This is a genomic window from Sorangium sp. So ce836 (assembly GCF_028553905.1).
Classification (GTDB): domain Bacteria; phylum Myxococcota_A; class Polyangia; order Polyangiales; family Polyangiaceae; genus Sorangium; species Sorangium cellulosum_D.
Genome location: NZ_CP102233.1, coordinates 9,773,943 through 9,830,543, shown reverse-complemented (window position 1 = coordinate 9,830,543; position 56,601 = coordinate 9,773,943). Strand labels below are relative to the sequence as shown.

Sequence of the window (56,601 nt, the reverse complement as noted above, 5' to 3'; positions counted from 1 at the left end):
GCTGAGGAGACCACCCTTAGCAACCTTTGCCAAGACAGCCTACGGCCAACTGCCGGCGCGGCGACCGCGGCGCGCGCTCACCGTCGCATCGATCGCTCCGGCCATCGCACCGCTTTTGTGATGCGGCCGATCCCCGCGTCGTGCGTCACCGCGCCGCCTCGGGCGGCGCTTCGTTGTTGCGCCGCGCCGCCTCGTTGCTCAGGCGCAGCAGGGCCGACCCCTGCGCCGGCGCGCGCAGGTCCCGCCCCCGCGTCGTCCCCGCGGCGCCGCGGGGCGCCGGCAGGAGCGCGTTCACCAGGCCCATCAGCCGCACCGTCATCTGCGGCGCGATCCCGTGCACCCAGCTGAGCAGGTGCGAAGACAGCCCGAGCTTCACCTCGGCGCGCCCCTCGCGCGCCGCCGCCACCACCCGCCGCGCCGCGCGCCGCGCGTCGATCGTCGCGAGCGGGATCGACGAGGCCAGGCCGAACCAGCCGAACTCGCGCCGCGGGTCGCCGCCGAACTCGGCGTTGTAGATCGACCCCGTGCGCATCGGCCCGGGGATCACCGTGGTGACCCGCGGGCCTCGCGCGCCGCCGTAGGAGAGCTCGGCCTGGAGGCTCTCCGACAAACCCACCATCGCGAACTTCGACGCGTTGTACCCGAGCAGGTGCGGCACCGCGACGCGCCCGCCGATCGACGCCACATTCACGATCCGCGCCGCGCGCCCCTGCTTCTCCAGGTGCGGCAGCGCGCGCCGCGTCGTGTAGACCGCGCTCCAGTAGTTCGAGCGCATCGCCTCCTCGAGCTCCTCCACGCGGAGGTCCTGCATCGGCGCCACCTGGATCACGCCGGCGTTGTTGACGAGCACGTCGATCCGGCCGAACGCGCGCGCCACGCCGTCGATGAACGCCTCGGCCGCGGCGCGATCGCCGAGGTCGCACGCGACCGCGTGCACCTCGACGCCGAGCGCCCGCAGCCGCTGCTCGGCCCGGTCGAGCGCCCCCGGGTCGCGGCCGGCGATCGCCACCCGGGCGCCGTGCCGGCCGAACTCCTCGGCGAGGAGCAGCCCGAGGCCGCGAGAGCCGCCCGTGACGACCACGACCCGGCCGCGCAGATCGAGCCGCCGCAGGGCGCGGAACGCCGTCCGCGCGAGCGCGGCCGCCCCGAGGGCCGCCGCAGGGAAGAGCACCGGAGAACGCCGCTTCCTGAACGCCATGCCGGCGGACCGGCATCGCCCGTGCCACACCGGCGCGCCGCCGCGCCGCGACGCGCCTGCACATCGCGCGGCGGCGCGCCCGCGTCAGAGCGTCACGACCGGGTCCGGCGCGATGCCGAGCAGCGCCGACCGCACCTCGCCGACCAGGTAGATCGAGCCCGTCACGACGACGAGCCCGCCCGGCCCGGCGACCTCGATCGCCCGCGCCACCGCCGCGCGCGGATCGCCGATCGGCTCGCCCGGCGCGATCGCCCGCAGCGCCTCGAGCGGCGCGGCCGCGCGGCCCTGCGGCGTCGCGTAGAGCCGCCGCTGCGCGCGCGGGGCGAGCGTCTGTAGCATTTCGCCCCACCCCTTGTCGGCCATCGCCCCGAACACGAGCGCGGTGCGCGCCGCGCCCGGACCCTCCTCGTCGAGCCACGCGGCGAGCGCCTGCGCGCCGTGCGGGTTGTGCGCACAGTCGAGCAGGACCTCGGCGGCGCCCGCGTCGATCCGCTCCAGCCGGCCGGGCCAGCGGGCCGCGGCGAGCCCCGCCGGGAGCGCCCGCTCGACCTCGGGCCACCGGCTCGCGAGCTGCCACGCGATCCCGCACGCGACGCCCGCGTTCTCCGCCTGGTGCGCCCCGCGGAGGCCGAGCTCCACCTCGAGCGCGGGGCGCCCCGGCCCGGCGACGCGGGTCGCGCGCGCGAGAGGCCCCGCGCGCCCCACCGCGATCTCGCCCGCGCTCCCGCCGCGCTCCGCCCGCGCGACGCGGAGGCGCGGCCCGGCGGAGATCGCCCGCGCGGCGGCCTCGATCGCGGCGTCGGCCTCGGGGTCGAGCGGGCCGAGGACCACGGGGGCGCCCGGCTTGAGGATGCCCGCCTTCTCCCGGGCGATGTCGGCCAGCGTCGGGCCGAGCAGGGCCACGTGATCGAACGCGATCGACGTGATCGCCGTGCAGAGCGGCGCCGCGAGCACGTTGGTCGCGTCGAGCCGCCCACCGAGGCCGACCTCGAGGATCGCGAGGTCGACGCCCGCGTCGCGGAAGGCCACGAACGCGGCCACCGTCAGCGCCTCGAAGAACGTGAGCGGCGAGGGGACCCGCTCGAGCGCGGCCGACAGCGCGCGCTCGAGCGCCGCGTCGCCGATCGGCTCGCCGTCGATGCGGATGCGCTCGGCGAAGCGGGACAGGTGCGGCGACGTGTACAGGCCGGTGCGGAGCCCGGCCGCGCGCGCGACCGACTCGACCATCGCGCACACGCTCCCCTTGCCGTTGGTGCCGGCGACGTGCACCGCGGCGACGTCGGCGTGGGGGTCGCCGAGCGCCGCGAGCGCCTCGCGCACCCGGTCGAGCCCGAGCACCATGCCCCGCGGCGCCCGCTGCCCCAGCGCCTCGAGCAGCGCCGGGAGCCGCGGCGCCGCCGAGCTCATCGCCGCGCCCGGCGACCGCCCGCGAGGTGCTGGAGCAGCGTGGCGAGGTACGCCTTCATCTCGGGGCGCGCCACGATCGCGTCGACCATCCCGTGATCGAGCAGGAACTCGGCCCGCTGGAAGCCCTCGGGCAAGGTCTGCCGGATCGTGTTCTCGATGACCCGGGGGCCGGCGAACCCGATGAGCGCCTTCGGCTCGGCGATGTTCACGTCGCCGAGGAAGGCGAAGCTCGCCGCGACGCCGCCCGTGGTCGGGTGGAGCAGCACCGAGATGAACGGGAGGCGCGTCTTGCGGTAGCGCTCGAGCGCGGCCACGCTCTTCGCCATCTGCATCAGCGAGAGGATGCCCTCCTGCATCCGCGCGCCGCCCGACGACTGGAGGAGCACCACCGGGAGCTCCTCGCGCGCCGCGCGCTCGAACAGCCGCGTGATCTTCTCGCCGACGACGGAGCCCATGCTCCCGCCCATGAAGGCGAACACGAACGCGCCGTACGCGATGTCGCGACCGCTCAGCCGGGCGCGGCCGATCTCGATCGCCTCCTTGGCGCGGCCCTTCTTGTGGAGCGCCGCGACGCGGTCGCGGTAGCTCTTGCCGTCGCTGAACCCGAGCGGGTCGTTGGGGACGAGGTGATCGTCCCACTGGGCGAGCTCGCCGTCGTCGAGCAGGAGCCGACGCCACCCCTCGGCGTCGAGCTTGTGGTGGTGGCCGCACTGCGAGCACACCTCGAAGGCGCGGGCGAGCTCGGAGGCGTCGTGCGTGTGCGAGCAGCCGTCGCAGCGACGGAACACGCCCGCTCCCAGCGAGCGCTTCTCGCTCGCGTCGGTCGTCGGCAGGGTCTTTTCGGGCCAGGTCATCGGCGAACCCCTAGGCGCTCCGCTGCCCCATCTCCTTCACGTCGGAGGGGACCCGGAGCGTTGGTTGTGTCTTCTCCTGCACCTCTCGGGCGCTCACGCCGGGCGCGAGCTCGCGCAGCACGAGCCCCTCGGGCGTCACGTCGAGCACGGCGAGATCGGTGATGATCCGGTGGACCACGCCGCGCCCGGTGAGGGGCAGCGCGCACTCGGTCAGGATCTTGGGCGCGCCGTTCTTCGCCGCGTGATCCATGATCACGACGACGCGCTTCGCGCTCACCACGAGATCCATCGCCCCGCCCATCCCCTTCACCATCTTGCCGGGGATCATCCAGTTGGCAAGATCGCCCTTCTCGGAGACCTCCATGGCCCCGAGGATCGCGAGGTCGATGTGGCCGCCCCGGATCTGCGCGAACGACTCGGCGCTCGAGAAGATCGCCGAGCCGGGGAGCATGGTCACCGTCTCCTTGCCGGCGTTGATGAGGTCCGGATCCTCCGCGCCCTCGGCGGGGTACGGGCCGATGCCGAGCAGCCCGTTCTCGCTCTGGAGCACCACCTCGATCCCCGCGGGGATGTAGTTGGCGACGAGCGTCGGCATCCCGATGCCGAGGTTGACGTAGTAGCCGTCCTTGAGCTCCAGCGCGGCGCGCTGCGCGATCTGTTCCCGCGTGAGTCCCATCGTGTCCCCTGTCCCGGCCCCGCGCCTAGGCGGCCGGCGCCTTGCGCACCGTGCGCCGCTCGATCCGCTTCTCGAAGCGCTCGCCCTGGAAGATCCGGTGCACGAAGATCCCGGGCGTGTGGATGTGGTCCGGGTCGAGCGAGCCGACCTCGACGAGCTCCTCGACCTCGGCGATCGTCACCTTCGCGGCCATCGCCATCATGGGGTTGAAGTTCATGGCGGTGTGGCGGTAGACGAGGTTGCCGAACCGATCGCCCCTCCAGGCCTTCACGAGCGCGTAGTCGCCCCGGATGGCCGGCTCGAGCACGTAGTCGCGGCCGTCGAACTGCCGCACCTCCTTCTTCTCGGAGTACTTCTTCACCGTGCCGTCGGGGTTGTAGAGCACCGGCAGCCCGCCCTCGCTGATGGCCGTGCCCGCCCCGGTCGGGGTGTAGAACGCGGGGATCCCGGCGCCCCCGGCGCGGATGCGCTCGGCCAGCGTGCCCTGCGGCGTGAGCTCGACCTCGAGCTCGCCGCTCAGGTACTGCCGCTCGAACTCCTTGTTCTCGCCGACGTACGACGAGATCATCTTCCGGATCTGGCGGTTCTGCAGGAGGATCCCGAGGCCGAAGCTGTCGACCCCGCAGTTGTTGGACACGACCACGAGGTCCTTCGTGCCGAGCTCGCGGAGCGCGGCGATGCAGTGCTCCGGGATGCCGCAGAGCCCGAAGCCGCCCGAGAGGATCGTGGCGCCGCCGGGGATGTCCCGCACGGCGTCCAGCGCGCTCTTGTAGACCTTGTCCATGGCCGACCGAGAGGTACCCCAACTGGCCGCGAGGCAAAAGCCTCCGCTGCGGCCGCGGTACGCCGCGACGCCGGGACGCCGCGGCGCGGCACGGGGGCCGGGCGGCGCCGGCTTCTTGGCCCGGCCCGCCGAAACCCCGTAACGCACCGGTGTGCCTCGACCGATCTCCGTGCTGTTCACGATCCTGGCGCTCTCCTTGCCCGGCGCCCCGGCGGCCGCCGCGGCGCCGGACGCCCCGGCGCGCTCTGCCGCGGGGGCGCCGGCGGGCTCGAAGGCGCGCTCTGCCGCGGGGGCGCCGGCGGGCTCGAAGGCGCGCTCTGCCGCGGGGGCGCCGGCGGGCTCGAAGGCGCGCGGCGGCTCGGGCACGCGGCCACGCGCGGCGGCCCCGCGCGCGCGGCTCACGACCGACATCGGCAAGGGCCACCGCCCCCGCGCCGGCGGCGCAGGGCCGAGATCGACCGAGCCGGCCAAGACGAAGGCCCCGCCCAAGCCGCCCGCCACGTCGGTCGGCCACCCGAACGAGGGGCACCTCGAGGGCGGCGTGCGGCTCGACACCTCGCGCAAGGACATCCGCGTCGTGCCCGCCTACGCCCACGCCGACGTGCGCTGGGGGCTGCCGGCGCTCGTCGGCATGATCGAGCGCGCGGCGCGCGGCGTGGCCAAGCGCTTCCCGGGCGCCGTGCTCGAGGTCGGCGACCTGTCGCGCCAGCACGGCGGCGACGTCCACCGCCACAACTCCCACGAGAGCGGCCGCGACGTCGACCTCGGCTTCTACGCGCTCGACGGCCGCGGCAAGCAGATCCACGCGCCGTACTTCCTGCGCTTCAACGCCCGGCTCGCCTCGACCAACCTGCCCGGGGCGCGCTTCGACCTGCCGCGCAACTGGCTGCTCGTGCAGCACCTGCTCACCGATCCCCGCGCCCACGTGAGCCACATCTTCATCTCCGATCCTCTGCGGCACGCGCTGATCGCCCACGCCAAGCGCATCGGCGTCTCCCGCGAGCTGATCGTCCGCGCGCAGCTCGCCATGATGCAGCCGACGGGCTCCGAGCCGCACGACGACCACATGCACGTGCGCATCTCCTGCCCGAGCGCCATGCGCGGCAGCTGCATCGAGCTCGCGAAGAACGCCCCCTCGTTCCGCACGCGCGCGCGCATGGCGAAGGCGGCCAAGGGGCTCCGGACCCCGGCGTCCCCGCGCGCGGGGGCCGCGCGCCCGCAGGCCGCGCCCGCGCCGGAGCGGCCCCGCGAGGCCGGCGCGAGCGGGCGCGACGCCGCGAAAGGCGCGCGCCGCGAGGACCCGCGCCGTGAGGACCCGCGCCCCGAGAAGGCCGAGCGCCGCGCTCCGCCCCGCGCGGGCGAGGCCGACGCGATCCCCCTCGCCGCCGCGCGCGCGGCAGCGCAGCAGCCCATGGGCGGCCTCGACCTGTCCTTCCTGCGGCCCTCCACGTCCCAGGAGGACGTCGAGGCCGATTCGGACGGCGCCGACGCGAGCGGCGCGCTCGACGAGAGCGGCGCGCTCAAGATCACGGACTGAGCCCGCCTCCCCCCGCGCGACGCCGCGGCAACGTGCAGCTAACGCATTGCATTGCAGGTGGTTCCGCAATCTGGGATCGGGACGCCATCGTGTCTTTACCGCGACAGAAGACCTCGGGCAGACTGGGGCGAAATCATGGGGGTGCTCATGCGGCAAGCGGACTCCCACACCTCGATTCCCACGCTTCCATCCGCTCCGTCGCTCGTCGCGAAGGAGCATGATCGCCGGGCGCTGTTCGCGGCGCTCACCTTCGTCGACAAGCCTCCCCGGAGCGCGGCGGCGCTCTCGGGCTGGTTCGAGAAGCACCTCGTCGCGCCCGGGCGGATGCGGCGCCCGACCTATGTGACGGAGGGCTTCTCCATGCAGGTGGCGCTCGGCCCGGCCGCCCCGGAGGATTCGGACGAGCCCGAGCTCCAGGCGCTCGTCGAGGCGGCGCGGTTCCGGGGGCTCTCCTCGCTCCGCGCCCTCATGCCGCCCGCCGCGGACGACCGCTTCCTCGCCGCGGCGATCGACGACGGCCGCGTGCGCCGCGCCGGCGACGGCGCGCTCTGGGAGCCGTGCCCGCGCGAAGAGGACCTGCTCAGCGACATCGTCCTCAGCCTGTTCGCCGCGGATATCCTGAGCTACCGCGAGTTCCACGACGCCTACCTCTGCGTCTGCAAGACCTGCCTCCGCATCGACTTCGATCCGAGCCGCTCCGGCCGGACCGGCTGCCCCGAGCACCAGCCGACCGCCACGGTCAACGTGATGCGCCGCAGCCGCCCGCCGCTCTGACGCCCGGCCCGCGGTCGCACGCGACGACGCGCCGGCGCGGCGCGGGGGCTCGGCGGGCGCGGCTCAGAGGCAGCCGAGCCGGCACCGGGACGCCTGCTCCAGGCACGTCGACAGGCAATTCTGGTAGCGCTGGTACTGGCTGCCCTGCGTGGGCTCCTTGCCGCATTGCGTCGCCCTGCACGCCTGGTGGCGCCGCTCGCACGCCCCCACGCACCCGGAGTTGCCGCCGGCGGGCGCGTTGGCGGCCGCGGCGGCCGCGCGCGGCGCCGCCCCGGGGGCGTCCGGCCGGGCGGCCGGAACCTCTGCCGGCGCGTCGCTCCCCTGCGCCGGGGCCGCCCGCTGCGCCGCGTGGGTGGGCGCCGGCCCGCAGCGCTCGAAGGCGCGGCGCATCACGTCGTCCGCGGCGCCGGGCGGGATCTCGCACGCCCGCGCCACGCTCTCGATCCGGCGCTCGATCGCGGCGGCCGCGCGCGCCGCGACCCCGTCCGGCCGGGCGGTGGTCGGCGGCGCGGGCGCGGCGCTCGCGGCCGCGGCGCTCGCGGGCGCCGCCTCGCCGTCCGGCGCGCTCGACGCCCGGCCGATCAGGAAGGCGACGACCAGGCTGGCCACCACGAGCCCCAGCGCGGCGAGCAGGAGCCGCGAATCGACGCGGCGCGCGGCCCGCGCCGGCGCGCGCTCGGCGGCGCCCGGCGGTACGGCCGGGCGCGCCGGCCCGCCGGCGCCGCGCGGCCGCGCCGCCGCGGGCTCCGGCGTGGGGACGGTCGGCGTCCGTGTGGTCGGCGGGATCGGCGGCGGCGCCAGCGTCGGGACCTCGGTGGGGGGCGAGGGCACCGGCAGCGGCGCGAGGTTCGGCAGCGGCGCCGGCCGCGGGATGTCGGCGTGCGCCTGTGCGATCGACGAGGCGGGCGGCACCGTCGGCATGTCGGGCCACTCCACGAGCGGCCGCACCGCGCGGAGCTGCTCGACGAGCGACCAGAGCTCGCGCCGCTGCTCGAAGCGGCGGACGAGCTCGTGCGCCGCCCCCTGCATCCCCCTGTCCCAGGGGATGTCGGGCACGCCGAGCTCTTCTGCGAAGCGGCGCAGCTCGGCCAGGCTGAAGCAGGCCGCGATGCGCCCGCGGATCTCCGCGGCATTGCGCGCCGTGCTACCGGCGCGCGGCGGCGTCCCCGTGACCTCGTCGTCCACGCCCCGCAGCTTACCGCACGCGCCACCGAAGCCGAACCTGGTATAGGCTCGGGACATCGTGTCCCGCGCTGCGGCACCCGAGGACGCGGAGGCAGGGAGATGAGCCGAGGGGAGTGCCCCGCGCTGCGGCACCCGGGGACGTGGAGGCCATGGAGATGAGCCGAGAGGACAGTGCAACTGGCGCAGCGACGCCCGCCCGCGCACCGCTCGTCGGGCGCGAGGCCGAGCTGTCGGCGCTGGCCCGCGCCCTCGACGCGGTCGAGCGGGAGCGCTCGACGCGGACCGTGACGCTCGTCGGTCCGCCGGGCATCGGCAAGAGCCGGCTCGCGCGCGAGTTCCTCGAGGGGCGGCGCGAGGGCTCCGCCGCGCTGCGCGTCTACTCGGGCGCCGCCGGCGACGTGGCGTCCGCGTACGGCATCTTCGCGCGGCTCCTGCGCGCCCGCTTCGGCCTCTCGGACGCCATGGACAAGGACGCGGCCCGCGCCGAGGTCCGCGCGCAGGTCGCGCACGTGATGGGCGACCGCAAGGTCGGCGACGTCATCTACTTCCTCGGCCAGTTCATCGGGCTCGCGTTCGGCGACAGCCCGCTCACGCGCGCGGTGCAGGACGACCCGGCGCAGGGCGACCTCATCCGCCGCGCCGTGCTGAAGGCGTTCCTCGAGGCGGACGCGGCCCAGGGCCCCATGTGCCTCCTCTTCGAGGATCTCCACGCGGCCCACGACGACTCGCTCGCGCTCCTGCGCTACCTCATCGAGTACCTCGCGGGCCCGATCCTGATCGTCGGCGCGGCCCGCCCGGAGCTGCTCACCCGCCAGGACGACTGGGGCAAGGTCGGCGAGCGGCGCCACGCGCTGCTCGAGCTCACGCCGCTCGGCGAGGCCGAGGCGGCGGAGCTGGCGCGGGCGCTGCTCGCGCCCTGCACCCCGCGCGGCGGCGAGGACGTCGTCGTCGTCGACGCCGCGGGGGCGGAGTCGCAGGCCCGGCCGGGCGCGCCGCCCGAGCTCGTCGAGGCGGCCTGCGCCTTCGCGAACGGCAACCCGGCGCTCATCGAGCAGATGGTCCGCATCTGCCACGACCAGGGCGTGATCGAGGAGCTCGCGCCCGACTCGGGCGGGCCGCGCTGGCGCGTGCACCTCGGGAAGCTGTCGACGGCGCGCCTCCCGGCGACGGTCGAGGACGCCGTGAACGTCCGCCTCGCCGCGCTCGATCACGACTGCCGGCAGCTGCTCGAGCAGGCCGCGACCATCGGCCCGGTGTTCTGGAGCGGCGCGCTGTTCGTGCTCGGCCGGGCCGGCTGCCAGGCGCCCGAGCTGTGGGGCGAGGAGCAGAGCGACAAGGATCTCGACCGGATCAACGCCGCGCTCCGCGCGCTGTGCGACCGCGGCTACCTGCGCAAGCAGGGCGAGTCGAGCTTCGCGGGCTCGGACGAGTACGTGTTCGTGCACGACAAGGAGCGCGAGGCGCTCCAGAAGCGGATGAGCGCCGCGGCCCAGCGGCGGTACCACCACGCGATCGCCGAGTGGCTGGAGCAGCAGGTGGCGGTGCGCGCCAGCGAGGAGCTGCTCGCCGAGCTCGCGACGCACCGCGAGCGCATCGGCGACGCGGTGCGGGCGGGGCTGTCGCTGCTCGACGCCGGGGACGTGGCGCGCGGGCGCTACTCGAACGCGAAGGCCGCGGAGTACTACGCGCGCGGGCTGTCGCTGCTCGGCGACGCGCACGTCGCGCGGCGCATCGACGCGCTCCACGACTACGGCGACGTCCTGCAGCTCGCCGGGCGGATCGACGACGCGCTCGCCGCCTTCCGCGAGATGCTGACGCTCGCCTACCGGCTCGACAACCGGCGCAAGGGCGGCGCCGCGCACAACCGCATCGGGCGGCTCTACCGCGACAGCGGCTCGCTCGACGAGGCCGGCAAGCACCTCACCACCGCGCTCCGCCTGTTCGAGGGCGCGCGGGACGAGCGGGGGATCGCGTCGACCATCGACGACATCGGCAAGCTGCACTGGCTCCGGGGCGAGTACCAGGAGGCGCTCAAGTGGCTGCGCGACGCGCTCGCCCGCCGCGAGCGGATGGGCGACCGCCGCTCGATAGCGCTGTCGCTGAACAACCTCGGGCTCGCCCTGCAGGACTCGGGGGAGTTCAAGCAGGCGCTCAACACGTTCGAGCGGTCGCTCGCGATCCGGCGCGAGATCTCGGACCTGCTCGGGGTCGTGGTGAGCCTGAACAACCTCGGGATGATCGCCCAGGATCAGCGCGACCACCGCCGCGCCCTGAAGCTCTTCGAGGAGGCGCTGGAGGTGGCGCGGCAGGTCGGCGACCGCAACCGGACGGCGCTCATCCTGACGAACATCGGGGGGACGCTCTACCGGAGCGGCGATCCCGACGAGGCGGTGCGGGTGCTGCAGCAGGCCGAGGAGCTCTGTGACGAGCTGGGCGACCGGCTCGGCCTGGCGGAGGCGCGGCGCGCGCTCGGGAAGGCGTACATGCTCCGGGGCGACCTGGAGAAGGCGCGCGACTCGATCAGCCGGGCGGTGGACCTGTTCGCCTCGGTGCGGAGCAAGGTGCACCTCGGCATCGCGCTCCGGACGCTCGGCGAGATCACGGCGGCGGGCGGCTGGGGCAGCGCGAACACGAAGAGCGCGCGCGCGTATTTCGCGCGGTCGGTGAGCATCTTCGAGGAGACGGGGAACGAGCTGGAGCTCGCGCGCACGTTCCAGGCCTACGCGCGGTTCTTGACGACGGACCGGAGCTTCGTGGCGAACATGGCGGCGCGGCGCGAGGCGGTGACGATGAACGAGCGGGCGGAGGCGATCTTCGGGCGGCTGAAGATCACGTCGATGCGCTTCGAGGACGAGCCCACGCTGCCGACAGGGCCGCCGGGGCTCGCGAAGCAGCCGGTGTCCTCGCCGAGCCCGGGGCGGGCCACGGCGGAGGAGCCGTCGTTTCCGAGCCCGGGGCGGGCGTCCACGTCCAGCTAGCTCGAGCGATCCTGCGGCGCGGTGATACACCTGCCGGGTGAAGGCCCACCACGAGAAGCGCGCCTCCGATTCGGTCACGACCATGACCGAGTACGTCCTGCCGACGCACGCGAACGCGCTCGGAACGATCTTCGGCGGGCAGGTGCTCGCCTGGATCGACCTGTGCGCCGCCATCTGCGCGCAGAGGCACACCGGCAGCACCGTCATCACCGCCGGCATCGACGACCTCTCGTTCGACCGCGGGAGCAAGGTCGGTCAGGTCGTGCGCCTGTCCGCGCGGGTGACCGCGACCTTCCGCACGTCGCTCGAGATCCTGGTGTCCGTCGAGGGGGAGGACGCAGCCACGGGCGACGTCTGGCCCATGGTCACGGCCTTCGTGACGTTCGTGGCCGTCGACGCGTCGCTGCGGCCGACCGCCGTACCGCCGCTCCGGCTGGAGACGGACGAGGACCGCCGCCTCGCCGAGGCCGCGGCGGAACGGCGCGCGCGACGGCTCTCCCGGCGCGGAAGCGGCCGCAGCGCGTGAGCGCCGGCGCGCCGGCGCGGGGGGCGAGCGCCGGTGCTACTTCTTCTTGAACCGGTCGGGATTCCCGAGGAACTCGAAATGCATCGTGTCCTCGAGGTCGTCGTGGCCCAGCCAGTCGAAGCCGTAGCGCTCGAACGCCTTGATCCAGCAGCGGGACAGGGACGTGCGCTCGTACGCGGTGCGTTTCTTCTCCTGGCACAGCGGGCTCGTGGGCCACGGATCGACGCAGCCGCAGCACGGGTTCCGGTCAGGATCGATATCGATGGCGATGCCGAACAGGTGGTTCGAGATCTCCGCGCCCCGGTAGCTGTTCGCCGTGCGGAACCCGCCGACCGCGCGCGGCGTGTAGCGGCGGGACTTGCTGGAGCACGTCGCGCGGATCCGCTTCTCCACGCAGTGGAGCGCGGGCGCGATCTTCTCGTGGACGGAGACCGGCAGACCCATGAACTGCACGGTCTTCGCCTGGGAGTGGGCGCTCTCGGAGTTGTGACGCCGCGTCTCCTCGGTCTCGACGTGGCCGTAATGCTCGGCGAGGTAGCGGACCGCCTTCGCGTGCTTCCTCGGGTCGAGCATGCCCTTCTGGACGAAGGTGCGCCGCTTCAGGAACTTCTGCGGGCTCTGCACGCGGCATTCGTACTGCGTCGTCTTCTTGTTCTTGCTCTTGCCCCGCGCGGCCTCCTTCGCCTCGGCGACGGGCCCGCCGCCGAGCCCCGAGGGGCCGACCGCGAGCAGGGCGAGCGCTGCTGCCACGAGCACGTGCACCCGTGTCCGGCCGTTCGCGTTCACGCGCGGAGGTTAAGCAGGCCGGGTCAGGGGCGGCAAGGACTTGCCGCAGGTCCCCGTCAGGAGATCACCGTCAGGTGACAGGGCGTACCCTCTCGGCCCGCTGCGCACTGCGTCGCGGCGGCCGTGCCGCCACGGTGGCGACCGCGCCGCGAGGGCGCTCGCGGCCGCGCCGCCGCGGCGCAGCGATCGGGCTCATGGGGTGGACCACGGCGAGCAGATCTCCACGAGCACGCCGTTCAGGTCGCGCACATAGGAGACGCGCTGGCCCCAGGGCATGTCGTGGGGCTCCGCGACGGGCGCGGCGCCGGCCTGGACCGCGCGCGCGAACGCCGCGTCGACGTCCTTGCTGGTCACGGCGATCTCGAACCCAGCGGGACGCGCGCCGGGCCGGTTCTTCACGAACTCGGGCAGGTGCTTCTGGACGAACTCCTCCCGCACGAACCCGAGCGGCACGTCGCCCTGCATCTCGCAGTAGTCGTTGCCGCCGGAGACGAACTTGCGCTCGAAGCCGAACGCGCGCTCGTAGAACGCCGCGGCTTCCACCGCGTCGGGCACATAGACGATCACGCCACCCAATCCTGTCTTCATCAGAGCCTCCTCGCGGGGCTTCCGCCCACGCGCTCCGGCAACCTACGGCGGCCCTCCTGACAGCGTTCTGTCAGGAGACGCGGCGCCCTCCCGACAGCGCGCATCGCCGCGCTGCACGAGGCGCAGCGGGAGGCCGAGCGCCGGCTCATCGCAACGCGCGAGCAGCGCTCCGATGACGCAGCGCCGGACAGCGTGGTGCAGATTCTGCGCAGCGATCACGTTCAGGCCGAGCGCGCGCGAAGCCGCGGCAGCTCGACGAGCTCTTCATGGCCGAGGAGCCCTCGCTGCGCGCGGGGAGCGCCGCGATCTCGTCCTGCCGGTGCGCGGATGACGCGTTTGACGCGGTGTTCCTTCGGCCAGGGCGCTCGCGGATGTGTCTCCGCACACGCGCGCTCGCGGCGGGCGCGGAGGTCGGTGCCGTCCTGGCCATCGGCCCCGGTTGCACCGCTGAAGCGGCGTTTCATCCATGCAAGGGAAATCCGCCATGAATCCCCTTGTTCGTGCGGTGACTCGTTCCGGGATCGAGCGGCATGGCCGTTGCACCATCGGGAGTGTTCCCTTCGCTGCGGTGGTTGCCGCAAGCGGCCCCGTGTTGAGATTTTTTCGCCGCGAGCTCCATATGAAAGAGGTCCGCAGCGACCAGCGCCGGCAAGCAAACGAGACGCCGATTCCCAGGAGCGGTGTCATGCGCACCGTGCCTCGAAGCGTCATGCCGGCGAGCGCACCGGCCGCCGAGGGGCCGCTCGTGGGGCCGAACGGTGCGTCCTTCGAGGTGCGTCCGTCCGATCCGCTCCTCGGCAACATCGACATCGACGCCGTGGTGGCGGCGGTCCCCGAGTTCTACGCGATGAAGGGGATGTTCTTCAACGCGCTGGCGGCGACGCTCGGGGAACGGTTCGCGCAGGTAGTGACGACGCTGTCGAGCCCGCCGCGGGGCGGGCTTTACCTGCCGTTCTCGGACTATCCGATGCGCGACTTCCTGCGTGTCTACGACGCCGCCGCCCGGCTCTCGCACCCGAACCGGAGCTCGCGCGAGGCCTACCGCCGCCTTGCGCGGCAGCAGGTCGCGGCGTTCCGGGAGAGCGCGCTCGGTCGGATCACGATGCACCTGGCGACCGACCCGGGCGCCGCGCTGATGCGCTACACGGGCAGCCTCGGCGCGCTCGTGAAGGGGCCGTCGGCCAGGGCGCGGCAGCTGGGGCCGTCGGAGGTGCAGGTCGACATCGGCAGCTTCCGCGGGATGCTGGAATACCCGCTCGGGAATTTCGAGGCGCTCGTCATGGGGTACGGGGCCAAGCCGACCATCGCCGTCGAGGTGCGAGGGCCGGACGCGCTGCAGTTCGTGGTCAGCTGGTAGGGCCCCGCGCCGGCGGGCCCGCGCCGGAGAGCCCGCGCCGGAGAGCCCGCGCCGGCGGGAGGGTCAGCGCGGCGGGGGCGGGTGGGCGCTCGGCCATCCGCCAAGACGGGCGGCGCGGGAGCTTGCGCTGAGAACACCACCCGGCATGTCTCCCTTCGGGCCACGCCACCTGGGACGTTGTGTTGCGCGCCACATAAGGCGCGCCTGGGACGCTGAGCCCTCTGGGAACTTATGGCACCTCGGTCGGTGCTCGCCGCGCCCACCCGCCCCCGCCGCGCTGACCCTCCCGCCGGCGCTACGGTGGTGTAAAGGGGGGCAATCCGGTCGCGGAGCGAGCGGCGGGGAGCGGACACGGCGGCTCATACCGACGTCGCCGAAACCGCATGACAGGGCGAGCGCCGGCACCGCCGGCGGTACGAGATTCTGCTTTCGGACGGAATCAACCTGCTTGTCGCGAGCGCCCCGTGTGGCGGAGGGCGTACGCGATGCCGCTTTGCAAGGTGCCGAGCGTGGTGATTCCGGACAGGTCCACGCCGAGCGTGACCAGCGTCTGCGCCACGTCCGGACCGACGCCGGTGAGCACCACGCGGGTGCCGAGCAGCTGGGCGGCGCGCGCGGTCCGCGTCAGCGCGTCCGCAACGTGCGTGTCGACCGCGCGTACACCCGTGACGTCCAGGATCGCGGTGTGGGCGCCGTGATTGCTGATGCCGGCGAGCAGCGTCTCCATGATCTGCGCTGCGCGCGCGGTGTCGATCGTCCCTACCAGCGTCATCGCCACCACCCGATCGGCGATCGGGATGAGCGGCGTGGACAGCTCCCGGAGGGCGGCCTGCTGGGCGACGATGATCTTCTCCTGCAGCGCGGCCCGTTCGGCCTCAGCGTGCCTCAGCGACGTGGTGTTGGTGACGACGCCGCCGAGGCCGATCGTCTCGCCACGCCCGTCGAGGATGGGGAATTTGACCGTGGAGAAATGAATGCTCGTATCGCCGAGCAGCAGGACCTCCTCGCACTGTATCGCCTTCCCCCCGGTAAGCACATCGCGCTCCCTCGCCACGACCTCGTCCGTGGCCTCGGGGGCCAGGGGGCTCAACTCATGTTCCTTCTTGCCGATGACGTCGACGACGTGCCTCCGATAGACCTCCGCGTGAGCGCGGTTGGTGAAGACATATCGCCCGTCGATGTCCTTGATGAAGATGGAGTCGCGCGAGTGGTCCACCAGCTGAAGCAGCAGCTGAAGCCGCCCGAGCAGCGCGTGCTCCCTCCTCGGCGGGTCGCTGGCGTCCTCCACGATCGCCGCGATCTCGCGCGCGGCGCCGCGGTCATCGCGCAGCACCGCGTAGGTCCACCGGCAGAGGCGCGCCTGCCCGTCTTTCGTCCTGCCCTCGCTCGTGACCGAGGCGAACCGGTTCTCCGCCCAGTCGAGCATGAGCGCGCGCACCGCGTCCGGGGACACCGGATCTGCGGCCACGAGGTCGGAGAGCGCGCGACCGACGGCCTCGCCCCCGCTCCAGCCGAAGACGCGCTCGGCGCCATCGTTCCACCGCGTCACCGTGCCATCGGGGCGCCAGCGGATCTGCGCTGGCTCCGGCGTGAGCAGCCACGCGAGCGCGGCGAGCGCGGCGTGAGCGTCCTCGCTCGCCGCGCCGCGCGGCGCTACCTCCTCGCCCGCAGGGCCGTTGGACCGCTCCGCGAGCGCCGTCTCCAACTCCTGCACGCGCGCGCGCAGCGCCGTGATCTCTGCCCTGAGCCGCCCGGTTTCCCCCAGCCCGTCGTCCACCATTGGTCAGTCGCTCGACTGTATGCGGAGCGTGCGCGCGTTTGCAAGGTTATCGCGGAGCGTACGCCGCTCGGGGCAAACCGAGCGTCGCCTGGCCCACAATAACGACCGGCATCGACCCGAGCTTCTGGCACACGAGGTCGTGTCGCCACGCGCGCGAGGACGACCCGCAGTACGGTGGATGTCAGCGGATCGAGAGGGCGCTCACATCGGCTCGGGCTCGTTGGGCTCGGCCTTCTTCCTGGCGCTGGCGGCACGGGACCGCTGCTCGGCGCGCCGCGCTTCTTCCGCCGCGTCCTCGTACGGCGAGAGCAGCCGCTCGCGGAGCAGCGCGTGCGTCTCGTCCCTGTCGTCGTCGTACTCGGCGTGGACCTGGACCATGAGCGTGCCGTAGGCCTCGTGCCACGCCTCCACCGCCCTGATCGCCGGATCGGCGCTCTTGGCCTCACGCTGCGGGCGGCGGATTATCGAGCGGTCGAGGGCTGCGGCTTCTTGAAGTAGCGGACGGTGATTGGCGGCGTCCAGGCAGGGATCGGCGCTCCATACCGGTCTTTTGATGGCACGTAACGTTTCGTCATTGCGCACTCGGCTGCGGCCGATCCGAAGCCGTAGCCAGAGTCCTGCAGCACCATTGCCTGTCGGGGAAAGCCGTCGAGCTCGACGTAAACCCTCACGACAGCGGTGCCCTCGTCGATGCCGTTCTTGTCTGCCTCCTCGGGAAAGGCACAGGCCCACGTTCCACGGCGTGCCGGGAGCTTGCGCGCTTCGTCCTGCTGCGCGGCACCCGGCGTCGCGGCCGTCGTGGCCTCGCATGCGGTCGTGGCCCATAGGGGCAGGAGCAGAAGCGTCGCCATCACGCGGCTGGAGCGTTCCATCAGGAGACGATATCACCGAGCGACTGCGGTGGCGTCGCCGCGCTGCCTCGCGCGACGACGCATGGGCGCCTCGTCCCAGGGCGAGAGACCACGGCGAGATGGGGTGTGGCGGAGAACGACGCAAGCGAGGCGCGCTTTTGCCCACGTGCAGATGGGACAGCCAAAGGGCCGCCGATCCATCTCCCCTCATCTCGGCACCCACCCTCGTCCGAGCTCCACACCCGAGTCGCAGCTCCCCCCGGAACACAGGTGCAACGTTCCCATGGCGCTGCAGCTCCCCCGCGCGCCGCCGGCATCCTCCCGGCCGACCTTGCGCCCGACCCCTCCCTTTGCGAGGGTCTCTGCCGGGCCGCCGAGCCCGTCCCGAGGACCACGCCCGATGACCACCAGCGAGATCGCGCTCTTCGTCTACGACAACCTCATGAAGGGCGAGGACCAGCACGAGTGGCTCGCGGCGGCCCGCCCGCTCGGCGCGGCGACCACGACCCCCCAGTACGCGCTCGTCGACCTGGGCACGAGCGGCGCCCTCGTCGAGGGCGGGCTCGTCGCCGTGACCGGCGAGCTCTACGCCATCGCGCCCGCCGCGCTCGCCGCGCTCGACGTGCACCGGGGGCACCCGATCCTGCACCGGCGAGCCGCCGTCCGCCTCGCCGACGGGCGGGAAGCCCAGGCCTACCTGCTCTCGATGGAACAGGCGGCAGGGTGCCGCCGCGTCCGCGAGGGCGACTGGCGGAAACGCCGCGGCGCGTCCGGCGCCGCGCGAACCCGGGACAACAGCCCGCTCGTGAGCTGGGCAAAACGACGCTTCGATCCCTCCCGCTGACCGACCGCGCTGACCGACCGCCGCCGGCACGCGCCACACACCTCCGCCCGCTCGCTCGCGCGGCCTGCGCGTCCGCTCCGCCTGCTCGCTCGCGCCGGCCTCATCGCCCACGCCGCCCCATCGCTTCGACGTTCCATCCGCTCGAGCGGCACCGCTCTCCTCAGGTGCTAGGCCAAAGACGGAGGGACGCATGACGACGATCGCGGCGCATGACCGGCCCCCGGGCACCCACGGAGAGCCTGCTGCTGCGGCCGCCGCCCAGCTCGCGGCGGCGATTGTCGCGGCGTCCGCCGCGCTCTCGGGGAAGCGCGATCCGCGCCAGATCCACGACGCCATCGTCGAGCAGGCCACCCTGCTGCTCGGCGCCGACCTCTCGCTCCTCCACGACGCGCCCACGCCGGCCGACGGCGTGCGCGCGATCCGCCTGCTCGCCGCCTCCGGCCCGCCGGGCGCGCTCGCCGGGGCGCTCGACGATCTCACGAGCACCCCGTCCCTCGCCCTGCACGCCGCGGAGAGCCGCCGCATCGAGCTCGCCGCGGCGGACGAGGCAGCCCTCGAGCGCTTCGCCGACGTGCGCGCGATCGACGCCCGCCTGAAGGGCTGCTGGGTGCTGGCCGCCCCCCTGCTCGCCGCCGAGCGGCTGCTCGGCGTCCTCACCTGCGCGTTCGGCGGCCGCAGCGCGCCCTCGGCGGAGCTCCTCTCGCGCGTCCAGGCCCTCGGCGCGCTGTTCGCCCTCGCGCTCGCCTCCGCCGAGCGCGAGGGCGAACAGCGCGACGAGCGCCAGCCCCACCGCGCGCCCGCCGACGCCGTCGGCAGCTCGGACGCGCAGCCGCGCGCCGAGGCGCTCCTCCGCGACGCCCAGGCCGCGCTCCACGAGGTGAACGCCCGCCTCGCGGCGGAGCAGCAGTGGCTGCGCAGCATCATCGAGGACTTCCCCGTCGCGATCGCGGTCTTCGACGAGCGCGGCGGCCGCTCGCTCGTCGCGAGCCGCCGCTGCGAGCAGCTCTGCGACGGCGCGCACCCCCTCGCGACGCCCGCGCCCGCCCGGCGCGCGCTCCTCTGCGCGCCCGGCGGTCGGCCCCTCCTGCACCACGAGATGCCCCTCGTCCGCGCCGCGCGCGGCCAGGGAATGACCTGCACGGAGCTGTGGTTCCGGCGGAGCGACGGGAGCCATATCCCCGTCGTGGTGAGCGCCGGCCCCATCCGCGACGACCAGGGCACCATCCTCGGCGCCATCGCCAGCTACGAGGACGTCACCCATTTCATCGAGCGCGAACGGCTCCGCGAGGAGTGGCTCTCCATCGTGGCGCACGACCTCAAGCAGCCGCTCACCGCGATCACCGCGTGCGCGGGCATGCTGTCACGACGATCCGAGGCCGCCGACGTCCGGGGCTCTAGCCGGAAGATCCTGGCCAGCGTCCAGCGCATCGAGCGGATGGCCGAGGACCTGCTCGACGCCTCCAAGCTCGAGGCGCGCCGCTTCTCCCTCGAGCGGCGGCCGATGGACCTCTGCGCCCAGCTCCGCGCCGCCGTCGAGCTCGCCACCATGGAGCGGCCGGCGCGCGCCGTCGTGTTCGCCGCCGACGAGGACGTGCCGCCCGTCCACGCGGACGCGGCGCGCGTCGACCAGGTGGTCGGCAACCTCCTCCTCAACGCCGCCAAGTACGGCGACCCGAGCGCGCCGATCCGGGTGACGCTCTCGCGCCGGGACGCCGAGGTGGAGGTCGCGATCGAGAACCGCGGGCCGGGCATCCACCCGGACGAGCTGCCGAAGCTCTTCCAGCGCTTCCAGCGGCTCACGTCGGGCCCGTCCAGGAAGAACCTGCCCGGCACGGGCCTCGGGCTCTACATCTGCAAAGGCATCATCGAGGCGCACGGCGGCCGCATCTGGGCGCGGAGCGAGCCGGACGAGACCACGTCGTTCCACTTCACGCTCCCGCTCGCGGAGGCGCCTCCGGACGGCTGACCTCGCGCCCGCGGCGCGGCGCCTGCTGACGCGAGGCCCCGAGCGCCGCTCAGCCGTTCTTGATGCGCGCCACGATGGCGTCGGTGAGCGCCTTCGTGGCCGCCTTGCCGCCGAGATCGCGGGTGCGCACCCCGTCGAGGTTCAGCGCGCCGTCGATCCCGGCGCGCAGGCGGCCGGCGAGATCCCGGCGGCCGACGTGGTCGAGCATCATCGCGGCGGCGAGCATGAGCGCGATCGGGTTCGCCACGCCCTTGCCGGCGATGTCCGGCGCCGAGCCGTGCACCGCCTCGAAGATGGCGGCGTTCTGGCCGATGTTGGCCCCGGGCGCCATGCCGAGGCCGCCGACCAGGCCCGCGATCTCGTCCGAGAGGATGTCGCCGAAGAGGTTCGTCGTGACGATGACGTCGAACTGCCACGGGTTCAGGACGAGCTGCATCGCGCACGCGTCCACGATGCGCTCGTCGGTCCCCACGCGGCCCTCGTAGGCCTTGCTCACCTCGCGCGACGTCTCGAGGAAGATGCCGGTGAGCGCCTTCATGATGTTCGCCTTGTGGACGATCGTGACCTTCTTGCGGCCGTTCTTCTCGGCATAGTCGTAGGCGAACTCGGCGATGCGGCGCGAGCCGACCCGCGTGTTCACGCCGGACCCGATCGCCACCGCGTGCTCGTCGCTGCCGATCGGGATGTAGTGCTCGAAGCCCACGTAGAGGCCCTCGAGGTTCTCCCGCACGAGCACGATGTCGATGTTCTCGTAACGGCCGCCCGGGATCAGCGTGCGCGCGGGGCGCACGTTCGCGAAGAGCTTGAACTCCTGCCGCAGGCGCACGTTCGAGGAGCGGTATCCGCCGCCGATCGGCGTCTCGAGCGGCCCCTTCAGCGCGAGCTGCGTGCGGTGGATGCTGTCGAGCGTGGCCCGGGGCAGGGGATCGCCGGACTCCTTGACGCCGGCCATGCCGGCCACGCACGTCTCCCATTCGAAAGGCGCGCCGAGCGCGTCGAGGGCGCGCAGCGTCGCCTCCACGATCTCGGGGCCGATACCATCGCCGGGGATGAGGGTCGCAGGATGCATCTGTGAGGTCACGGGCTCTGTCTCTCGGGCTCGGGGTGGGTCGCGTCGTCCAGGAAAGTTGCACGCATAGTCGAGGTCCGCGCCGCGATCTACCTCCCGGGACGGCAGATCGCGCCCTCGACGGAGCGCGCGCCGCGCGTCCCGTCGTCACCGCCGTCACCGCCGTCACCGTTATGCTCCACATGTTTCAATTGTTTCATGCGCTCCGCGCTGGCCTGCGCGGGTCCGTGTCGCTCCGTGTGGATCGGTTTTGTTTCATGTTGGTTTACGTACGATTGCTCGCCGGGACGCATGTCCCTTGAGGATCCCCGCCCGCGCCGCCATCATGTTGCGCGCCCATGATCTGCCCGCGCTGCCATCGCGGTTACGCCGACCGTTCGTACGCGTTCTGCCCTGACGACGGCGCCCGCCTGGTTCAGTCCCTGTCGGCCGCGCAGCCCGCGCAGCCGACGCGGCAGTTCGGCGCCGTCCTCGAGGACCGTTACGTGATCCAGGGCTTCATCGGCGCCGGCGGGATGTCGCGCGTGTACCTCGCGGTGGACAGCCACACGAAGGAGCAGGTCGCGGTCAAGATCCTGAACCGCACCTTCGCCGCGGACCGGACCCAGCGCGAGCGCTTCCTCCGCGAGCTCGAGGTGGCGGCCGAGCTCGGGCACCCCAACATCATCCGGGTCCTCGACGCGGGCGAGCGCAAGGACGGGTCTCCGTTCATCGTGCTCGAGCTCCTCACCGGCGAGTCGCTCGGCGCCCTGCTCCGCCGCGAGGTGGCCGTGAGCGAGGCCGTCGCGCTGCCGCTGATACGGCAGGCGGCGTCGGCGCTCGCCGCCGCGCACGCGGCCGGGATCGTCCACCGCGACGTGAAGCCGGACAACATGTTCCTCGTCCGCTCCTCGAGCGGCCCGCGCGTGCTCAAGATGATGGATTTCGGCTTCGCCAAGGTGAGATCGGGCCCGGTGACCGCGGCCGGCCTGGTGCTCGGCACCGTCCCCTACATGGCCCCGGAGCAGGCCCTCGCCGATCCGGTCGACGGCCGCACCGACGTCTACGCCCTCGGCGTCACGATGTTCCGCATGCTCGCCGGCCAGCTGCCCTTCTCCTCGCCGGACGACGTGGTGGTCGTCGCCCAGCACGCCTGCACCCCGGCGCCCCGGCTGAGCGCGATCCGCCCCGGCATCGACCGGCGCCTCGAGGCGCTGGTCGCCACCGCGCTCCGCAAGCTCCCCGGCAACCGCTTCGACTCGATGCAATCGCTCCTGGAGGACGTCGAGCGCATCCTCGGCGCCCGCCCCGGCGCTCCGATCGGCGCGCCGCTCCGGAAATCCCCCGACGTCTACGAGCCGGTGAACCCGGCGGCGCGCGAGGCGCTCAAGTTCCTGCGGCGCCAGCTGCCCTGAACGGGCATGCGTGTCCCCGCGGGCGCGCGCGGCGCAGCGGCGCGCGGGTCAGCGCGCGCCGAGGTCCTCGACGCGGTAGCCGTCCGGATACGTGCGGCTCTTCCTCTTGGTGAGCAGGCGCGGCGAGCGCCGGCGCGGCATGGCGCGCAGGAGCGGGCCGCGCGCGCGGAGCGCCGCCTCCACGACGCGGCGCAGCGCCGGCGGCGGCCGCTGCAGCCCGAGCGCGTCGAGCAGGGGATCGTCGACGATCGCGTGGATGACCTGCGCCCCGAGCGGCCACAGGGCCTTCGGCAGCACCCAGCCGAGCATGAGGTCGCGCGTCGCGACGGCGAGCCTGCGGTTGTTCTCCGAGAATCGCAGGTGCTCCGCCTCGTACTCGACGTTGAAGCGCTCGTACGCCTCGTAGCTCGGCGGGATGTCGCGGATGTTCATGAGCGTCCCGACCTGCTTCCAGTAGTGGTACGCCGCGAGCTTCTCTTTCTCGAGGAGCGGCCGCCAGGCGAAGCGCTCGTTCCAGCGGATGGGCTCGAAGATGAACGTCGACAGCGTGTACAGGTACTCGTCGTTCGGGATGGTGTAGCGCCTGTGCTGCTGGTTCATGCGCCGCAGCGCCGTCCGGCCGCGCTCGCTGTCGTATCCGTTCTCCAGCATCTCGGAGAGGATGAGGACCGTGTCGTCGTAGCGCTTCTGGGTCCGCTGCAGGAGCTCCCCTGTCTGCACCAGGAGCGGCGTGCCCTTCGCGATGCCGAAGACGCGGAGCAGCGCGAGCTCGAGGGCGCGGTGCGTGTCCCACGGAAAATCATAGCACGTCGAGAGAAACGCGATCTCCTGATGATCCTGGACCGGATCGAGGTTCGCCTCGATATGGTCGCGGATCGCATAACGCGATCGCGATTTGGGAGGAGCCCAGCGCATAGAGAGATCTCCTGAGTTGTATCCGATCGATGACGGCTCTGTGTCTATCATACCTCCGCGAATCCTGGCGGAAACGCCGTTGAGCCGGTGCGGACGCCAACGTCGATGAGCCGACGCCGACGAGACGAGGTGAGGACGGACGCCGCGCGCGGCGTCCGTGACGTGGGGACGACGCGGCCCGCGCGCCGGAGAGCCGGTCGTTCAGGGCTCCCGCGCGACCAGGCCGCCGCGGCTGCGCGGGGGACGGGCTCGGGACGCCCGGGCGGCTCCGCGCCGATGGCGCCCGCGCCGGGGCGGGGCGCGCGTGCGCGGCCTGCGCGAAGGTGGCACCCTAGCCCCGTGCGGCCTGTCATTGACGACATGATCCAGGAGCTCCTTACTCGCCATCGGTCGACCGGCCGGGTGGACCTCAACGACATCGCCGACGTCATCGACCGCCGGCCGGTCTCGTACGAGGAGGTGGAGCACATCATCGACCGGCTCGAGTCCGAGGGCCTCCGGGTGGCCGAGCCGCTCGACGCGGGCGACGTCGAGGTGCTCCGGGCCGTCCTCGCGAGCGCGAGGCGGCTCGCGGCCGAGCTTGGGCGCAGGCCCACGATCGGCGAGATCGCGCTGGCCTCTGGCCATGCCCCGCACACGGTGCGCCGGGCGCTGGAACAAGCGGGGCGCGCCAAGACTTGTTGAAGAGGACGCATGCAGGCCGCGCCGGACACAGCGCAGCGCGGCAAGACGCGGAAGAGGCGGCAAGACGCGGCACAGCGCCAGAGCGAGAGGAAGGCAAACAAAACGAAAGAGCCGCGCCGTTGAGGGCAGACCGGAGCTCTACGTCAGTGTTATTGTGGAGATGGAGGGGAGCTCTGTCGCCGTAGTCGATTGTTTCCTCTACGCATCAGGGAAGGAAGGCTGGCCCGATGAACATCACGATCACGTTCCGGCACATGGTGGGTACCGAGGCCGTCAAGAAGTACGCTCACGAGAAGGTCGCCAAGCTCCAGAAATTTCTTCGGCAGGCAATGACGGCGCAGGTGACCCTCTCGGTCGAGGGGTTGATGCACGTCGCCGACGTCCGCATCTCCTCCGGCAGCCTGGCCTTCCAGGCCACCGAGCGGGGTGAGGACATGTACGCGTCGATCGACACGGTCCACGACAAGCTCGAACGGCAGATCCGCGATGGAAAGGGGCACACGATCGCGCGGAAGCGCGGCGGGACGAGCGCCGGCGAGTACGCCGCCGAGGTGGAGCGGGAGGCGGTGGCAGCCGCGGGACGCGGTCGATCCTGAGCCGCGGCGCCCGCCGCCGGGGCGGCGGAGCGCGCGCGATCCGAGCTGCCGCGCTCGCCGCCGAGGCGGCGCGGCGTACCGGGGCCTGAGCCGCCGCGCTCGCCGTCGCGGCGGCGGCCTCTCCCGCGGGGGAGCTGCGCGCTCGCTGCCGCGGCGGCGGCCTCTCCCGCGGGGGAGCTGCGCGCTCGCTGCCGCGGCGGCGGCCTCTCCCGCGGGGGAGCTGCGCGCTCGCTGCCGCGGCGGCCGCCTGCCGCGGGTGAGCCTCCACGCTCGCCATCGTGGCCGGCGGCCCTCGCAAGGTGAACTGCCGCGCTTGCCGTCGTGACGGCGGACGGCAAGCGCTGGCGACCGACCCGGCGCCGGCGCGCACGCGGTGACCCGCCCGGCGCCGGCGCGCACGCGGGCGACCCGCCCGAGGCGCCTGCTGCCCGCGGCGCGGGCGATCGCGGCGCGAAGATCGCTCCCTCCAGGGCCGCCGGCCGCGATAGCGTCCTTGAGTCGCGTACCCGAGGTCCCCAGGGTAGGATGGCACGTCGGCGCGCCTGGCCCTGGCCGGGCGCCGCGCCGTCCGTACCGCGTGCGCCACAAAAGAGCCCTCTCACCTCGCCGAGCGCCGAAATCAGCATGCAAGTCTGCGACATCTTGACCGCGCACCAGGTATCCGTCGCCAGCGAGCAGGAGGGGGTCGTCCGCTCCAAGGCGGACGCGCTCCGCCGGCTCGCCGCCCTGCTCGCGACAGGACAGCAGGGGGTCAAGAGCGAGGACATCGAGCGGGTGCTCGCCGAGCGCGAGCGCCTGCAGTCCACCGGCGTCGGCAGCGGCGTGGCCATCCCGCACGGCGCCATGGAGGGGATCGATCGGCTGATCGGCGCCGTCCTGCTCTGCCCGAAGCCGATCGACTTCGACGCGATCGACGGGGCGCCGGTGTCCATCCTCATCGCCGTCATCGGGCCGAAGCGGGCCACCGGGGAGCACCTGAAGACGCTGGCGCGCATCTCCCGCCTCCTGCGGGACGAGACGTTCAGAAGGCGGCTGCTCGGCGCCTCGACCGGGCGGGCGGCGTTCGAGCTCATCGCCGCCGAGGAAGGGAGGTCGGTGTCATGAGCAGCTCGCGCGGCAGCGCACAAGATGGCGACGGGGGCGGCCGGGTGCCCCCCGAGACCGGCGCAGGGCGGCCCGATCGCCCCGCCCTCACGGTGCGGAGCCTGATGGCCGACGACGGGCTCGGCATCGAGCTCACGCTGATCGCCGGCGCCGCGGGCCTCGACCGGCCCATCATGAACACCCGCATCCAGAAGTCGGGGCTCGCGCTCGTCGGCCACTTCCACGGCATCGTCCCGACGCGGGTGCAGATCCTCGGGCAGACCGAGCTCTCGTTCCTCCACAAGCTCTCCCGCGAGGACCGGCTCCTGTCGCTGCGCGGCTTCTTCGAGCTCGGCCTGTGCTGCGTCATCCTCACGCAGGGCGACCAGCCGTTCGACTTGAACGGCTCCGGCGTCGGCTTCGTCCCCGTGCCGGAGCTCGCGCAGTGCGCCGAGGAGAGCGGGACGCCGCTCCTCGTCTCGGCGGTGCGGTCGAGCGTCACGATCACCGCCCTGCACGCGCTGCTCGACGACCGGCTGGCGCCGCGCATCCGCCTGCACGGCGTGCTCGTCGACGTCTTCGGCGTGGGCCTCCTGCTCGTGGGGTCGAGCGCGATCGGCAAGAGCGAGTGCGCGCTCGACCTCGTGATGCGCGGCCACCGGCTCGTGGCCGACGACGCCGTCGAGTGCGACTACCGCCCGCCCGGCATGGTGTTCGGCGCGCCGGCCGAGCTCCTCCGGTACCACCTCGAGGTGCGCGGCCTCGGCATCCTCAACGTGAAGGACCTGTTCGGCGTCACCTCGATCCGCGAGCGCAAGCGCATCGACGTCGTCGTGAAGCTGGTCGAGTGGTCGAAGGACACCGAGTACGACCGGCTCGGGCTCGACGAGCGGTACCACACCATCCTCGGCGTGAAGATCCGCGAGCTCGTCATCCCGGTGCGCCCCGGCCGCGACATGGCGTCGATCCTCGAGGTCGCCGCCCGCAACGAGCTCCTGAAGAACGCCGGGTTCCACGCGGCGCGCGAGTTCTTCGGCAACGTCGAGGGCGAGCTGCTCCGCGAGCGCTCGGCCGAGGAGTCGTCGGTCCCGCCGCCGGTGCGGCTCGCGGAGGAGGGCGCCCCGCGCGGCGCGGCGCCGCACGGCCCGCCCCGCCCGCCGCGGCCCGGCCACGGCGTGGAGGTGCAGAGCCCGCCGAGCAGCGCCTTCCGGCAGCCCGTGGAGCGGGGGAGGCCGCCGGAGCGGCCCGGCACCGGGTTCGTCGCCACGGAGTCGTCCGTGAGCCTGCCGCGGCCGAGGAGGCGAGGGTGAGCGGCGCGCCCGACCCGCTGCCGCCCGCCCAGCCGCCGTCCGACGGCGCGACGGCGCGCGTCGTCGTCGTCACGGGCCTGTCGGGCGCCGGCAAGTCGACGGCGCTCCACGCCCTGGAGGATCTCGGCTTCTTCTGCGTCGACAACCTGCCCACCTCGCTCGTCCGTTCCGCGGTCGAGGCGTGCGAGGCGGGCGGGATCAACCGGATCGGGCTCGGCATCGACGTCCGGGTGGGCTCGTTCCTCGCGGGCGCCACGGCGGCGCTCGACTCGATCCGGGTCGGCCGCGACGTGGTGATCCTCTTCCTCGACGCCTCGGACGAGACGCTGCTCCGGCGCTTCAGCGAGACCCGGCGGCCGCACCCGCTGACGACCGGCGGCAGCGGCGCCATCGCGATGCTCGACGGCGTGCTCCTCGAGCGCGAGCGGCTCGCGTCGCTGCGGGCCAGGGCGACCATCGAGCTCGACACGACGCGGCTGTCGACGCACGACCTGCGCCGCGTCGTCCTCGAGCGGCTGCGCCCGGCCAAGGTCGATCTGCCCCGGATGTCCACCCGGTTCATTTCGTTCGGCTACAAGTACGGCATCCCGCTCGACGCCGATCTGCTCTTCGACGTCCGCTTCCTCGACAACCCGTATTTCGTCCACGGCCTGCGTGAGCTGACGGGCAACGACGAGCCGGTGCGGGAGTACATCCTGAAGAACGCGGACGCCCTCGAGTTCATCAGCAAGACCGAGCAGCTGCTCGCGTTCTGCATGCCGCGCTACGCCGACGAGGGAAAGAGCTACCTCACGATCGGCATCGGGTGCACCGGGGGCCGGCACCGCTCCGTCGTGCTCACCAACGTGCTCAGCGACAGCCTGCGGCGGAAGACGGGCCTCCCGATCACGGTCGTCCACCGAGACGTCGCCCGGGCGAGCAGTAGTATAGTACCCTCCGGGGCGGGTGAGGGCATGGCGGGGACGCCCAGCGTGGATTTCCGGCGGCTGCAGCCTGGGACGGCCGCGGCGGAGTCGCGCCCGGCGTCGGACAAGAGCGTGACGGGGGGCGAGCGGTGACGATCGAGGGGGTGAGGAGGCGGTTCACCATCATCAACGTGCGCGGACTGCACGCGCGCGCCGCGACGAAGCTGGTGCAGCTCGCGGGCCGCTACGACTGCGACATCTCGCTGACCGGGCCGGACGGGCAGTCGGCCAACGCGAAGAGCGTGATGGGGGTGCTCCTGCTCTGCGGCTCGATGGGCACCCAGATCGAGGTCCACGCGACCGGCGATCAGGCCGCCGAGGCGGTCTCCGCCATCGGCGAGCTGATCGCCGCACGCTTCGGAGAGAGCGAGTGACGTCCGGCCGGAGCGCGCTCTCCGCGGGGGCTCCGGGCGATCACGCCGTCCCGGCGGACGCCGCCCGCGGCGACCCGGGGGCGCCCGGCGCTCGCGGCGACCCGGGGGCGTCCGGCGCCCGCGGCGACCCGGGTGCGCCCGGCGCGCGGAGCGACTCGGGGGCGCCCAGCGCGCGGAGCGACTCGATGCCACCTGGCGCCCGCGGCGACTCGATGCCACCTGGCGCCCGCGGCGACTCGATGCCACCTGGCGCCCGCGGCGACTCGATGCCACCTGGCGCCCGCGGCGACTCGATGCCGCCTGGCGCCCGCACCGAGACGCTGCGGGGCATCTCCGGATCGCCCGGGGTCGCCATCGGCGCCGCCGTCGTGATCGGCGGGCACAGGACGAATCACCCGCGCCGCCGCGTCAGCTCCAGCGAGATCGGAGCAGAGCTCGAGCGCTTCGAGGCCGCGGTCGAGCGCGCGCAGGACGAGCTCCGCGACATGGCGAAGCGCCTCGGCGACCACCGCGCCGAGGCGTCGATCCTCGAAGCGTACCTCCTGATGCTCGGCGACGAGGCGCTCGCCGACGCCGTGAGGCGCCAGGTCATCGAGGAGCGGCGCTGCGCCGAGTGGGCGGTCGCGACCGCGTGCGAGGCGATCGCCGGCCGCTTCGCCGCCCTCGACGACCCGTACCTGCGCGAGCGCAGCCACGACGTCATGTTCGTCGGCGAGCGCCTGCTGCGCGCCTTCACCCTCCCGCCCCAGGAGCCGCCGTCCTCGCGCGACACCGGGCCGCTCTCCACCCGCAGCCTCATCGAGCTCCAGAACTCGATCGCCATGCCGGCGACGTTCGGCGCGGCGCTGCCGCGCTTCTCCGGGCCGACCATCCTCATCGCGCACGACCTCTCGCCGGCCGACACCGCGGCCATGGTCGACGAGCCGGTCGTCGGCTTCGTCACCGAGGTCGGCACCCGCACGAGCCACACCTCCATCATGGCCCGCGCGCTGGAGATCCCGGCCGTGGTCGGCGTCAGCGACGTGCTCCAGCGCGTGATCACGGGCGACGTCGTCGTGATCGACGGCCTGCGCGGCACGGTCGTCGTCCGGCCCGGGCCCGTCGAGCTCGCGGAGGCGCGCGCCCGCGCCGAGCGCTACGGCGCGCTCGCCAAGGAGCTCTCGGAGTCCAGGCACCGCGCGGCCGAGTCGAAGGACGGGGTGAAGGTGTCGCTCCGGGCCAACGTCGAGCTCCCGGCCGAGGCGATCCTCGCGCGCGACCAGGGCGCCGACGGCATCGGCCTCTACCGGACCGAGTTCCTCTACATCGACCGCACGTCCCCGCCCTCGGAGGACCAGCAGTTCGAGATCTTCCGCGCCGTCGTCGAGGCGCTCCGCCCGAAGCCGGTCACCTTGCGCACGTTCGACATCGGCGGCGACAAGTTCGTCTCCACCTTCCAGGTGCCGCCGGAGATGAACCCGATGCTCGGCCTCCGCGCCGTCCGGCTCGCGCTCTCGCGCCCCGACGTCTTCCTCGAGCACCTCCGCGCCATGGTGCGCGCCTCCGCCTTCGGCGACGTGCGGATCATGATCCCCATGGTCGCCGGCCTCGGCGAGCTCCGGCAGGTGCGCGAGCTGCTCCGCCGCGCGCAGGAGCAGGTGCGCGCCCGCGGCCAGCCCTGCGCCGACGAGATCCCGCTCGGCGTGATGATCGAGGTGCCCGCGGCCGCGATCATGGTCGACCATTTCGCGCGCGAGGCCGCGTTCCTGAGCCTGGGGACGAACGACCTCATCCAGTACGCGCTCGCGGTGGACAGGACCAGTCGCTCGCTCGCTTACCTGGCCTCGCCCTTCGACCCGTCGATCCTCCGGCTGATCACGAAGGTGATCCGGGCGGGCCAGGAGTACGGCCGCCCGGTCTCGCTCTGCGGCGCCATGGCGAGCGACCCGCTCGCGGCGCTGCTCCTGCTCGGCCTCGGCCTCCGCGACTTCTCGATGGAGGCGGCGGCGATCCCGGAGATCAAGGAGACGCTCCGGCGCGTGACGGTCGCCGAGGCCGAGGCGGTCGCGGCGGAGGCGCTCGCCTGCACCACGGCCGAGGAGGTCGAATGCTGCGTCGCCGCGGCGTTCGCGCCGGGCCTCTACGACCTGCTCACCGGAGAGCGCGACGCGCGGTGACCGGCCTGCGCACGGGAGAGCGCGGCGCGCGGTGACCCGCGTCGCAGGTCGACGGTCTCGCCGTCTTCACCTCCTTTTCGCTTGAGCTCGCGGGGAGGGCTTCCTAGCGTGATGCCGCTTCATGAAGTCCCGTAAAGCCATGGGCGCGGCGCCGGGGGCGACGACGCGGCCCTCCGAGGCTCCCCTTTCACCGGCGCGCGGGGCCGCGGCGCGCTCGCCGGCCGCGTCGCGCGTCGCGCGCGCGCTGGCCGCCGGCGCGGCGGCGCTCGGTCTGTGCGCGGCGGGCTGCGAGCAGGAGCAGCCACCCACGCGGCTCGTGGGCCAGGTGCACCTGACCCTGCTCCACACGTCGGACATCCACTCGCGGCTCTTCCCGTACAACCTGCAGCTCGGCCAGGTCGACGCGGGGCTCGGCCTCGGCGAGGCGACCGCCATCGCCAACGTCGGCGGCGCCGCGCGCATGTCCCATATCATCGGCCGCGAGCGCGCGCGCTCGTCGCGCGTGCTGCACCTCGACGGCGGCGACTGCTTCCAGGGGGCGCCGATCTTCAACTTCTACTCGGGCGAGGCGGAGATCCGCACCCTCGGCGCGATGGGCGTCGACGCGATGATCGTCGCCAACCACGAGTTCGATCGCGGCGCGCTGAACCTCGGCGTGCAGCTCCAGCAGAACGCGAGCTTCCCCATCCTCGCGGCGAACTACCTCCTCGAGGACCCCGCCCAGCCCGGCGCCTCGCCGCTCGGCGCGATCCTGCAGCCGTTCACGGTCTTCGACCTCGAGGGCCTGCGCGTCGGCGTCATCGGGATGGGCAACCTCTCCAGCCTGACCTCGATCTTCGAGGCGCCGAACCGGCTCGGCGTCACCCCGCTGAACACCACCGAGGTCGCGCAGTTCTACGTCGATCTGCTCCGCCCCACCGTGGACGTCGTCGTCTTCGTCACCCACCTCGGGCTCGACGTCGACGAGCGGATGATCGAGACCACGACGGGCATCGACGTCGTGCTCGGCGGGCACAACCACATCGTGCTCCAGCCGCCGAAGCGCGTCCGCGACTGCTCGCGGTACTACGACGAGGAGGCGCAGCGCCACTACATCCTCCTGAACGACGAGCGCTCCCCGGAGGCGGGCGAGAAGCGCCGGCGCTACTGCACGCCGCGCGACGTGGTCCTCGCGCACTCCGGCGCGTTCGCGAAGTTCGTCGGCCGGCTCGACCTCGTGCTGTCCAAGGATCCCTCGGAGCTCGGCGCCGACTACGACCCGCTGAACGGCTACGAGGTGCTCTCGGACCGGTACGAGCTCTTCCCGGTGACCGAGGGCGTGCCGGCGGACCCGATCGTCGCCTCGGTGCTCGAGCCGTACGCGCAGGGGCTCGACGCGCTCGCGAATCTCGATCTGCTGGTCGGCTACGCGCTCGACGGCTCGCGCCGCGTCTCCACGAGCGGCGGCGACTCGCCGCTCGGCAACCTGATCGCCGCGGCGATGTGGCTGCGCCTCGGCATCCAGACCGACTTCGCCCTCACCAACACGACGGGCATCCGCGCCGACCTCGTGCCCGGCCCGGTGACGGTCGAGCAGATGTTCAACATCTTCCCCTTCGACAACTCGATCTCGAAGATGCAGCTCTCCGGCCTCGAGGTGCAGGACCTGTTCGACTTCGTGGCGCGCCGCTCGAGCGGCCGCGGGTGCGTGTCGCAGGCGCAGATCGCGGGCGCGCGGGTCGTCATCGACTGCGCCGCGCGCGCCTCCGAGGGCGCCGCGCCCGGCGTCGCGACCCACGTCTACATCGGCGCCCACGACCCGCCGATCGCGTGCCCGAACGGCGACGCCGACTGCCCGGGCGGCCTCACCGGCAGCTGCGACGTCGAGGCGAACCGGTGCTGGCAGCCGATCGACCCGATCGCCACCTACGAGCTCGCCACGTCGAACTACCTCGCCCAGGGCGGCAGCGGGTTCCGCGTGCTCCAGCGCAACACGACCCAGTTCGACACCCAGGTGCAGCAGCGCGACGCGCTCATCGACTACCTCCGCGCCGGGCGCCCGTGCGGCGCGGACGACCGCGGCGAGCTCGCGTCGTGCCAGCGGGACGCCGACTGCGCCGGCGTGGGCGAGGGCTACGTCTGCGCGTGCCCCGAGTCGGTCGTCGAGGGCCCCGTGTGCAAGACCGGCGGCGCGCCGTGCGCCCAGGGCGCGTGCGTGCTCGCGCGCTGCCGCGACGACGTCGCCGCCTACCAGCGCGACGTCTGCGCCAGGGCGCCGACCCCGGAGGTGCGACAGCAGTGCGAGGGCGCGCTCGCCCCGTGCAGCGCCGCCGGCGAGCAGTGCAAGTACCTCGCGTGCGTCGACCGGCGGCTCGGCAACTTCTCCGACGGCCGCCTGCGGATGGTGGGCCAGTGACGCCGCGGGCGCGGCCCCAGGCGGCCCTGCTCGCCGCGGCGCTCGCCGGGTGCGGCAGCGACGCCGGCCCGCCGCGGGGCGTCTCGAGCTTCTGGGTCCAGGTCGTGGAGGTGAACGGGGCGGCGCCGCCCTCCGCCGAGGCGCCCCTCCCGGCCAACCGCGGCGACACCGTGGACGCCTGGTCGTTCCGGATCGAGGCGCGCGACCCCGCCGGCCGCCGGGCGCCGTTCGACGGCATGGTCCGGCTCAGCGTCGAGCCCGGGGCCGTGGTCGACGTCGAGGCCGACGAGGCGGACCTCGCCGTCGGCCGCAACGTCCGCCTTCGCGGCGGGGTCGCGACCGGCGTGGTCCACGTGACGGCCGTCTACGGGCCTGCCCGGCTCTGGGCCGAGGACGTCGGCTACGAGCCCGCGCCCCGGGGCGGCCGGCCCGCGTGCGCCAACGGCGAGAACGACGACGCGCCGGGCGACGTGCTGATCGACTTCCCCGCCGACCCCGGGTGCGCGTTCGCCGACGACGACAGCGAGGAGGGCGGCACCTTCAGCGCCGGCGCCTCGAAGCCCGTCGCCTACGCCCTGCCGCGCATCGCTGACGTCCAGGGGGGCGGCTCGGCGACGCCCTACGCGTTCGAGGGGATCCAGATCAACACCGCCGCGCCCCAGGAGGTCGTCGTCACGCGCGTCGCGAGCGACGGCTTCTACGTCACCGATCTGGCCGGCCAGGACGGCGGGTACAACCACCTCTTCGCGTACAACTTCAACACCCCCGCCAACATGCGTGTCTGCGATCGGCTCCAGTACCTCGCCGGCACCGTGAACGAGTTCTTCGGCTTCACCGAGCTCTCGTTCCCGTCCTACGAGATCGCGCCCTTCCACGAGGGGGAGCCGTGCCCGGTCCCGGAGCCGACCGTGCTCGACGCGCGGACGATCGCCGACGCCTCGGCCATGGAGCGCCTCGAGAGCGGGCTCGTGCGCGTCGAGGGGGTCCACATCAGCAAGAATTTCGGCCCGAAGCCCGCGCGGAACAACGCCTTCGGCCCGGAGCAGTCGAGCTGCGATCTCAACGGCGACGGCCAGGTCGACTTCGAGAGCCGGGCCGAGGGGAGCTGCGCGAACGCGTGCTCGCGCGACCCCGAGTGCAGCGAGTGGACGAGCTTCTCCGCGCGCGGCAACTACAAGGTCACGGACGGGTCGAGCATGATCCAGATCCAGACCGGCACGGTGAGCGCCTTCGATCCGACGTCCCACCGGGGCCGCGCGCTCGAGGCCGTGACGGGCACGCTCCGGAACTTCTCGGGCGGCTCGCTGAACTGGACGATCGAGGCCCGCTGCCCGGACGATCTCGTCTGCGAGGCGCCCGGCTGCGCGCCGGCCGCGAAGCCCTCGACGGAGGCCTGCGTGCGGCTGCGCAGCCTCGACGACAACGACGCGGAGACCAACTAGCCGCCGCCTCCCCCCCCCGCGGCCGCGCCGCGCCCTCGGATCCCCCAGGCCCCAAGGAAGCCCACCGCCCGCCATGCACCGAAGCGCGCTCCTCGCCCCCGCCGTTTCCGCGGCCCTGCTGCTCTCCCTCGCCCCGCCGGCGCTGGGCCAGCCTCAGCCCCTCCCCGGTCAGGCCCCGCCCGCGCCCGCCGCGCCGGCCCAGACCCCCGACGCGCCCGCGGCGGCGCCCGCGCCGCCGGCCGACATCCCCCCGGCGCCGACCCCCGGGCCCGCCGCGCCGGTCCAGACCCCCGCCGCGCTGGGCCCCGAGCCCGCCGCGCCGGCGCCGGCCGCCGCGGCGGCGGCTCCGGCGGCCGCGGCGGCGGCCCCCGTCCCTGGCGCGCTGCCGCCGGCGGCCGGCGCCGCGACCGCGCTGCCGCGGCTCGAGCCCCGCGGGACGCCCCAGGCCGAGGAGCCGCCGGTCCGGGTCGGCGACGCCATGGACACGCGCCTCACCTGGACGCTCGGCGACGACGACGTGCTCCACGACACGGGCCAGGCGCAGCCCATCTCGCCGAACGTCAGCATCGGTGATCGCAAGCAATACCGGCTCTTCTTCGACAACCTCAACTCCCGCTTCAGCGGGCGCGAGAACCTGACGCACCTCGCGCTCTACAAGAAGATGCCGGGGTTCATCGAGGGGCTGGACACCGAGGCTTCGCTCGTCCTCCGCATCGACCTCGCCTCGCTGTCCAGGAACAGCAACAACGTCAATCAGGCGCTCTACGACGCAGGCTCGTTCATCCGCGCCTTCTATCACACCGACGGCAACGCCGACGGCAAGACCGGGCTCGGCATCACGCTCTGGCCCCTCGACACCGACAGGTTCCGCCTCGGCTACCTCTACGACATCTCGTGGGGCGGCACGAACGCGTCGATCAACCAATCGATCTTCCCGCGCATCATCGGCACCGCGCCCGGCGCGAAGGTGCAGTTCGACGCCGAGCGGTTCAGCGTCTTCGCCGGGTTCAAGGTCGCGAGCCTCACGCAGCTCCAGCGGGTGCTCACCCCCGGCACCAGCGAGGTCGAGGAGATCCGCGTCGCGCAGACGAACTACGGCTTTCTCCTCGGCGGCGGCGCCGATCTCCACCCCTACGTGCACGCCGACCTCGGCGCCGGCTACTTCCAGCAGGGCAGGTTCGACTGGCCCGACGTCGCGGGCGAGCCGGTCTACACGTACGGCGCCTCGGCCCGCGTCGTCGCGCACACGAAGGGCGAGCCGATCCCGCAGTCGGTCGACTTCCTGCTCTACCGCAACGACCCGGACCGCCCGCAGATCATCTTCAAGCCCGAGACCTACACGCCGGGCAAGACCACCTGGGCCGTGAGCCTCGAGGCGTCGAACCTCTACCAGAACCTCAAGGACTTCGAGTCCGCGGGCGTGACCACCCGCCAGGCGGCCCGCGCCGGCGCCCTCCAGGCGGTCCTCAAATCGGGGTACGCGCGCGCGAGCGTCACCGGCATCTACCGCGATCTGCCGTTCGTGCTGCGCAACCAGCCGAGCTTCATCCCGTTCCAGAGCATCCCCGAGACGCGCGGCGCCTCGACGGGCGACGAGCTGTTCTTCGCCCTTTCGGCCGACTACTACGTCGCGCGGGCGCGGCTCACCCCCGGCATCGGCGCGGGCCTCCAGCTCCCCGCCACCTTCAAGACGACGTCGTTCGACCTCTACAGCGCGCCGATCGCGCGCACCGTGGTCGTGCGCGAGCAGGGCAACCTGTCCATCCTCCCCTACAACCGCTCCGCCGTGCCCATCTTCCAGGCCCGCGTCAGCCTCAAGTGGGATATCAGCCGGATCCTCTCCGCGGTCGCGTGGGTCCAGTACGTGCGCGACAACAACGGCACCTTCATGGAGCGCGACCCCTCCGAGGGCACGCTCGCGCTGCGCACCTTCGTGAACCCCGACTTCGTCGGCGGCGGCATCAGCGCCCAGGCCCGCTTCTGAGGGGCGCGCGGGCGCCGCGCGCCCCCGCGGCCCGCGCTCACCGCGGCTGGAACCCCTTGAACGCCGCCACGGCCCGCTGCGTGCTGCCCACGGTCTCGACGATGCGGAAGCCCCCGCGGAGGTAGAACCCCTCGAAGTGCAGCACGCTCTCGCCCTCGGCCGGCTCGATCTCCCAGTAGCGCGAGAGGTCGCGCGACGTGCCGAGGACGGCGATCCGCCGCCACCCACCCGGGATCATCCCCGTCCACTCCGGGCCGCGCTTCTCCGTGAGCTCGAAGTCGTCGCGGCTGTGCTTCACCCGGAAGCTCGCGTCCGGGCCTGACCCGATGCGCGCGTCGAGCGGGCCCCCGGGCGGCCCCTTCGCGTCCTGGTCCTGCCGCCGCGGCCCGCGCTTGCTCACCCGGTAGCTCGCCACCGAGTGCGGATCCAGGTAGTAGGTGCCGCCCTCCTTGTTCGCGCGCAGCCGCCCCGCGTAGATCGCCTGGCGCACCGCGCTCTCGGAGATGCCGAGCTGCTGCGCGGCCTCCGGCACCGTCATCGTGTAGCGCGTCCGCGGCGTGGCCACCGCCGACTCGGGCGGCAGCCGCTTGCGCGCCAGGCAGTCGAGCATCACGTGGAACGCCGGATCGCGGTACACGTCGGCCGTCGCGACGCTCCGCCCCGCGACGGCGGTCTTGTCGAGCAGCGGGTTCTCCGGCCCGAGGACGAGATCGGTCAGCTCGGCCTCGGACACCGCGGGATCCCGGGCCGCCGCCAGCACCCGGCACAGGAAGGTGCCGAGCTCGCCGGTCGGCGTCGCGAAATCGACCGTCTCGCCGGACAGCAGCGTGTATTGCGTCTTCATCTCGCCTCTTCGCAGCTCGTCGTGTGCGCGCTCCAGCACCGCGCGCCGCGCGCGTGCCCGGGGCTACGCGAGCCCGATCCGTCCGTGAGGCGGACGAAGTCCCTCGCGCGCGCCGGTGCCGGCGCGCGCAGGCGGATCTCACCCCACCGGGGACGCCGCGCGCGCGGCCCCGGCCCCGAGGGGCAGGACCGCCCGCACGCCGCCCCCGTCGGGCACGCGTTCAGCGCCGCAGCTACGGATTACTGTATGCCCGTTCAGGTAGTTCCGTCTAGTGCCTTTGCACGCCGGTAGGACAAAAGTCGTCCGCCTCCGGCGACGTCACGTCATCCGCAACTATCCGAAAATACACATTAATTCTGCGCGATCAGAACGCGTGGAACCGGCGGAAAAATCGTCGTGGGCTCGCGAGGCGGGGCGGAACGGCGGCCGAGACCGGCGCGCGGCGCCCGGCGGCGGCGGGCGCTGTTCAGGGCCGTGTGGGGCGCCGTCTGTTCAGGTGGCGGGCTTCTGCCGCGCCGTCTCGGCGAGGGTCTGGACGGTGTCGGGGTCGTGGTCGCGGATGCAGTCGACCCCGTTGCGCTCGAACTGGATGGCGGCGGCCAGCGCGGCCCGGCTTCGCTCGCGGTCCATGGCCCACGCCGCGTGCCGCACGAGCAGCGCGAGCGACAGCGCCCGGCCGAGGGTGATCGCGACGCGGCGGGCGCCGGCCTCGAGGCCGGGGCGGTCGGTGGCGGCCATCTCCTTGATCCACGCGCGGGCGTGGGACACCGCGCGCGACGCCGCCGTCTCGGCCTCGGCGAGCTTCGGCTCGACCACGCCGGTGAGGAGGCGCGCCACCTCGGCCGCGAGGATGTCGAGCGAGCCGTCCTTCAGGATCACCCGCAGCGCGTCGAGGGCGAGCACGTTGGTCGTGCCCTCCCAGATCGGCAGGACCTGCGCGTCGCGCAGGAGGCGCGGCAGCCCCGTGTCCTCGATGTAGCCCGCCCCGCCGAACGCCTCGAGCACCTCGCTCAGCACCGACACCGCCTGCTTCGCGGTCGTGAGCTTCGCGATCGGGATCATCAGCCGGAGGAGCTTCGCCTCCGACTCGGTGAGCGACCCCGTCTCCTCGCGCCCGAGCAGCTCGATCGCGCGGAAGGTCAGGTGGAAGGCGCCCTCGAACTCGGCCTGGAGCTCGGCGAGCGTGTCCATGTGCAGCGGCTTCTCGGCCAGCGTCGCGCCGAACAGGGCGCGGCGCTGGGCGTAGGAGCGCGCCAGCGCGAGCCCCCGGCGCATCCCCGCGACGGCGGCGATCGCGTTCCAGGTCCGCGTCACGTTCAGCATCGGCGCGATCGCCCGGACGCCGTTCGTGAGGCCCGCGATCGGCGTGGCGAGGACGCCGTCGAGGGTGATCTCGGCGGTGGGGACCTTGCGGGTGCCGAGCTTGTCCTTCAGCCGGTTGAGCAGCACGCCCTCGCGGCGCCCCTCCTCGCCCGCGAGCTCGACGTAGAACAGCGCGAGCCCGCGGCTGCCCTCCGGGTTGCCCTCGGGGCGCGCGAGCGCGAGCGCCATCTCGGACGTGGCCGCCGAGGCGAACCACTTCGTCCCGTACAGCCGGTACGCCCCGTCCGGCCCGGGCCGCGCCACGGTCTCGCTCCGCCCCACGTCCGAGCCGCCGGTGCGCTCGGTCATCCACTGGCCCGACGTCCAGGCGCGCGCCGGGTCGCGGCTCGTCAGGCGGGGCACCGCGCGGTCGATGAGGGCGCGGTTGTCGCTCGCGAGCAGCGCCCGCGCGGCGCCGTCGGTCATCGCCAGGGGGCACGTGTAGACGTCGCTCGACGCGTCGAAGAGGTACGCCAGCGCGAACTGGTGGACGCGCGAGAACGCGCCGTGGGCCCGCTCGTACGCCGTCGCGACGACCCCGTGCTCGCAGGCGATGCGCGCGGCCTCCTTCCAGAGCTGCGTCACCTCGACCCGGTCGACGCGCTTGCCCCAGGCGTCCCACGACGTGAGCTCGGGCTCGTTCTCGCGATCGGCGAGCTGCAGGCGGTAGAGGCGGCCGCCCGAGAGCTCGCCCATCTCCCGCAGCGAGGGCGTGATCGACGCGGCCACCTCGCGCGGCAGCACCCGCGCGAGGTAGGACCGCAAGACGCGGTCGTCGTCGTACTGGTTCCCGAGTGATGGGGGGTCTTGATAGAAAGCCACCGGCCGACTCCTGGGTTGGTGCGCCGCAGCCCGAACCGTGCGACGCGGAAGCGTCGATCGGGTCCCGCGCGCCCTCCGGCACGCGCGGCGACTCGCAGCCTCGAACCACTCGAAGCTACTGAACCCGTCCCATCCGGTTCAACAGGAAGCCGAGAGCCCGCTCGCCGTGGCGCGGCGAACGGTGAACCTCGGCTGTCAATTTCGCCGAGCCAGCCGGTTTCTGTGCGCTGTTCGGGTGCCGTGTCGCACGGAAAGAAGCGCAGATTGTGCGGTTCTTGACTTCCCCGATGTACCAATGCATAGGACTGGCGGTGAAGCTCTCGAACAAGGGTCGCTACGGTGTGCGCGCATTGTTCGATATCGCGTTCCACAACGACGGGCGGCCGACGCAGATCCGCGAGATCTCGGAGCGAGAGCTCATCCCGGCCCGGTTCCTGGAGCAGATCTTCCAGGACCTGAAGAAGGCCGGGCTCATCAGCTCGAAGCGCGGCCCGCGCGGGGGCTATCACCTGGCGCGGCCCGCGAGCGAGATCAGCCTGGGCGACGTCGTCCGCGCCCTGGAGGGGCCGGTCGCGGTGATCGCGCCGGACGACGAGGGCAACCCGGAGAGCTCGACGCTCGACCCGCCCACGGCCGTGTTCCACGATCTGGCGCTCGCGATCGAGCGCTGCTTCGACGCGGTGTCGATCGCCGACGTCTGCGAGCGCGGGGTCGAGCTCGGCGTGCGCCGCAAGGGGCGGCCGGAGCGGTCGACCTACGTGATTTGAGCCGACCTCCCATGAGAAGCCCTGACCGAGCCGACCCGTCCTCCGGCGTCCCCCGCGCACCCGCGGGGGCGGCCGAGCTGCCCCCGCTGCCCTCGCACCCGCGCGTCGTCGACAGCGTGCTCGACCTCGTGGGCGACACGCCGCTCTTCGAGATCCGCCGCGTCGACGCGGCGACGCCCCGGGGGCGCGTCTTCGGGAAGGCCGAACAGCAGAACCCGGGCGGCTCGCTGAAGGACCGGATCTGCCTCGCGATGATCGAGGGCGCCGAGGCGCGCGGGCTGCTCGGCCCGGGCGCGGGCGGCGTGGTCATCGAGCCGACGTCGGGGAACACCGGGATCGGGCTCGCGATCGTGTGCGCGGCCAAGGGGTACCGGTGCATCCTGACGATGCCGGCGAGCATGAGCCTCGAGCGCCGCCAGCTGCTCGAGGCCTACGGCGCGGAGGTCGTGCTGACCGAGCCCGAGCTGCAGATGGAGGGCGCCATCGACAAGGCGCAGCGGCTCGCGGCCGAGATCCCGGGCGCGGTCATCCTCGGCCAGTTCGACAACCCCGACAACCCGCGCGTCCACGCGGAGACCACCGCGCGCGAGATCCTGCACGCGATGGCGGGCCTCGACGGGCCCGAGCGGCCCGGCCCGCGGCAGTCGCTGACGATCGACGCGTTCGTGGCGGGGGTGGGGACGGGCGGGTCGGTGAGCGGCGTCGGGCGCGTGCTCAAGCGGCTGCGCCCCGGGACGCGCGTCATCGCGGTCGAGCCCGAGTCGTGCGCGACGATCTCGCGCGGCGAGCGCGGGCCCACGAAGATCCAGGGGCTCGCGGCGGGGTTCGTCCCGGCGAACTACGATCCGGGCGTGGTGGACGAGGTGCGCACGGTCGGCGATCGCGCCGCGTACGAGACGAAGGCGGCGCTCGCCCGCCAGGAGGGGCTGCTCGTCGGCATCAGCGCCGGCGCCGCGGTGCGGGTGGCGCTCGACGTCGCGCGCGAGCTCGGCCCCGACGCCAACGTCGTGACGGTCCTGTGCGACACCGGCGAGCGGTACTTCAGCCTGGACGAGTACTTCCGATGAGCGACGGCGACGGCGCGACGGTCCGCGGGTGCGTGCTCCTCGTCGGGGCGGGGGGCATCGCGGCGCCGGCAGCGCTGGCGCTCGCCGCGGGGGGCGTGCGGGAGATCCGGGTGGCCGACGACGACCAGGTCGAGGTCACGAACCTGCACCGGCAGATCCTGTTCGACACCGACGACATCGGCCGCCCGAAGCTCGACGCCTTCGCCGAGGCGCTGCGCCGCCGGCATCCGACGCTCCGGGTCGATCGGCGGTACGGCCGCTTCACGCCGAGCGCGGCGGCCGCCCTGATGCCGGGCGTCTCGGTCGTGGTCGACGCGACCGACAACTTCGCGACGCGGTTCCTGATCGCCGATGTGTGCCGCCTCACCAGGACGCCGGTGGTGCATGCGGCGGCGATCCGCTGGCGCACGACGGTGATGGCGGTCGCGGCGGAGGGGCGGCCTTGTTACCGCTGCCTGTTCGAGGACCTGCCGACGGGGAACGCGCCGGACTGCGCGACGGCCGGGGTGGCGGGCCCGGTGTGCGGCGTGGCCGGCGCGCTCGCGGCGGACCGGGCGCTGGCGATCCTGGCGGGCGACGCGTCGGTCTACGGCCGGATCGCGACGTACGACGGCCTCGCGGACACCTTGCGGAGCGTCCCCGTGGCCGCCCGCCCCGCCTGCGCCCTGTGCGGCGAGCGCGCCGACATCGCGACCATCGACGCGTCCCGTTACGTGATCTCGTGTGCTGCAGAAGGGGACCGCGAGAGCGGATCCCCGACCCACGTTGAAGGGGGCCGTGAAAACGGATCCCCGACCCACGTTGAAGGGGACCGCGAGAGCGGATCCCCGACCCACGTTGAAGGGGACCGCGAGAGCGGATCCCCGACCCACGTTGAAGGGGACCGCGAGAGCGGATCCCCGACCCACGTTGAAGGGGACCGCGAGAGCGGATCCCCGACCCACCTCAACACTGGAGAGCATGACCATGGCTGACACCGCGACCGTCCGCATCCCGACCCCCCTTCGCACCCTCACCGGCGGGCAGGACGAGGTCAAAGCCGCCGGCGGCACCGTCGGCGAGCTGATCGAGAACCTCGAGAAGAGCTACCCGGGCATCCGCGACCGGCTCCTCGACGAGAAGGGCGTGCGGCGCTTCGTGAACATCTTCGTCGGCGACGAGGACATCCGCTTCCTCGACGGGCTGAAGACCCCCGTGAAGGGCGGCGATCAGGTCGCCATCGTCCCCGCGATCGCCGGGGGCTGAGGTGGACGACCCGCGCTATCTCCGCCAGGTGCTGCTCGCGGAGATCGGTCCAGAGGGACAGGCGAGGCTCGGGGCGGCGACGGCGCGCGTGCTCGGCGGGCGCGGCGACGGCGCGCCGCCGCTCGCGCGCGAGGTGGCGGAGCGCTACGCGCGCGGGGCCGGCTTCGGCGCGCTCGCGGAGGGCGCGCTCGACGTCGACGCGCTCGCGCCCGCGGACCTCGTCGCGTCGCCCGCCGCGCGGGCGGTGCTCGCCGGGGCGCGGGCGGCCCTCGCCGAGATGCGGGCCGCGCTCGGCCGGGGCGGCGCCGGGGCGGGGCAGGGCGGCGCGGCGGAGGGCAAGCCGTCATGAGGCTCTCCCTCGCCCGCTCCCGCCGGATCGCGTCGGTCGTCGACGCCGTGGGCGACACGCCGCTCGTGCGCCTGTCGCGCATCGGCCGCGACGCGCCCTCGGTCGAGGTGTATGCGAAGCTCGAGTTCACGAACCCGGGCGGCTCGGTGAAGGACCGCGCCGCGCTGCGGATGATGAGCCGCGCCGCCGCCGACGGCCGCCTCACCAGCCAGAAGACGCTCATCGACTCGACCAGCGGCAACACCGGCGTCGCCTACTCGCTCTTCGGCGCGGCGATGGGCTTCAAGGTGGCGCTCGTCATGCCGTCGAACGTGTCCAAGGCGCGCAAGGACATCGCGCGCGCGTTCGGCACGGAGCTCATCTTCAGCGACCCGATGGAGGGCTCCGACGGCGCGATCCGCCACGTGCGCGCCCTGGTCGAGGCGGATCCGGAGAGGTACTTCTACCCGGACCAGTACTCGAACGAGGACAACCCGCTCGCCCACTACCACGGCACCGCGCGGGAGATCCTCGAGGCGGTCGGCGACCGGATCACGCACTTCGTGGCCGGGGTCGGCACGAGCGGCACCATCGTCGGGACGAGCCGGCGGCTCCGGGAGCACCACCGGCCGATCCGCTGCATCGCGGTGGAGCCCGCGGACGCGCTCCACGGGCTCGAGGGGCTCAAGCACCTCCCGAGCTCGCTCGTGCCCGCCATCCACGACGCGGGCGCGTACCACGAGACGATGCGGATCACGACGGAGGAGGGCTGGGACATGTCCGATCGCCTCGCGCGCGAGGAGGCGCTGCACGTCGGACACTCGGGCGGCGCGGCCGTCTTCGCGGCCTTCGAGGTGGCGAAGCGCCTGCACCGCGAACAGCAGGGAGGGTGCGTGGTGGCGATTGTCCCGGACCGGGGCGACCGCTACTTTGCGCCCATGAAATGGGAGAAGCGTTACGTATGGTGATGTCTCACCCGTGGACCGCCGGCGGGGTCGTCCTCACGGCGGCCGTCCTCAAGGCGGTCGAGGCCGAAGCGCTCGCCGGGTACGCGCGCGACGAGGAGGCCTGTGGGTACCTGAAGGGGCCCGCGGGCGACGCGCTGCTCTGCGACGAGCACGTCCGGATGGAGAACATCGCGAACAAGCTCCACGCCGTCGATCCGGAGCGGTACTTCCGGACGGCGCGGACGTTCTTCGACTTCAACGGCAAGCGCTTCTCGGACGCCGTCGAGAGGGGGGCCGCGGAGGGTCGCCCCGTGAAGGTGCTCTATCACTCGCACCTCGACGCCGGCGCCTACTTCAGCCCGACCGACGCCGCCATGATGAGCGGCGGCGAGCCGCCGGCCGAGGAGGGCGGAGCGATCGTGATGGGGCCCGGGCCGGCGTTCCCGCTCGCGTTCCTCGTCACGAGCGTGCGCGGCGGCTCCGGCGACGGGGGCGAGCCCCGCATCGCCGAGCACCGCCTCTTCGTCTGGGACGGCGCCGCGTTCGTCGCGTCGACGTTCTCCGTCATCGATTGAGCTCATCGCGCCGGGGCGCGTCCGCCGTCCTCGCGCTGCCCGCACCCGCTTGCAGGGTTCCGCTCCCCAGGCCCAGAGAGGCCGATTCCGCAGTTGTCACTCGATCATCGAAGGAGTTGCCTAAATGTCAGGTTTTGTTGTCTGGTTCACCGGGTTGAGCGGCGCGGGCAAGAGCACGCTCGCGGCGATGCTGTCGGCCGAGCTCCGCGCCCGCTCCGTCCACGTCGAGGTGCTCGACGGCGACGAGGTGCGCACGAACCTCTCGAAGGGCCTCGGGTTCTCGAAGGAGGACCGCGATACGAACATCCGGCGGATCGGATACGTGGCGAAGCTCATCGCCCGGTCGGGCGCGTGCGCGATGACGGCGGCCATCAGCCCGTACAAGGCGATCCGTGACGAGCAGCGGGCGCAGAACCCGCGCTTCGTCGAGGTGTACTGCTCCTGTCCGATCCCGGTGCTGGCCGAGCGCGACGCGAAGGGGCTCTACAAGAAGGCGCTCGCGGGCGAGATCAAGAACTTCACGGGCATCGACGACCCGTACGAGGCGCCCGAGAACCCCGAGGTGGTCGTCTACACCGACAAGGAGACCAAGGAGGAGGGCCTCGCCAAGATCCTCGCCAAGCTCGAGGAGCTCGGGTACGTCCCGCGCCGCGGCGCCGCGGTCGCGGTGTCCGGCGCTGCAGCCGCGGGGGCGGCGGCGGCCGGCGCCCGCGGGCTCATCGCGCCGCACGGCGGCGAGCTCGTGAACCGGTGGGCCGAGGGCGCGGAGAAGGCGTCGCTCGCCGAGCGGGCGAAGGGGCTGCCGGTCATCGCGCTCGACGAGCGGACCGAGAGCGACGTCGAGATGATCGCGATCGGCGCGTTCTCGCCGCTCCGCGGCTTCATGAACTCGAAGGACTACCTGCGCGTGGTGCGCGAGATGCGGCTCGAGAACGGCCTGCCGTGGTCGATGCCGATCACGCTCGCCGTCTCGGAGCAGGCGGCCGAGGGGCTCCGCGTCGGGTCCGAGGCCGCGCTCCGCGCGCGCGACGGCCGCATCGTGGCGGTCATCGAGCTGAGCGACAAGTGGCGGCCGAACAAGGAGCTCGAGGCGCAGGAGGTGTTCCGGACGACCGAGACGAAGCACCCGGGCGTCGCCTACCTGATGGGCACGGGCCCCGTGTACGTCGGCGGCGAGATCCGCGTGCTGGAGCGGCCGGTCGAGTCGCCGTTCCCGGCGTACGACCGGGGCCCGGCGGTGACGCGGGCGTATTTCGCCGAGAAGGGGTGGCGCCGCATCGTCGGCTTCCAGACGCGCAACCCGATCCACCGGGCGCACGAGTTCATCACCAAGACGGCGCTGGAGATCTGCGACGGGCTGATGATCCACCCGCTCGTCGGCGCGACGAAGTCGGACGACATCCCGGCGGACGTGCGGATGCGCTGCTACGAGGAGCTCATCGCGAAGTACTATGTGAAGGATCGCGTGCTGCTCTCGATCTACCCGGCGGCGATGCGCTACGCGGGCCCGCGCGAGGCGATCTTCCACGCGCTCGCGCGCAAGAACTACGGCTGCTCGCACTTCATCGTGGGGCGCGACCACGCCGGCGTCGGAAGCTATTACGGCACGTACGACGCGCAGGAGATCTTCAATGCCTTCAGCCCCGGAGAGCTCGGCATCACGACGCTCAACTTCGAGAACGCGTTCTACTCGACGGTGGTCGGAGCGATGGCCACCGCGAAGACGGCGCCGGGCGACGCGTCGACGCAGGTCAACCTGTCGGGCACGAAGGTGCGCGAGCTGCTCCAGCGCGGCGAGCTGCCGCCGCCGGAGTTCTCCCGTCCGGAGGTCGCGCGCATCCTCATCGAGGCGATGCGCAAATCGTCGTAGCCCTCCCGGCCTGATGGCGGCGGCGCGCGGCCTCGTCGAGCGGGGCCGCCGCGCTGCCGCCGGCGCCGCGCGCGGCGCGGCCCTCGCGGCCCTGACCGCGCTCGCCGGCCTCACCGTGGGGGCGCCGGCGCGCGCGGACCTCGGCGACGACGCCGCGCGCGTCGCGCGGATGTGGTCGCTCTCGGGCGCGCGCGTCGCGCGGCTCCCCCCCATCTTCGTCGAGCACGGCCGCCTCCGGGTGGTGGCGATCGACCCGCCGCCGGCCGGCGTGGCCGGCGTGGCCGGCGCGCCTGGCGCGGTCAGCGCGAGCGGCGCGAGCGGCGCGGCCAGCGCGGGCCGCGCGACCGGCGCGAGCGGCGCGGTCGCGCCGAAGGCGGAGGAGTGCCTCGCCGTCGCGTTCCTCGCGCCGCGCATCGTGGACTTCACGCTCGAGCCGGAGTCGTCCTCGGGCGAGCTGTCGGCCCTCGAGGGGCTCGTGCACCGCCTGCGCGGCCAAGATCCCGAGGACGAGCGCCGCATCCACAGCGTCGCCGGGGCCGCGGCGATCGTCCGGTGCGGGGACGCGCGCGAGACGCTGCGCCGCGTGGCGCTCGAGGTGCTGTCGCCGCGGGGCGCCTTCGAGGTCGTGGTCGCGGCGTCGAGCGGGCCGCCGGAGCGGCTCGAGTCGATCCTGCCGGAGCGCGTGTCAGGGCCCGTCGCGCCGCGCGGCGACCCGGGGCGGCCGGCCGAGCCGGGGCCGCTCGACGCCCGCGTCGCGCGCGCCGCGCGCCGGGCCCGCGCCGACGGGGCGCCGCGCGTCGCGCCGCTCGACATGCGCGCCTCGACGGTCGGGACGGGGCAGTTCTCGGTCAAGCTCGCCGAGGGCTGTCACCGGCTCGACCTGATGGCCGAGGTCCCGAGCGCCACCGTGCGCCGCGCGACCGATCTGGACGCCGAGGCGCGCGAGGCGGGCACGGGGCGGCTGCTCGATCGCGACCGGTCCGACGCGCCCGACGCGCGGCTCGACTTCTGCCTCGGGGGGTCCGGGGTCGTCGAGGTGCCGTTCCTCGGCGCCGCGGGCCCGGTCAAGGTCGTGCTGTCCGACGCGCAGTGGCCGATGCCGCCGCACGTGCCGGGGTACTTCGGCGCGCGCGCCCGGGGCAACCTGGCCGCCGCGCTGAAGCGCCGCCACGCGCCCGCGCCGCGCGCGCAGGCCATCGCCGAGGCCGTCGGCGCGCAGGGCGACACGCTCGTCCCCGTGGAGGTCGAGCCGGGCCGCTGCTACTTCGCGGCGGCGGCGCTGGCGCGGGGCGAGATGCGCGCGCTCCGGATCTCCGTCGAGCTGGGCGACCGCGCCGCGCGCGACGACGCCGGCGAGGGCGGCGAGGGCGCCGGCGTGGCCTTCTGCTCCGAGATCGAGGAGAGCGCCGCCCTCCGCGTGTCCGCGCGCGGCGGCTCGCCCGTCTGGGTCCTCGCGGTCTGGCCCATGGACTGACGCGGCGGTCACTCGGCCGGGCGCGGGCGCCTCCGGCGCTGCGTGGTGTGCGCCGATGCGGGGCTGGCCACGGCGCCCGGCTGGGCCCGCTCCGGCAGGAGCTGGCGGAGCTGCCACGCCTGCAGGAACGCGCGCCGCTCCGCGTCCCGGAGCGCGTGCTGGTGCTGCCCCATCATGAACGCCGGCACGACCAGCATGAACAGGGTGGTCAGCGTCAGCGCCGTGATCGTCGGGACCTTCGAGTGCTCGACGGCCTGGGGCAGGATGACCATCGCGCCGTCCGTGAACTCGTACGAGCGCGGCAGGATGCCCGAGTACTCGATCCACGCGGCGGCCAGCACCGCGACGCAGCCGGTCACGACGACGGCCACGCGGTAGGCCGTCCGGTACGTGAACGAGTTGCCGTACGTGAAGATCACGAGGAGCATCGGCATGAAGAGCAGCGGGCCGAAGCCGCGCCCGATGCACAGGAAGCTGAGCACGTTGAAGACGAACCCGGCGTAGGCGTACCACTCCGCGGACCGGCGGTGCACGAGGCGCGCCGCGATGAACTTCATCAGCGCCGCCAGGGCCGTGAAGCCCAGGATGAAGCCGAAGACCTGCCACTCGCGGATGCCCAGCCACACCGCGGCCACGAGCGTCGCGATCGCCGTCGCGAGCAGCTCGGCGCGGATGCCCGCGTGCAGCTGCAGCCGGTGCCGCGCCGCCGCGGCCGCGTCGAGCTCGGCGAGCACCTCCTGCGGCATCTCGCGCGGCGGCTCGGTCAGGATGCGCCGGAGCGTCTCCAGGGCGCGCTCGTTCGACGGATCGAGCGCGAGCGCCTGGCCGACCTCGCTGAGCAGCGTCTTGCGGGCGCTCTCGGCCTCCTTGCCGCCGGCGAGCGCCCTCTCCACCTTCTCCTCGGCCAGGCCCGCGTGCCGCGCCGCGAGGTCGCGGCGGAGCTCCACGTCCTTGTCGCCGTCGAGGAAGCGCTCGACCGCCTCGTAGAGCGCGCGCGCGGTCGGGTAGCGCTCGGACGGCTCGCGCCGGGTCGCCCGCACGCAGATGGCGTCGAGCTCCGGCGGCACCTCCCGCTCGGGCGCGCGCACCGACGCGCGCGCGTCCGCGCCGTGCAGGAGCGAGTCGAGCATCTCGTTGCGATCCTTCTTCGGGTGCAGCGGCTTGAGCGTGAGGAGCTCGAAGAGGATGGCCCCGAGCGAGTACACGTCGCTGCGCGCGTCGAGCGTGTCGACGCACCCCTGCGCCTGCTCCGGCGACATGTACCCGAGGGTCCCGAGCACGTCGCCCGGGATGGTCCTCGTGCTCATGGGGTCCTCCCCCATGTCGATGGTCTGGTACGGCGTGTCGATGAGCTTCGCGACGCCCCAGTCGAGCAGGTACACCTCGCCGAAGTCGCCGAGCATGATGTTGGCGGGCTTGAGGTCGCGGTGGAGCACGCCGCGCGAGTGCGCGAAGTCCACGGCGATGCAGATGGACGAGAACGCGGTCAGCAGCTTGCGGCGCGAGAAGCTCTGCAGCGCCGTCGCGTCGCCCTCGCGGAGCTCGTTCAGGATCCTCGCCAGCGTGAGGCCCCGGAGGCGCTTCATCGTGAAGTACGCCGAGCCCTTGGCGTCCACGCCGAGGTCGTAGACCGGCACGATCGAGGGGTGCTCGAGCTGGCCCTGCACCCGGGCCTCGCGCAGGAACCGGTGGCGGAGCGTCGTGTCGCCCTGGTGCTCCGCGCGGATGACCTTCATGGCCACGTCGCGGCCGATGCGGCGGTCCCTGCAGAAGTGGACCTCCCCCATCCCTCCGACGCCGAGCAGCGAGCGCACCTCGTAGCGCGGGCCGTCGCTCGTGAGGTCCGCGAGCTCCGCCCGGGCGCGGCCGGGGTTGACCGGCGTCGGGGTCTGGCCGTGCGAATCCCCGCCCTTTCCGCGAGATTTTCGCATCTCGGGGAGCTGCTCGAGCGTCTCGAAATCGTCGTCGAACAGAGCCATGGCCTTCGGGAAGCCAGGCCAGTCGCGCCGTGCCAGCAACACCCCACACCGGCAGGGCCCCGCGTGGTGACCCCCGGACGGCCTCGACGGACGGCCGCGAGCACCGCCGCGGAATGCTGGGCTTCCTTGGCGAAAGGATCTCGTATCGGGTGGTGATGTCAACGGGGTGCTGCGTCCGTGGAAGACAACGGACGAGCCGTGCTGCGCCGCGCACCACGCGCGCAGATCGGGTGAAAGCGCGCAGCCCGCGTGAAATGAAGGTCGATGTCGGGCGCCCGCGCACGGCGCCGCGCGGCCTCCGCGCCGTGTGTGGGGAGCATCACGACGCGGACGATCGGCGGTGATCTGCGGTGCGGCGCCGGCGGAGGCGCGGCGCGCTCGGCCGGCGGATGGCCTCAGCGCCCGACGAGCGCGAGCAGCGTCTTCTTGTTCGCGAGGCCGACGTGCCGCCCCAGGGGCTCGCCGTTCTGGAAGGCGACCACGGTCGGGACGCCGCGGATCCCGAAGCGCTTCGTGGCCGCGGGCGACGCGTCGATGTCGAGCTTGACCACCTTCACCTGACCCGCCGTCTCCGCCGCGATCTCATCGACGATCGGCGCGAGCCGCTTGCAGGGGCCGCACCAGGACGCGGAGAAGTCCACGAGCACCGGTGTATCGGTCTCCAGGACCTCTTGAGCGAAATTCAGGTCGTTGACTTCGATGACGTTGCTGCTGCCCATGGCGCTGTCCTTTCAGCTCAACTCGGAGGCGAGCGGCCCTGGCCGCGATCGCCGGCTCGACGCCGGCCCGGTCTCGACGGCCACGCTCGCATGAACTGTTATAAACACGGTTTCAGTTTCCGCCAGGGGAGGGGAGGCGCCGCGCGGGGCGGGGGCCGGCGCGATCAGCCGGCCTTGATCGGCGCCGGCGCCGGGCGGCCGAGGTGCTGCGCCCGCAGCGCGATGTCGGCGACGGTCTTCTGCGAGAGGCCGCGCAGCAGCCCTTCGTTGGCCGCCTCGGCGACCTCGTCGAACGCGCGCTGGATGCCCGCGCCGATCGGGCACCTCGCGTTCGGCTCGCACGGGCTCGGCGCGATGGCGCCCTCCGGCTCCACGGCGGCGTACACCTCGCTCAGCCGGATCTTCTTCGCCGGCCGCGCCAGGCGGTAGCCGCCGGCGCGGCCTTCCCGCGCCTCGATGAGCCCGGCCTGCGACAGCCGCACGAGGATGCGCCGCAGGAACGCCGGGTTCGTGTTGATGCTCGCGGAGAGCGCGTCGCTCGCGCAGCTCTCCTCGGTCTGCGCGAGCAGCGCGAGCGCGTGCGTGGCGATGGCGAAGCGACCCGAGGACATCGAAGGGCCTCTCGGAGGTATCTGAGGGTTCCGACGTCTCCGCTGTCAAGCCTCGGGGGAGCGACGCCCGCGACGCGGGGGAGCGGCGCCCCGCGACGCCGTCAGGGCGACGGCGATCGGGCCGAGGTGCGGGTCAGCACGAGCGCCTCCCCCTTGCCGTCGGCGAGCCTGAGCTCGATCGACGCGGGGACGGGCGACGCGCCGGCGCAGCGGCTGTCGGACACGACGTGGCGCGCGCGGGCGAGCGAGCTCTCCCCGGTCGAGGTGTCGACGAGGCGCAGATCCACGCCGGCGCCCCCGGCGTCGAGCGCCGCGATCACCTCGGCGCACGTGTTCGCCGGGATCTGGAGCGGGAGGATCTTGAGGCGCGAGGCGTCGAGCGCCACCGCCTGCGCCCCGGCGGCCGCCGCGGCGTCGGTGAGGCCGGCGGCGCTCATGCGCCCGAGCAGCCTCGCGGCGGCGAGCGGGTGCGCGACGAGCGCCGGCGGGGCCGTGGGCTCCTTGCGGACCTCCACGGCGAACGGGCCAGGCTGCGCCATCGACTCGACGTCGATCCGGGCGGGGCCGCCGCTCCCGCAGGCGAAGAGCGTCGCCCGCGCGCCGCCCCGGGCGCGGCCGAGCAGGGCGTGCGCGTCGCTCCACAGCTCGGCGAGCACGTCGGCGAGCGGCCTGCCGGCCAGCACGTCGATCCGGGCGCAGCCGGCCGGCAGCTCGATCGGGAGCGTCGTCCGGCTGCCGAGCCGCGCGGCCCCGGTCGACACGCGCGGCGCGCCGTAGCCCCGGCCGGCGAGCGCGCGGCCGTGGTCCGCCCGCACCTCGGCGAGATCGCGGCCCTCGGTCACCCGCTCGATCGGCGTGGCCCCGGAGATCTCCGCCTCGGCGCCCGGCTGGGAGCGGCCGATGACCACGGCCACGAGGCCCTGGGTGCCGCGCGAGCGGACCGCGATCGAGAGCTCGATCGAGACCGTCGAGCAGAGGAGCAGCACGCGATCCTGGCCCCGCTCGCGGGCGCGCGCGACGATCCTGCCGGTCTCGTCCTCGGCGACGACCTCGAGCGAGGCGACCTCGTCGCTCGGCGAGACGAGCACGTCGACGCAGCGGCCGCCGTCGAGGGTGGCCCCGATGCGGCTCGCGGTCCTCGAGCCGACGGGCAGCGCGACGCGCCGCACGTCCTCCCAGCGCGCGCCGACGGCGCCGCGGTGCGCGCGGACCTTCGCCTCGAGGCCGGGCCACGACTCGAGCCGCCCGCTCTCGTCGCCGGCCCGGCCGCGCGCGCCCACGGCGCGGGCGACCGCGTCGGCCGCCTGGACCGGCACGCCCTGCACGCCGACGCTGACCGCCCCGGCGCCCGACATGACGCGCGCCATGACGTAGAGCCGCCGCGGGTGCGGGGGGCAGACGAGGATGGAGGCGCGCGCGTCGGCCGCCTCGTCCGTGGAGAAGGCGCTGCCGTCGTCCTCGAAGGCGAACAGGTCGACGTCGCCGATCGTCGGCGAGACGCGGGCCATCGCGAGCATGCAGTCGCCGGCGGGCACCTCGACGAAGGCGCCGAGCCGATCGCCGTCGGACACCATGTCCGCGCCGATCACCCGGAGCGGGCCCGCGCCGGCCTGCGCGGCGCGCTGCGCGTCCCTGCCGAGCAGGGTGCTGCCGTCGATGCGATCCGGGAGCGGGCGCAGCGTCTCGGGCGCCGGCGCGCCCGGCGAGGCGGCCGCGCCGGCGCGGCAGGCGGGCGCGGCCGAGAGCAGGGCGGCGAGCGTCCAGGCCGCACGGGCGCGCGCGGGGCGCGCCGCGCGCGGGGTCGAGGCGCGGGCCGCGTGCGCGGGCCCGGCCGCGCGCGCGGGCCCGGAGGCACGGCGCGCAGGCGGCGGCGGGGGCGCGGGCGAAGGACGGGGCGCGGGGTGTCTGGGACGCAAGGTCGTGGGCTCGTCGGGGCGCTCGTGGCGAGCGACGAGGTTCTACTTCAGGGCGGGTACGGCAGCCAGAGCGCGCCCGTCAACGCCGTCGGCCGCGCCGCGCCGCCCCCGCCGCGGCGAGCAGGCCCGCGCGCCGGACGCCGCCGCGGATCACCCCTCCGCCGCCTCCGCGCAGAGCCGCCCGAGCGTCCGGACCGCGTGCTCGATGAGGTCGGTGAACGGGTAGCCGCAGTTCACCCGGATGTAGTTCGAGAACCGGTGCTTGGCCGAGAAGATCGGCCCCGGCGCGACGCTGATGCCGTGCTCGAGCGCGCGCTCGTGCACGTCGAGCGCGCTCGCGCCGGGCGGCAGCTCGACCCAGAGCACGAAGCCGCCGGCGGGGCGCGAGACGCGGGTGCCGGGGGGGAAATGCTCGGCGATCGCCTCGCTCATGCGCGCGACCTGGGCGGCGAGCCGGCGCCGGAGCGTGCGCAGGTGGTGCTCGTACCCGCCGATCTCGAGGAACTCGGCGATCGCCATCTGCGGCAAGGTCGCGCACGCCACGCTCTGCCCGAACTTGAGCTGCTCGACCTCGTCGAGGAAGCGGCCGGGGGCCGTCCAGCCGACCCGGTAGCCCGGCGCCATCGTCTTCGAGAACGACGAGCAGAGCATCACGAGCCCCTTGCGATCGAACGCCTTGGCCGGGCGGGGGCGCACGTCGCCGAAATGCAGGTCGCCGTAGATGTCGTCCTCGATGAGCGGCACCTCGCGGCGCGCGAGCATCGCGACGAGCCGCTCCTTCGCCTCGTCGGGCATGGCGCTGCCGAGCGGGTTGTTGAAGTTCGGGATCGCGAGGCACGCCTTGATGCGGTGGCGGCCCAGCATCTCCTCGAGGACGTCGAGGTCCATGCCCGTGCGGGGGTGCGACGGGACCTCGAGCGCCTTGATGCCGAGGCTCTCGATGAGCTGGAGGAGCCCGTAGTACGCCGGCGACTCCAGCGCGACCGTGTCGCCGCGGCGGGCGACCGCGCGCAGGCAGAGGTGGAGCCCCTCCATGGCGCCGACCGTGGTCACGATGTCGTCGGCCGAGAGCGCGACGCCCCACTCGACCGAGCGCCGGGCGATCTGCCGCCGCAGCGCCGGCAGGCCGGGCGGCGGGTCGTACGAGACGCCGGCGCCGCCCGCGCTCCGCGCGATCGCGCCGAGGATCCGGTTCAGCTTGTCGGTCGGCAGGAGATCGGGGCTCGGGCACGCCGCGCCGAACGGGACGATGTGCGGGTCCCGGGATGCCCGGTAGACCTTGGAGACGAGGCTCTTCACGCTGACGCGCGTGGCGGTGGTGCAGGCGCGCGCGGCCCGCGGCTCGGGGAGCGCCGAGACCCGGCGGGCGCGGACGTAGTGCCCCGACTGCGGGCGCGCCTCGATGAGCCCGCGGTTCTCGAGCTGCAGGTACGCCTGCAGCACGGTCGCGACGCTGACCCCCTGCTGCCGGCTGAGCCGCCGCACCGACGGGATCCGGTCGCCGGGCCGCAGCGTGCCGCGCGCGATCAGATCGGCGATGTGGGCGGCGACGCGATCGTAGAGGTGGGCCTCGTCCTCGGCTTCGATGGGCGCCTGCGCCTGCACGACGGACGAGTGTACAACCGGGCGGGCGCTGCGGTACCGGTACAGCCGGCCGGCGTGAGGACCAGCACAGTTGCCCGTTCGGCGAACTGTACCGGCTTCAATGCCGGGCGGACTGCCTCTGTGCCGGTCGCTCGCTCGAGCCCAAGCTCTGCGGCATGAAATTGACCTCACTTGTTCCGGAGGCGCGGTCGCGCCTCCGAGAGTCGTCGCGGATCGAGCTCGGGAAGGGGGGGTTGTGGACGCACCGCCTGCGGGGCGGTCCGCTGCTCCTGAGCTGCACCGCCGGCTCGGTCTGGGTCACCCGCGAGGGTGAGCCGGACGACGTGGTGCTGGAGGCGGGGGCCAGCTATGGCGGCGAGGGGCGCGGGCTCCTCGTGGTGGAGGCGCTCGAGCCGGCGCAGATCGCGGTGGCCGCGGGCGAGGCGAGGCGGACGGCGCGCGCGGCGCTCGAGCGCGCGCGCGGGGCGCTCGGTGCGGCGCGGGGGAGCTGGCTCGTGCTCCTCTCGCTCGCCGCGCTGTACCTGATCTGGGGCTCGACGTACCTGGCGGTCTCGATCGCGCTCGAGACGCTGCCGCCGTTCCTGCTGGCCGGGGTGCGCTTCGTGACGGCGGGCGCGCTGCTCTACGGCGTGCTCCGGCTGCGCGGGGTCCCGCGCCCGACCCTGCGGGAGTGGGGCGCGGCGGCGCGGGTCGGGGTGCTGCTGCTCGTCTTCGGCAACGGGCTGGTCGTCGTCTCGCAGCAATGGGTGAGCTCCGGCGTCGCCGCGGTCGTGGTGTCCACGATGCCGCTCTGGCTGGCGCTGTTCACCACCGTGCGGGTCGGGCGCGGCGAGGGCGCGTCGGCCGGGGCCCCGGAGGTCTCCCGGGGCGAGTGGCTCGGGCTCCTCGTCGGGTTCGCGGGCGCGGCGCTGCTCCACCTCGGCGGCGACCTCCACGCCGCGCACGCCGGGGCGCTGCTCATCGTGCTGGCCCCCGTGGCGTGGGCGCTCGGCTCGCTGTACAGCCGCACGCTGCCGCTGCCGGCCGGGCCCATGGCGGTCGCGGCGGAGATGCTGGCGGGCGGCGCGGTGATGCTCGGGATCAGCGCGCTCGCGGGCGAGCGCCTCGCGGCGCCGCCGTCGGCGCGGTCGCTCCTCGCCCTCGGCTACCTGGCGGTGTTCGGGTCGATCGTGGCCCTCAGCGCGTACGCGTTCCTGCTCCGGAGGACGCGCCCGGCGATCGCGACGAGCTACGCCTACGTGAACCCGATCGTCGCCATCGCGCTCGGCATCCTGCTCGGCGGCGAGCGCGCCTCCGCGACGACGTGGGCGGCGGCCGCCATCATCGGCGCGGGCGTTATCATCGTCACTCGCTTCCGTCACTAGAGCGGGGGGGCACCCGCTGCGGAGACGGGCCCACCTCGACGTTTTCGGTGCTCGGCGTACGTGAGTACGCCTGCGCGCCGAAAACGCCGATCTGGGCCCGTCTCCTGTGCGGGTGCCCCCCGCTCTGTCTTCCTTTGGGGCAGCGCGGGGGCGGAAGTGCCTCCTCGACCGGGCAGCGTGCCGTGAGCTGCGGCGATCGGGGGGCTGCTGGCGGGCGCCGCGCGGCGCGAGCGCCGTCGACCGTAGGCAATGCGGGAGGCGACGTGTAGTGTGCGGCGCGAGGAGGAGAGGTAGATGAAGCGAGGTTACCGGCTGCTCGGATGGGCGCTGCTCCTTTCCGGTGCGCCGCCGGCGTGCGGCGGCGACATCGGCGGGGCGGCCAGCGCGACGTCGGGCAGCGGGGCGGGCACGGCGTCGAGCAGCGCGAGCTCGGGCAGCGGGGGCGGCGGAGGCGGCGGAGGCGGCGAAGGCGGGGGCGGCGGCGAAGGCGCCAGCGATGGGGGCGCGGGCGTGGGCGCGGGGCCGACGGGGGAGTGTGCGGCGGTCGCGCCGGGGCCGTTCGAGCCGACGCTGGTCACGGACGTGTTCAGCGGCAGCGAGGACTTCGCGTTCGATGGCCAGGGCTACCTCGTCGCCAAGCAGGGGCCG

Annotated in this window: 49 protein-coding genes (1 of these 49 cut by a window edge); 29 read left to right on the top strand and 20 right to left on the bottom strand. The window is 73.6% G+C overall.

What is annotated here, in order from left to right; translation table 11 throughout:
• Window positions 1-145 precede the first annotated feature (145 nt).
• From NQZ70_RS35630 to NQZ70_RS35610, 5 genes are all read right to left on the bottom strand, one after another.
• Window positions 146-1,198: an SDR family oxidoreductase gene (locus NQZ70_RS35630; protein WP_129578206.1), complete on the bottom strand. Its 1,053-nt coding sequence runs from the start codon at window positions 1,196-1,198 to the stop codon at window positions 146-148.
• An 84-nt stretch (window positions 1,199-1,282) separates the two neighbouring features.
• Window positions 1,283-2,605: a folylpolyglutamate synthase/dihydrofolate synthase family protein gene (locus tag NQZ70_RS35625; protein ID WP_129578205.1), complete on the bottom strand. Its 1,323-nt coding sequence runs from the start codon at window positions 2,603-2,605 to the stop codon at window positions 1,283-1,285.
• Entirely contained in the window at window positions 2,602-3,459 is an 858-nt protein-coding gene (gene accD, locus NQZ70_RS35620; protein ID WP_129578204.1) for an acetyl-CoA carboxylase, carboxyltransferase subunit beta, read from the bottom strand. Before accD ends, NQZ70_RS35625 begins: the two co-directional genes overlap by 4 nt.
• A 10-nt stretch (window positions 3,460-3,469) precedes the next feature.
• On the bottom strand, window positions 3,470-4,135 hold the full coding sequence (locus tag NQZ70_RS35615) for a CoA transferase subunit B (protein ID WP_129578203.1): 666 nt from the start codon (window positions 4,133-4,135) through the stop codon (window positions 3,470-3,472).
• A gap of 25 nt (window positions 4,136-4,160) precedes the next feature.
• Window positions 4,161-4,919: a CoA transferase subunit A gene (locus NQZ70_RS35610; protein WP_272826324.1), complete on the bottom strand. Its 759-nt coding sequence runs from the start codon at window positions 4,917-4,919 to the stop codon at window positions 4,161-4,163.
• A gap of 151 nt (window positions 4,920-5,070) precedes the next feature.
• Between NQZ70_RS35610 and NQZ70_RS35605 the strand changes: the two genes are divergently transcribed.
• Both NQZ70_RS35605 and NQZ70_RS35600 read left to right on the top strand, forming a co-directional pair.
• Window positions 5,071-6,456 carry a penicillin-insensitive murein endopeptidase gene (locus tag NQZ70_RS35605; RefSeq protein WP_272826322.1) on the top strand — a complete coding sequence of 462 codons (1,386 nt, stop codon included), beginning with the start codon at window positions 5,071-5,073 and terminating at the stop codon, window positions 6,454-6,456.
• A gap of 147 nt (window positions 6,457-6,603) precedes the next feature.
• Complete coding sequence (locus NQZ70_RS35600; RefSeq protein WP_237244332.1) at window positions 6,604-7,230, top strand: hypothetical protein; 627 nt, start codon at window positions 6,604-6,606, stop codon at window positions 7,228-7,230.
• Window positions 7,231-7,293: 63 nt separating this feature from the next.
• Here NQZ70_RS35600 and NQZ70_RS35595 read toward each other — a convergent pair whose 3' ends face one another.
• Complete coding sequence (locus tag NQZ70_RS35595) at window positions 7,294-8,472, bottom strand: hypothetical protein (protein WP_129578201.1); 1,179 nt, start codon at window positions 8,470-8,472, stop codon at window positions 7,294-7,296.
• A 92-nt stretch (window positions 8,473-8,564) separates the two neighbouring features.
• On the opposite strand from NQZ70_RS35595, the gene NQZ70_RS35590 reads away from it, so the two are divergent.
• Both NQZ70_RS35590 and NQZ70_RS35585 read left to right on the top strand, forming a co-directional pair.
• Window positions 8,565-11,393, top strand: coding sequence for a tetratricopeptide repeat protein (locus tag NQZ70_RS35590; protein WP_129578200.1), 2,829 nt, complete (start codon window positions 8,565-8,567; stop codon window positions 11,391-11,393).
• A 37-nt stretch (window positions 11,394-11,430) separates the two neighbouring features.
• Window positions 11,431-11,919, top strand: coding sequence for an acyl-CoA thioesterase (locus tag NQZ70_RS35585; RefSeq protein WP_129578199.1), 489 nt, complete (start codon window positions 11,431-11,433; stop codon window positions 11,917-11,919).
• Window positions 11,920-11,955: 36 nt separating this feature from the next.
• Here NQZ70_RS35585 and NQZ70_RS35580 read toward each other — a convergent pair whose 3' ends face one another.
• Window positions 11,956-12,705, bottom strand: coding sequence for a M15 family metallopeptidase (locus NQZ70_RS35580; protein WP_237244331.1), 750 nt, complete (start codon window positions 12,703-12,705; stop codon window positions 11,956-11,958).
• 192 nt (window positions 12,706-12,897) lie between these two features.
• Window positions 12,898-13,293 carry a VOC family protein gene (locus NQZ70_RS35575; RefSeq protein WP_129578198.1) on the bottom strand — a complete coding sequence of 132 codons (396 nt, stop codon included), beginning with the start codon at window positions 13,291-13,293 and terminating at the stop codon, window positions 12,898-12,900.
• A gap of 685 nt (window positions 13,294-13,978) precedes the next feature.
• Here NQZ70_RS35575 and NQZ70_RS35570 point away from each other — a divergent pair.
• Window positions 13,979-14,650, top strand: a complete 672-nt coding sequence (locus NQZ70_RS35570; RefSeq protein WP_237244330.1) for a DUF2378 family protein — start codon at window positions 13,979-13,981, stop codon at window positions 14,648-14,650.
• A gap of 439 nt (window positions 14,651-15,089) precedes the next feature.
• On the opposite strand, the gene NQZ70_RS35565 is transcribed toward NQZ70_RS35570, so the two are convergent.
• The 3 genes from NQZ70_RS35565 to NQZ70_RS35555 all read right to left on the bottom strand — a co-directional run bounded on the left by NQZ70_RS35565 (window position 15,090) and on the right by NQZ70_RS35555 (window position 17,302).
• Window positions 15,090-16,430: a PAS domain-containing protein gene (locus tag NQZ70_RS35565; RefSeq protein WP_129578197.1), complete on the bottom strand. Its 1,341-nt coding sequence runs from the start codon at window positions 16,428-16,430 to the stop codon at window positions 15,090-15,092.
• A 201-nt stretch (window positions 16,431-16,631) separates the two neighbouring features.
• Window positions 16,632-16,841, bottom strand: a complete 210-nt coding sequence (locus tag NQZ70_RS35560) for a hypothetical protein (protein ID WP_237244329.1) — start codon at window positions 16,839-16,841, stop codon at window positions 16,632-16,634.
• A 50-nt stretch (window positions 16,842-16,891) separates the two neighbouring features.
• On the bottom strand, window positions 16,892-17,302 hold the full coding sequence (locus NQZ70_RS35555; protein ID WP_129578196.1) for an energy transducer TonB: 411 nt from the start codon (window positions 17,300-17,302) through the stop codon (window positions 16,892-16,894).
• Between the two features lie 379 nt (window positions 17,303-17,681).
• Here NQZ70_RS35555 and NQZ70_RS35550 point away from each other — a divergent pair, with 379 nt between their 5' ends.
• Together NQZ70_RS35550 and NQZ70_RS35545 are read left to right on the top strand one after the other, a co-directional pair.
• Window positions 17,682-18,125 carry a gamma-glutamylcyclotransferase gene (locus NQZ70_RS35550; RefSeq protein ID WP_129578195.1) on the top strand — a complete coding sequence of 148 codons (444 nt, stop codon included), beginning with the start codon at window positions 17,682-17,684 and terminating at the stop codon, window positions 18,123-18,125.
• Window positions 18,126-18,315: 190 nt separating this feature from the next.
• Entirely contained in the window at window positions 18,316-20,091 is a 1,776-nt protein-coding gene (locus tag NQZ70_RS35545; RefSeq protein ID WP_129578194.1) for a PAS domain-containing sensor histidine kinase, read from the top strand.
• A gap of 49 nt (window positions 20,092-20,140) precedes the next feature.
• Here the strand turns inward: NQZ70_RS35545 and NQZ70_RS35540 are convergent, their stop codons facing one another.
• Entirely contained in the window at window positions 20,141-21,160 is a 1,020-nt protein-coding gene (locus tag NQZ70_RS35540; RefSeq protein ID WP_408022445.1) for an isocitrate/isopropylmalate dehydrogenase family protein, read from the bottom strand.
• A 338-nt stretch (window positions 21,161-21,498) separates the two neighbouring features.
• Between NQZ70_RS35540 and NQZ70_RS35535 the strand changes: the two genes are divergently transcribed.
• Window positions 21,499-22,554, top strand: a complete 1,056-nt coding sequence (locus NQZ70_RS35535) for a serine/threonine-protein kinase (RefSeq protein WP_129578192.1) — start codon at window positions 21,499-21,501, stop codon at window positions 22,552-22,554.
• A gap of 48 nt (window positions 22,555-22,602) precedes the next feature.
• On the opposite strand, the gene NQZ70_RS35530 is transcribed toward NQZ70_RS35535, so the two are convergent.
• Complete coding sequence (locus NQZ70_RS35530; protein WP_207217577.1) at window positions 22,603-23,469, bottom strand: oxygenase MpaB family protein; 867 nt, start codon at window positions 23,467-23,469, stop codon at window positions 22,603-22,605.
• A 339-nt stretch (window positions 23,470-23,808) separates the two neighbouring features.
• Between NQZ70_RS35530 and NQZ70_RS35525 the strand changes: the two genes are divergently transcribed.
• From NQZ70_RS35525 to NQZ70_RS35480, 10 genes are all read left to right on the top strand, one after another.
• Window positions 23,809-24,153 (top strand): sigma-70 domain-containing protein, encoded by a 345-nt coding sequence (locus tag NQZ70_RS35525; RefSeq protein ID WP_165374335.1) that lies wholly within the window; start codon window positions 23,809-23,811, stop codon window positions 24,151-24,153.
• A gap of 227 nt (window positions 24,154-24,380) precedes the next feature.
• Entirely contained in the window at window positions 24,381-24,749 is a 369-nt protein-coding gene (hpf, locus tag NQZ70_RS35520; protein ID WP_129578190.1) for a ribosome hibernation-promoting factor, HPF/YfiA family, read from the top strand.
• Between the two features lie 624 nt (window positions 24,750-25,373).
• On the top strand, window positions 25,374-25,853 hold the full coding sequence (locus NQZ70_RS35515) for a PTS sugar transporter subunit IIA (protein WP_129578189.1): 480 nt from the start codon (window positions 25,374-25,376) through the stop codon (window positions 25,851-25,853).
• Window positions 25,850-27,142 (top strand): HPr(Ser) kinase/phosphatase, encoded by a 1,293-nt coding sequence (gene hprK / locus NQZ70_RS35510; RefSeq protein ID WP_129578188.1) that lies wholly within the window; start codon window positions 25,850-25,852, stop codon window positions 27,140-27,142. The genes NQZ70_RS35515 and hprK overlap by 4 nt, the downstream gene beginning before the upstream one ends.
• Window positions 27,139-28,200: an RNase adapter RapZ gene (gene rapZ / locus NQZ70_RS35505; RefSeq protein WP_129578187.1), complete on the top strand. Its 1,062-nt coding sequence runs from the start codon at window positions 27,139-27,141 to the stop codon at window positions 28,198-28,200. Before hprK ends, rapZ begins: the two co-directional genes overlap by 4 nt.
• Entirely contained in the window at window positions 28,197-28,481 is a 285-nt protein-coding gene (locus NQZ70_RS35500; protein ID WP_129578186.1) for an HPr family phosphocarrier protein, read from the top strand. The genes rapZ and NQZ70_RS35500 overlap by 4 nt, the downstream gene beginning before the upstream one ends.
• Window positions 28,478-30,637, top strand: coding sequence for a phosphoenolpyruvate--protein phosphotransferase (gene ptsP / locus NQZ70_RS35495; RefSeq protein WP_261344323.1), 2,160 nt, complete (start codon window positions 28,478-28,480; stop codon window positions 30,635-30,637). Before NQZ70_RS35500 ends, ptsP begins: the two co-directional genes overlap by 4 nt.
• A 121-nt stretch (window positions 30,638-30,758) precedes the next feature.
• On the top strand, window positions 30,759-33,032 hold the full coding sequence (locus tag NQZ70_RS35490; RefSeq protein WP_237244326.1) for a bifunctional UDP-sugar hydrolase/5'-nucleotidase: 2,274 nt from the start codon (window positions 30,759-30,761) through the stop codon (window positions 33,030-33,032).
• On the top strand, window positions 33,029-34,474 hold the full coding sequence (locus tag NQZ70_RS35485; protein WP_129578183.1) for a hypothetical protein: 1,446 nt from the start codon (window positions 33,029-33,031) through the stop codon (window positions 34,472-34,474). The genes NQZ70_RS35490 and NQZ70_RS35485 overlap by 4 nt, the downstream gene beginning before the upstream one ends.
• A 73-nt stretch (window positions 34,475-34,547) precedes the next feature.
• Window positions 34,548-36,458 (top strand): hypothetical protein, encoded by a 1,911-nt coding sequence (locus NQZ70_RS35480; protein WP_129578182.1) that lies wholly within the window; start codon window positions 34,548-34,550, stop codon window positions 36,456-36,458.
• Between the two features lie 37 nt (window positions 36,459-36,495).
• On the opposite strand, the gene NQZ70_RS35475 is transcribed toward NQZ70_RS35480, so the two are convergent.
• Together NQZ70_RS35475 and NQZ70_RS35470 are read right to left on the bottom strand one after the other, a co-directional pair.
• A complete protein-coding gene (locus tag NQZ70_RS35475) occupies window positions 36,496-37,302 on the bottom strand; it encodes a helix-turn-helix domain-containing protein (RefSeq protein ID WP_129578181.1) in 807 nt (268 codons plus the stop codon).
• A 492-nt stretch (window positions 37,303-37,794) separates the two neighbouring features.
• Window positions 37,795-39,486: an acyl-CoA dehydrogenase family protein gene (locus tag NQZ70_RS35470; RefSeq protein WP_129578180.1), complete on the bottom strand. Its 1,692-nt coding sequence runs from the start codon at window positions 39,484-39,486 to the stop codon at window positions 37,795-37,797.
• A 311-nt stretch (window positions 39,487-39,797) separates the two neighbouring features.
• Between NQZ70_RS35470 and NQZ70_RS35465 the strand changes: the two genes are divergently transcribed.
• From NQZ70_RS35465 to NQZ70_RS35425, 9 genes are all read left to right on the top strand, one after another.
• Complete coding sequence (locus NQZ70_RS35465; protein WP_129578179.1) at window positions 39,798-40,253, top strand: Rrf2 family transcriptional regulator; 456 nt, start codon at window positions 39,798-39,800, stop codon at window positions 40,251-40,253.
• Between the two features lie 11 nt (window positions 40,254-40,264).
• Window positions 40,265-41,320 carry a cysteine synthase A gene (gene cysK / locus NQZ70_RS35460; protein ID WP_129578178.1) on the top strand — a complete coding sequence of 352 codons (1,056 nt, stop codon included), beginning with the start codon at window positions 40,265-40,267 and terminating at the stop codon, window positions 41,318-41,320.
• On the top strand, window positions 41,317-42,294 hold the full coding sequence (locus NQZ70_RS35455) for a HesA/MoeB/ThiF family protein (protein WP_129578177.1): 978 nt from the start codon (window positions 41,317-41,319) through the stop codon (window positions 42,292-42,294). The genes cysK and NQZ70_RS35455 overlap by 4 nt, the downstream gene beginning before the upstream one ends.
• A complete protein-coding gene (locus NQZ70_RS35450) occupies window positions 42,287-42,565 on the top strand; it encodes a MoaD/ThiS family protein (RefSeq protein ID WP_012238383.1) in 279 nt (92 codons plus the stop codon). Before NQZ70_RS35455 ends, NQZ70_RS35450 begins: the two co-directional genes overlap by 8 nt.
• 1 nt (window position 42,566) lies before the next feature.
• Window positions 42,567-42,914, top strand: coding sequence for a hypothetical protein (locus tag NQZ70_RS35445; protein ID WP_129578176.1), 348 nt, complete (start codon window positions 42,567-42,569; stop codon window positions 42,912-42,914).
• Window positions 42,911-43,861, top strand: a complete 951-nt coding sequence (locus NQZ70_RS35440; RefSeq protein WP_129578175.1) for a PLP-dependent cysteine synthase family protein — start codon at window positions 42,911-42,913, stop codon at window positions 43,859-43,861. The genes NQZ70_RS35445 and NQZ70_RS35440 overlap by 4 nt, the downstream gene beginning before the upstream one ends.
• Window positions 43,855-44,415: a Mov34/MPN/PAD-1 family protein gene (locus NQZ70_RS35435; protein ID WP_129578174.1), complete on the top strand. Its 561-nt coding sequence runs from the start codon at window positions 43,855-43,857 to the stop codon at window positions 44,413-44,415. The genes NQZ70_RS35440 and NQZ70_RS35435 overlap by 7 nt, the downstream gene beginning before the upstream one ends.
• 124 nt (window positions 44,416-44,539) lie before the next feature.
• Complete coding sequence (gene sat, locus NQZ70_RS35430) at window positions 44,540-46,285, top strand: sulfate adenylyltransferase (RefSeq protein WP_129578173.1); 1,746 nt, start codon at window positions 44,540-44,542, stop codon at window positions 46,283-46,285.
• Between the two features lie 13 nt (window positions 46,286-46,298).
• Window positions 46,299-47,759, top strand: coding sequence for a hypothetical protein (locus NQZ70_RS35425; protein WP_129578172.1), 1,461 nt, complete (start codon window positions 46,299-46,301; stop codon window positions 47,757-47,759).
• A gap of 8 nt (window positions 47,760-47,767) precedes the next feature.
• On the opposite strand, the gene NQZ70_RS35420 is transcribed toward NQZ70_RS35425, so the two are convergent.
• The 5 genes from NQZ70_RS35420 to NQZ70_RS35400 form a co-directional block, all read right to left on the bottom strand.
• The gene (locus NQZ70_RS35420) at window positions 47,768-49,738 is read right to left on the bottom strand and encodes a serine/threonine-protein kinase (RefSeq protein ID WP_129578171.1); all 1,971 of its coding nucleotides are present in this window, start codon (window positions 49,736-49,738) and stop codon (window positions 47,768-47,770) included.
• A gap of 395 nt (window positions 49,739-50,133) precedes the next feature.
• Window positions 50,134-50,457, bottom strand: a complete 324-nt coding sequence (gene trxA / locus NQZ70_RS35415; protein ID WP_129578170.1) for a thioredoxin — start codon at window positions 50,455-50,457, stop codon at window positions 50,134-50,136.
• A 164-nt stretch (window positions 50,458-50,621) separates the two neighbouring features.
• Window positions 50,622-51,068 (bottom strand): Rrf2 family transcriptional regulator, encoded by a 447-nt coding sequence (locus NQZ70_RS35410; RefSeq protein WP_129578169.1) that lies wholly within the window; start codon window positions 51,066-51,068, stop codon window positions 50,622-50,624.
• 101 nt (window positions 51,069-51,169) lie between these two features.
• The gene (locus NQZ70_RS35405; protein WP_129578168.1) at window positions 51,170-52,984 is read right to left on the bottom strand and encodes a hypothetical protein; all 1,815 of its coding nucleotides are present in this window, start codon (window positions 52,982-52,984) and stop codon (window positions 51,170-51,172) included.
• Window positions 52,985-53,134: 150 nt separating this feature from the next.
• Complete coding sequence (locus NQZ70_RS35400) at window positions 53,135-54,589, bottom strand: PLP-dependent aminotransferase family protein (protein ID WP_129578167.1); 1,455 nt, start codon at window positions 54,587-54,589, stop codon at window positions 53,135-53,137.
• A gap of 155 nt (window positions 54,590-54,744) precedes the next feature.
• Here NQZ70_RS35400 and yedA point away from each other — a divergent pair, with 155 nt between their 5' ends.
• Together yedA and NQZ70_RS35390 are read left to right on the top strand one after the other, a co-directional pair.
• Window positions 54,745-55,953, top strand: a complete 1,209-nt coding sequence (gene yedA, locus NQZ70_RS35395; protein WP_237244325.1) for a drug/metabolite exporter YedA — start codon at window positions 54,745-54,747, stop codon at window positions 55,951-55,953.
• 294 nt (window positions 55,954-56,247) lie between these two features.
• A protein-coding gene (locus tag NQZ70_RS35390; protein WP_129578166.1) for an SMP-30/gluconolactonase/LRE family protein crosses the window boundary here: on the top strand, window positions 56,248-56,601 show its beginning. The gene runs 720 nt beyond the window's last position; only the first 354 of its 1,074 coding nucleotides appear in the window; the start codon lies at window positions 56,248-56,250; its stop codon lies beyond the right edge, outside the window.

Bases quoted from the DNA above. Each gene is read 5' to 3' on its own strand.
- NQZ70_RS35630 (WP_129578206.1), bottom strand. From the start codon at position 1,198: ATGGCGTTCAGGAAGCGGCGTTCTCCGGTGCTCTTCCCTGCGGCGGCC.
- NQZ70_RS35625 (WP_129578205.1), bottom strand. From the start codon at position 2,605: ATGAGCTCGGCGGCGCCGCGGCTCCCGGCGCTGCTCGAGGCGCTGGGG.
- accD (WP_129578204.1), bottom strand. From the start codon at position 3,459: ATGACCTGGCCCGAAAAGACCCTGCCGACGACCGACGCGAGCGAGAAG.
- NQZ70_RS35615 (WP_129578203.1), bottom strand. From the start codon at position 4,135: ATGGGACTCACGCGGGAACAGATCGCGCAGCGCGCCGCGCTGGAGCTC.
- NQZ70_RS35610 (WP_272826324.1), bottom strand. From the start codon at position 4,919: ATGGACAAGGTCTACAAGAGCGCGCTGGACGCCGTGCGGGACATCCCC.
- NQZ70_RS35600 (WP_237244332.1), top strand. From the start codon at position 6,604: ATGCGGCAAGCGGACTCCCACACCTCGATTCCCACGCTTCCATCCGCT.
- NQZ70_RS35595 (WP_129578201.1), bottom strand. From the start codon at position 8,472: ATGTCCCGAGCCTATACCAGGTTCGGCTTCGGTGGCGCGTGCGGTAAG.
- NQZ70_RS35590 (WP_129578200.1), top strand. From the start codon at position 8,565: ATGGAGATGAGCCGAGAGGACAGTGCAACTGGCGCAGCGACGCCCGCC.
- NQZ70_RS35575 (WP_129578198.1), bottom strand. From the start codon at position 13,293: ATGAAGACAGGATTGGGTGGCGTGATCGTCTATGTGCCCGACGCGGTG.
- NQZ70_RS35570 (WP_237244330.1), top strand. From the start codon at position 13,979: ATGCGCACCGTGCCTCGAAGCGTCATGCCGGCGAGCGCACCGGCCGCC.
- NQZ70_RS35565 (WP_129578197.1), bottom strand. From the start codon at position 16,430: ATGGTGGACGACGGGCTGGGGGAAACCGGGCGGCTCAGGGCAGAGATC.
- NQZ70_RS35555 (WP_129578196.1), bottom strand. From the start codon at position 17,302: ATGGAACGCTCCAGCCGCGTGATGGCGACGCTTCTGCTCCTGCCCCTA.
- NQZ70_RS35550 (WP_129578195.1), top strand. From the start codon at position 17,682: ATGACCACCAGCGAGATCGCGCTCTTCGTCTACGACAACCTCATGAAG.
- NQZ70_RS35545 (WP_129578194.1), top strand. From the start codon at position 18,316: ATGACGACGATCGCGGCGCATGACCGGCCCCCGGGCACCCACGGAGAG.
- NQZ70_RS35540 (WP_408022445.1), bottom strand. From the start codon at position 21,160: ATGCATCCTGCGACCCTCATCCCCGGCGATGGTATCGGCCCCGAGATC.
- NQZ70_RS35535 (WP_129578192.1), top strand. From the start codon at position 21,499: ATGATCTGCCCGCGCTGCCATCGCGGTTACGCCGACCGTTCGTACGCG.
- NQZ70_RS35530 (WP_207217577.1), bottom strand. From the start codon at position 23,469: ATGCGCTGGGCTCCTCCCAAATCGCGATCGCGTTATGCGATCCGCGAC.
- hpf (WP_129578190.1), top strand. From the start codon at position 24,381: ATGAACATCACGATCACGTTCCGGCACATGGTGGGTACCGAGGCCGTC.
- NQZ70_RS35515 (WP_129578189.1), top strand. From the start codon at position 25,374: ATGCAAGTCTGCGACATCTTGACCGCGCACCAGGTATCCGTCGCCAGC.
- hprK (WP_129578188.1), top strand. From the start codon at position 25,850: ATGAGCAGCTCGCGCGGCAGCGCACAAGATGGCGACGGGGGCGGCCGG.
- NQZ70_RS35490 (WP_237244326.1), top strand. From the start codon at position 30,759: ATGAAGTCCCGTAAAGCCATGGGCGCGGCGCCGGGGGCGACGACGCGG.
- NQZ70_RS35480 (WP_129578182.1), top strand. From the start codon at position 34,548: ATGCACCGAAGCGCGCTCCTCGCCCCCGCCGTTTCCGCGGCCCTGCTG.
- NQZ70_RS35475 (WP_129578181.1), bottom strand. From the start codon at position 37,302: ATGAAGACGCAATACACGCTGCTGTCCGGCGAGACGGTCGATTTCGCG.
- cysK (WP_129578178.1), top strand. From the start codon at position 40,265: ATGAGAAGCCCTGACCGAGCCGACCCGTCCTCCGGCGTCCCCCGCGCA.
- NQZ70_RS35455 (WP_129578177.1), top strand. From the start codon at position 41,317: ATGAGCGACGGCGACGGCGCGACGGTCCGCGGGTGCGTGCTCCTCGTC.
- NQZ70_RS35450 (WP_012238383.1), top strand. From the start codon at position 42,287: ATGGCTGACACCGCGACCGTCCGCATCCCGACCCCCCTTCGCACCCTC.
- NQZ70_RS35440 (WP_129578175.1), top strand. From the start codon at position 42,911: ATGAGGCTCTCCCTCGCCCGCTCCCGCCGGATCGCGTCGGTCGTCGAC.
- NQZ70_RS35435 (WP_129578174.1), top strand. From the start codon at position 43,855: ATGGTGATGTCTCACCCGTGGACCGCCGGCGGGGTCGTCCTCACGGCG.
- sat (WP_129578173.1), top strand. From the start codon at position 44,540: ATGTCAGGTTTTGTTGTCTGGTTCACCGGGTTGAGCGGCGCGGGCAAG.
- NQZ70_RS35425 (WP_129578172.1), top strand. From the start codon at position 46,299: ATGGCGGCGGCGCGCGGCCTCGTCGAGCGGGGCCGCCGCGCTGCCGCC.
- NQZ70_RS35420 (WP_129578171.1), bottom strand. From the start codon at position 49,738: ATGGCTCTGTTCGACGACGATTTCGAGACGCTCGAGCAGCTCCCCGAG.
- trxA (WP_129578170.1), bottom strand. From the start codon at position 50,457: ATGGGCAGCAGCAACGTCATCGAAGTCAACGACCTGAATTTCGCTCAA.
- NQZ70_RS35410 (WP_129578169.1), bottom strand. From the start codon at position 51,068: ATGTCCTCGGGTCGCTTCGCCATCGCCACGCACGCGCTCGCGCTGCTC.
- yedA (WP_237244325.1), top strand. From the start codon at position 54,745: ATGAAATTGACCTCACTTGTTCCGGAGGCGCGGTCGCGCCTCCGAGAG.